42 protein-coding genes and 16 pseudogenes (1 of these 58 running past the window's edge) are annotated in these 57,671 nt (G+C 43.1%); 37 read left to right on the plus strand and 21 right to left on the minus strand.

Annotated features, from left to right (window positions below):
- Positions 1-154 precede the first annotated feature (154 nt).
- From TT11_RS09225 to TT11_RS09250, 6 genes and pseudogenes are all read left to right on the plus strand, one after another.
- A complete protein-coding gene (locus tag TT11_RS09225) occupies positions 155-478 on the plus strand; it encodes a hypothetical protein (protein WP_261870163.1) in 324 nt (107 codons plus the stop codon).
- Positions 479-880: 402 nt separating this feature from the next.
- Positions 881-1,939, plus strand: coding sequence for a TRAP transporter substrate-binding protein (locus TT11_RS09230; RefSeq protein ID WP_114701987.1), 1,059 nt, complete (start codon positions 881-883; stop codon positions 1,937-1,939).
- 17 nt (positions 1,940-1,956) lie between these two features.
- The gene (locus tag TT11_RS09235) at positions 1,957-2,484 is read left to right on the plus strand and encodes a TRAP transporter small permease (RefSeq protein WP_261870164.1); all 528 of its coding nucleotides are present in this window, start codon (positions 1,957-1,959) and stop codon (positions 2,482-2,484) included.
- A complete protein-coding gene (locus tag TT11_RS09240) occupies positions 2,481-3,770 on the plus strand; it encodes a TRAP transporter large permease (RefSeq protein ID WP_101204395.1) in 1,290 nt (429 codons plus the stop codon). The genes TT11_RS09235 and TT11_RS09240 overlap by 4 nt, the downstream gene beginning before the upstream one ends.
- 234 nt (positions 3,771-4,004) lie before the next feature.
- A pseudogene (locus TT11_RS09245) lies at positions 4,005-5,056 on the plus strand (5'-nucleotidase).
- Between the two features lie 41 nt (positions 5,057-5,097).
- Positions 5,098-5,703, plus strand: coding sequence for a rhomboid family intramembrane serine protease (locus TT11_RS09250; protein WP_261870165.1), 606 nt, complete (start codon positions 5,098-5,100; stop codon positions 5,701-5,703).
- Between the two features lie 63 nt (positions 5,704-5,766).
- Here the strand turns inward: TT11_RS09250 and TT11_RS09255 are convergent, their stop codons facing one another.
- The 3 genes and pseudogenes from TT11_RS09255 to TT11_RS09265 form a co-directional block, all read right to left on the minus strand.
- The gene (locus TT11_RS09255) at positions 5,767-6,315 is read right to left on the minus strand and encodes a hypothetical protein (RefSeq protein WP_261870167.1); all 549 of its coding nucleotides are present in this window, start codon (positions 6,313-6,315) and stop codon (positions 5,767-5,769) included.
- Between the two features lie 161 nt (positions 6,316-6,476).
- Positions 6,477-8,346, minus strand: a pseudogene (locus TT11_RS09260) (sodium:solute symporter family protein).
- A gap of 4 nt (positions 8,347-8,350) precedes the next feature.
- Positions 8,351-8,610 (minus strand): annotated as a pseudogene (locus tag TT11_RS09265) (DUF4212 domain-containing protein).
- Positions 8,611-9,412: 802 nt separating this feature from the next.
- Between TT11_RS09265 and TT11_RS09270 the strand changes: the two are divergent.
- A pseudogene (locus TT11_RS09270) lies at positions 9,413-10,854 on the plus strand (alanine/glycine:cation symporter family protein).
- Positions 10,855-10,992: 138 nt separating this feature from the next.
- Here TT11_RS09270 and TT11_RS09275 read toward each other — a convergent pair.
- Entirely contained in the window at positions 10,993-12,630 is a 1,638-nt protein-coding gene (locus TT11_RS09275) for an electron transfer flavoprotein-ubiquinone oxidoreductase (protein WP_201579865.1), read from the minus strand.
- A 553-nt stretch (positions 12,631-13,183) separates the two neighbouring features.
- On the opposite strand from TT11_RS09275, the gene TT11_RS09280 reads away from it, so the two are divergent.
- The 4 genes and pseudogenes from TT11_RS09280 to TT11_RS09295 all read left to right on the plus strand — a co-directional run bounded on the left by TT11_RS09280 (position 13,184) and on the right by TT11_RS09295 (position 16,907).
- Positions 13,184-13,981: a DUF1285 domain-containing protein gene (locus TT11_RS09280; protein ID WP_261870168.1), complete on the plus strand. Its 798-nt coding sequence runs from the start codon at positions 13,184-13,186 to the stop codon at positions 13,979-13,981.
- Between the two features lie 355 nt (positions 13,982-14,336).
- Positions 14,337-15,182, plus strand: a pseudogene (gene murI, locus TT11_RS09285) (glutamate racemase).
- A gap of 352 nt (positions 15,183-15,534) precedes the next feature.
- The gene (locus TT11_RS09290) at positions 15,535-16,365 is read left to right on the plus strand and encodes a DUF4062 domain-containing protein (RefSeq protein ID WP_261870170.1); all 831 of its coding nucleotides are present in this window, start codon (positions 15,535-15,537) and stop codon (positions 16,363-16,365) included.
- A 299-nt stretch (positions 16,366-16,664) separates the two neighbouring features.
- Entirely contained in the window at positions 16,665-16,907 is a 243-nt protein-coding gene (locus TT11_RS09295) for a hypothetical protein (RefSeq protein ID WP_261863760.1), read from the plus strand.
- Positions 16,908-17,196: 289 nt separating this feature from the next.
- On the opposite strand, the pseudogene TT11_RS09305 reads toward TT11_RS09295, so the two are convergent.
- The 5 genes and pseudogenes from TT11_RS09305 to msrA form a co-directional block, all read right to left on the minus strand.
- Positions 17,197-18,657, minus strand: a pseudogene (locus TT11_RS09305) (lytic murein transglycosylase).
- A 226-nt stretch (positions 18,658-18,883) separates the two neighbouring features.
- Positions 18,884-19,597 carry a DUF1499 domain-containing protein gene (locus tag TT11_RS09310; protein ID WP_261870171.1) on the minus strand — a complete coding sequence of 238 codons (714 nt, stop codon included), beginning with the start codon at positions 19,595-19,597 and terminating at the stop codon, positions 18,884-18,886.
- 49 nt (positions 19,598-19,646) lie between these two features.
- Positions 19,647-20,147: a hypothetical protein gene (locus tag TT11_RS09315; protein WP_261870172.1), complete on the minus strand. Its 501-nt coding sequence runs from the start codon at positions 20,145-20,147 to the stop codon at positions 19,647-19,649.
- Positions 20,107-20,268, minus strand: a complete 162-nt coding sequence (locus tag TT11_RS09320) for a hypothetical protein (RefSeq protein WP_261870173.1) — start codon at positions 20,266-20,268, stop codon at positions 20,107-20,109. Before TT11_RS09320 ends, TT11_RS09315 begins: the two co-directional genes overlap by 41 nt.
- A 243-nt stretch (positions 20,269-20,511) precedes the next feature.
- Positions 20,512-21,033, minus strand: a complete 522-nt coding sequence (msrA, locus tag TT11_RS09325; RefSeq protein ID WP_261870174.1) for a peptide-methionine (S)-S-oxide reductase MsrA — start codon at positions 21,031-21,033, stop codon at positions 20,512-20,514.
- Between the two features lie 274 nt (positions 21,034-21,307).
- On the opposite strand from msrA, the pseudogene cmoA reads away from it, so the two are divergent.
- The 6 genes and pseudogenes from cmoA (at position 21,308) to TT11_RS09355 (ending at position 25,019) form a co-directional block, all read left to right on the plus strand.
- Positions 21,308-22,094, plus strand: a pseudogene (gene cmoA / locus TT11_RS09330) (carboxy-S-adenosyl-L-methionine synthase CmoA).
- Between the two features lie 81 nt (positions 22,095-22,175).
- Complete coding sequence (locus TT11_RS09335) at positions 22,176-22,688, plus strand: hypothetical protein (RefSeq protein ID WP_261870175.1); 513 nt, start codon at positions 22,176-22,178, stop codon at positions 22,686-22,688.
- Between the two features lie 103 nt (positions 22,689-22,791).
- Positions 22,792-23,850 carry a tRNA 5-methoxyuridine(34)/uridine 5-oxyacetic acid(34) synthase CmoB gene (gene cmoB / locus TT11_RS09340; RefSeq protein ID WP_261870176.1) on the plus strand — a complete coding sequence of 353 codons (1,059 nt, stop codon included), beginning with the start codon at positions 22,792-22,794 and terminating at the stop codon, positions 23,848-23,850.
- A 34-nt stretch (positions 23,851-23,884) separates the two neighbouring features.
- The gene (locus tag TT11_RS09345; RefSeq protein ID WP_261870177.1) at positions 23,885-24,388 is read left to right on the plus strand and encodes a DUF1176 domain-containing protein; all 504 of its coding nucleotides are present in this window, start codon (positions 23,885-23,887) and stop codon (positions 24,386-24,388) included.
- A 14-nt stretch (positions 24,389-24,402) separates the two neighbouring features.
- Complete coding sequence (locus TT11_RS09350) at positions 24,403-24,612, plus strand: hypothetical protein (RefSeq protein ID WP_261870178.1); 210 nt, start codon at positions 24,403-24,405, stop codon at positions 24,610-24,612.
- Complete coding sequence (locus TT11_RS09355; RefSeq protein ID WP_261870179.1) at positions 24,594-25,019, plus strand: DUF1176 domain-containing protein; 426 nt, start codon at positions 24,594-24,596, stop codon at positions 25,017-25,019. The genes TT11_RS09350 and TT11_RS09355 overlap by 19 nt, the downstream gene beginning before the upstream one ends.
- Before the next feature lie 107 nt (positions 25,020-25,126).
- Here the strand turns inward: TT11_RS09355 and TT11_RS09360 are convergent.
- Positions 25,127-25,391: pseudogene (locus TT11_RS09360) on the minus strand (DUF2788 domain-containing protein).
- A gap of 378 nt (positions 25,392-25,769) precedes the next feature.
- Here TT11_RS09360 and argS point away from each other — a divergent pair.
- The 3 genes from argS to TT11_RS09375 all read left to right on the plus strand — a co-directional run bounded on the left by argS (position 25,770) and on the right by TT11_RS09375 (position 29,716).
- Entirely contained in the window at positions 25,770-27,599 is a 1,830-nt protein-coding gene (gene argS / locus TT11_RS09365; protein WP_261870181.1) for an arginine--tRNA ligase, read from the plus strand.
- Between the two features lie 157 nt (positions 27,600-27,756).
- Positions 27,757-28,494, plus strand: coding sequence for an SPOR domain-containing protein (locus tag TT11_RS09370; RefSeq protein WP_261870183.1), 738 nt, complete (start codon positions 27,757-27,759; stop codon positions 28,492-28,494).
- A gap of 127 nt (positions 28,495-28,621) precedes the next feature.
- Positions 28,622-29,716: a PTS transporter subunit IIC gene (locus TT11_RS09375; RefSeq protein WP_261870185.1), complete on the plus strand. Its 1,095-nt coding sequence runs from the start codon at positions 28,622-28,624 to the stop codon at positions 29,714-29,716.
- Between the two features lie 159 nt (positions 29,717-29,875).
- Here the strand turns inward: TT11_RS09375 and TT11_RS09380 are convergent, their stop codons facing one another.
- The 3 genes and pseudogenes from TT11_RS09380 to clpP form a co-directional block, all read right to left on the minus strand.
- The gene (locus tag TT11_RS09380) at positions 29,876-30,862 is read right to left on the minus strand and encodes an SDR family oxidoreductase (protein ID WP_261870187.1); all 987 of its coding nucleotides are present in this window, start codon (positions 30,860-30,862) and stop codon (positions 29,876-29,878) included.
- A gap of 325 nt (positions 30,863-31,187) precedes the next feature.
- Positions 31,188-32,466: pseudogene (gene clpX, locus TT11_RS09385) on the minus strand (ATP-dependent protease ATP-binding subunit ClpX).
- Positions 32,467-32,621: 155 nt separating this feature from the next.
- Positions 32,622-33,278: an ATP-dependent Clp endopeptidase proteolytic subunit ClpP gene (gene clpP / locus TT11_RS09390; protein WP_261870241.1), complete on the minus strand. Its 657-nt coding sequence runs from the start codon at positions 33,276-33,278 to the stop codon at positions 32,622-32,624.
- Between the two features lie 924 nt (positions 33,279-34,202).
- On the opposite strand from clpP, the pseudogene TT11_RS09395 reads away from it, so the two are divergent.
- From TT11_RS09395 to TT11_RS17275, 8 genes and pseudogenes are all read left to right on the plus strand, one after another.
- Positions 34,203-35,230, plus strand: a pseudogene (locus tag TT11_RS09395) (urease accessory protein UreD).
- Positions 35,231-35,348: 118 nt separating this feature from the next.
- Complete coding sequence (ureA, locus tag TT11_RS09400; RefSeq protein ID WP_057761815.1) at positions 35,349-35,651, plus strand: urease subunit gamma; 303 nt, start codon at positions 35,349-35,351, stop codon at positions 35,649-35,651.
- 56 nt (positions 35,652-35,707) lie between these two features.
- Positions 35,708-37,894: an urease subunit alpha gene (gene ureC, locus TT11_RS09405; protein ID WP_261870193.1), complete on the plus strand. Its 2,187-nt coding sequence runs from the start codon at positions 35,708-35,710 to the stop codon at positions 37,892-37,894.
- Between the two features lie 164 nt (positions 37,895-38,058).
- Positions 38,059-38,697 carry an urease accessory protein UreE gene (gene ureE / locus TT11_RS09410; protein ID WP_261870194.1) on the plus strand — a complete coding sequence of 213 codons (639 nt, stop codon included), beginning with the start codon at positions 38,059-38,061 and terminating at the stop codon, positions 38,695-38,697.
- Positions 38,687-39,481, plus strand: coding sequence for an urease accessory protein UreF (locus TT11_RS09415; RefSeq protein ID WP_261870195.1), 795 nt, complete (start codon positions 38,687-38,689; stop codon positions 39,479-39,481). The genes ureE and TT11_RS09415 overlap by 11 nt, the downstream gene beginning before the upstream one ends.
- 57 nt (positions 39,482-39,538) lie before the next feature.
- Positions 39,539-40,226 (plus strand): annotated as a pseudogene (gene ureG / locus TT11_RS09420) (urease accessory protein UreG).
- 152 nt (positions 40,227-40,378) lie between these two features.
- A pseudogene (locus TT11_RS17270) lies at positions 40,379-40,711 on the plus strand (HupE/UreJ family protein); the annotation flags it as partial.
- A gap of 106 nt (positions 40,712-40,817) precedes the next feature.
- Positions 40,818-41,027: a hypothetical protein gene (locus tag TT11_RS17275; RefSeq protein ID WP_370587833.1), complete on the plus strand. Its 210-nt coding sequence runs from the start codon at positions 40,818-40,820 to the stop codon at positions 41,025-41,027.
- Between the two features lie 156 nt (positions 41,028-41,183).
- On the opposite strand, the pseudogene tig reads toward TT11_RS17275, so the two are convergent.
- Both tig and rdgB read right to left on the minus strand, forming a co-directional pair.
- Positions 41,184-42,528: pseudogene (gene tig / locus TT11_RS09430) on the minus strand (trigger factor).
- Positions 42,529-43,062: 534 nt separating this feature from the next.
- Positions 43,063-43,715: pseudogene (gene rdgB / locus TT11_RS09435) on the minus strand (RdgB/HAM1 family non-canonical purine NTP pyrophosphatase).
- 553 nt (positions 43,716-44,268) lie between these two features.
- Here rdgB and TT11_RS09440 point away from each other — a divergent pair.
- Positions 44,269-44,898 (plus strand): superoxide dismutase, encoded by a 630-nt coding sequence (locus TT11_RS09440; protein WP_101205324.1) that lies wholly within the window; start codon positions 44,269-44,271, stop codon positions 44,896-44,898.
- Positions 44,899-45,025: 127 nt separating this feature from the next.
- Here TT11_RS09440 and TT11_RS09445 read toward each other — a convergent pair whose 3' ends face one another.
- The 5 genes from TT11_RS09445 to TT11_RS09465 all read right to left on the minus strand — a co-directional run bounded on the left by TT11_RS09445 (position 45,026) and on the right by TT11_RS09465 (position 48,914).
- Positions 45,026-45,766: an SDR family oxidoreductase gene (locus tag TT11_RS09445; protein ID WP_261870198.1), complete on the minus strand. Its 741-nt coding sequence runs from the start codon at positions 45,764-45,766 to the stop codon at positions 45,026-45,028.
- 291 nt (positions 45,767-46,057) lie between these two features.
- Positions 46,058-46,378: an HNH endonuclease gene (locus TT11_RS09450; protein WP_261870199.1), complete on the minus strand. Its 321-nt coding sequence runs from the start codon at positions 46,376-46,378 to the stop codon at positions 46,058-46,060.
- Entirely contained in the window at positions 46,338-46,865 is a 528-nt protein-coding gene (locus TT11_RS09455) for a hypothetical protein (RefSeq protein WP_261870201.1), read from the minus strand. Before TT11_RS09455 ends, TT11_RS09450 begins: the two co-directional genes overlap by 41 nt.
- Positions 46,866-46,938: 73 nt before the next feature.
- Positions 46,939-47,757, minus strand: coding sequence for a DUF72 domain-containing protein (locus tag TT11_RS09460; protein WP_261870202.1), 819 nt, complete (start codon positions 47,755-47,757; stop codon positions 46,939-46,941).
- A 71-nt stretch (positions 47,758-47,828) separates the two neighbouring features.
- Positions 47,829-48,914: a polyprenyl synthetase family protein gene (locus TT11_RS09465; protein WP_261870204.1), complete on the minus strand. Its 1,086-nt coding sequence runs from the start codon at positions 48,912-48,914 to the stop codon at positions 47,829-47,831.
- 823 nt (positions 48,915-49,737) lie between these two features.
- On the opposite strand from TT11_RS09465, the pseudogene fadB reads away from it, so the two are divergent.
- The 5 genes and pseudogenes from fadB (at position 49,738) to TT11_RS09490 (ending at position 55,032) form a co-directional block, all read left to right on the plus strand.
- Positions 49,738-51,894: pseudogene (gene fadB, locus TT11_RS09470) on the plus strand (fatty acid oxidation complex subunit alpha FadB).
- 230 nt (positions 51,895-52,124) lie between these two features.
- Positions 52,125-53,297 carry an acetyl-CoA C-acyltransferase FadA gene (gene fadA / locus TT11_RS09475; protein ID WP_057761795.1) on the plus strand — a complete coding sequence of 391 codons (1,173 nt, stop codon included), beginning with the start codon at positions 52,125-52,127 and terminating at the stop codon, positions 53,295-53,297.
- 285 nt (positions 53,298-53,582) lie between these two features.
- Positions 53,583-54,158 carry an isochorismatase family protein gene (locus tag TT11_RS09480; RefSeq protein ID WP_102093943.1) on the plus strand — a complete coding sequence of 192 codons (576 nt, stop codon included), beginning with the start codon at positions 53,583-53,585 and terminating at the stop codon, positions 54,156-54,158.
- A gap of 242 nt (positions 54,159-54,400) precedes the next feature.
- Positions 54,401-54,784 carry an HD family hydrolase gene (locus TT11_RS09485; protein WP_261870205.1) on the plus strand — a complete coding sequence of 128 codons (384 nt, stop codon included), beginning with the start codon at positions 54,401-54,403 and terminating at the stop codon, positions 54,782-54,784.
- Positions 54,748-55,032, plus strand: a complete 285-nt coding sequence (locus TT11_RS09490; RefSeq protein WP_261870206.1) for an HD domain-containing protein — start codon at positions 54,748-54,750, stop codon at positions 55,030-55,032. The genes TT11_RS09485 and TT11_RS09490 overlap by 37 nt, the downstream gene beginning before the upstream one ends.
- Before the next feature lie 94 nt (positions 55,033-55,126).
- Here TT11_RS09490 and asd read toward each other — a convergent pair.
- Positions 55,127-55,964 (minus strand): annotated as a pseudogene (asd, locus tag TT11_RS09495) (archaetidylserine decarboxylase).
- 274 nt (positions 55,965-56,238) lie between these two features.
- On the opposite strand from asd, the gene dtd reads away from it, so the two are divergent.
- From dtd to TT11_RS09510, 3 genes are all read left to right on the plus strand, one after another.
- Complete coding sequence (gene dtd, locus TT11_RS09500) at positions 56,239-56,685, plus strand: D-aminoacyl-tRNA deacylase (protein ID WP_261870207.1); 447 nt, start codon at positions 56,239-56,241, stop codon at positions 56,683-56,685.
- Positions 56,686-56,805: 120 nt separating this feature from the next.
- Positions 56,806-57,510 carry a phosphate regulon transcriptional regulator PhoB gene (gene phoB / locus TT11_RS09505; protein ID WP_057761786.1) on the plus strand — a complete coding sequence of 235 codons (705 nt, stop codon included), beginning with the start codon at positions 56,806-56,808 and terminating at the stop codon, positions 57,508-57,510.
- 58 nt (positions 57,511-57,568) lie between these two features.
- Positions 57,569-57,671: the 5' portion of a hypothetical protein gene (locus TT11_RS09510; RefSeq protein WP_261870245.1), read on the plus strand. It continues 188 nt past the right edge of the window; 103 of the gene's 291 nt are visible here — the first part of the coding sequence; the start codon lies at positions 57,569-57,571; its stop codon lies beyond the right edge, outside the window.

The following is a 57,671-nucleotide window of genomic DNA, read 5'->3' on the forward strand; positions in this document are numbered from 1 at the left end:
TTTGAATAGGATTTGCTCTTGCGCTGCATAAAATTGGCATGCAATTTTTGCGGTGCTCAGGTCAAGAATTCAAACTTTCCTACAAATCAGTTTGATGTGATACTATTTATTCACTTCTAGAATCTACTATTTGTCATTTATTTTGGAGCATATTATGGGCGTTTCACTCTACTATACTGCTGAACGTTCTACTCTCTTGACTCAACAGGAGCAAGAAAAGATCGCGTCAATAGTCGATGAATATAATGAAAATTTCGAGCATGCAGATGATGCAGAGACTTTCGATCTCTATGCATATGATGATAGTGAGTCAGAGGTAATACTAGCAGGAGCTACGAAGTTGCCTGCTAGTATGGATGTAGGAGATCTTATGTATACCCTAGAGCATTGGCTACAGTGTCTGACCGAGATTCGCCTTACGGTAACTGATGCAGAATGGCATGTGCATCTAGATGATAACGATGCTATATGTAGATGATAAATGGCAGATGGAAGAATAACGCTTTATCATTATTATCTGTATAACTGCCTAGAGCAGCTTCTATAAGCTCATAAAATATTTATACAAAAAAAGCTCTCAACTGGATAACAGGCTGAGAGCTTTTTTATGAGAAATTATTTTAGTCTACTTACTTTTTACTACTATCTATATAGACAATTCAAGTATTAGAAATATATCTGTAATATGAATATATCCTTTATAATATGCTCAAAATGATTTGACTTCTATCATTATAGCTGCTAATTTTAAACTGTATTTTTATTACAGGTGTGTAAAAAAATATATCTAAACCTTGTAGACAATTTAATCTAGGATGAATCAAATTGTCTGCTCGTAACACATTACTCCTATTCTCATAATTATCAAAAGGAATTGATAATGAAGTTAGCTCCTCTTTTTTCAATTGGTGCTTTAGCCGCTATTAGTCTTCTTGGCTGTTCTAACCAATCTGCTGATACGACTGATGGCTCATCAGCGACTTCTCAAGAAACTACCGTACTACGGTTTTCACATTTTTGGCCAGCAACCTCATCTATCAGTAAAGAAGTCTTCGAGCCTTGGGCAAAACAGATAGAAACAGATTCTAATGGTCGTCTAAAAGTGGAGCTTTATCCATCAGCGGGTCTTGCTAAAGCAGACGTTACTTATGAATCTGCTGCTAAAGGTACGATCGATATCGGTTCACAAGCGCATGGTTATACCAACGGTCGCTTTCCTTTGACTCAGATTACTGAACTTCCAGGTTTATCAAATTCAGCAACTCAAATGGGCTGTATGCTACAGACCTTATATGATGACGGTACTTTAGCAGGTGAATACGAAGACTCACATTTATTATTTATGTACGGGGCTGGACCTGGAGCGCTTCATACAACTGATAAGCTAATTCGAACACCTGAAGACATGAAAGGTATGCGTATTCGCCGTCCTTCAGCTGTTGCTGGTGATATTATTGAAAGCGCTGGTGCCTCGCCAGTAGGTTTACCTGCTAATGATATGTATACCTCGTTACAGCGCGGCGTTGTTGATGGTTTGAGTTTCCCTTGGGAGGCAGTAACAGCGTTTAAAATTGATGAGATTACCAAGTATCATACCAATATTCCTTTCTATAGTTCAGCGCTTATGGTCACGATGAATAAGGACAAATATGACAACTTACCTGATGATCTAAAACAAGTTTTGGATAAAAACTCAGGGATGGCATTAGCTAATAAGGTCGGTGAAGTGTTTGATAAACATGACCAAATGGCAATTCAAGCTGCTAAAGATAAAGGTGATGAAATTATCGAAATTCCTGATCCATTAAATGATCCAGACTGGAAAGGGCCACTTGAAAGAGGAACACAAAAATATCTAAAGGATGTTAATGCTTTGGGTTTGGATGCTGATAGTGTCTATGAAAAAGCAAAAGCTGCCAGTGCTGCCTGTAAGGTTTAACCTATTGGAGGTGTCACATGGCATTTTTAGTCAAGCTCAGCGTCTTAATCTCTAGATTATGCCAGTTCATTGGTGGGATCAGTCTCATTATCATCGTCCTAACCACCATGCTCGACGTCAGCGCGCGCTACATATTCAAACTCACAGGCGGTGAGTTTGGCTTTACCGTCAAAGGCAGTGTAGAGATTGTCTCCTACTTCATGCTATTTGCATTACTCGCTGCCTTTGCTGCTTTTGTCGAACGCTCACAAATCATCGTAGATGTCTTTACCCAGAAGATGCCCCAGTCTATCAAAGGCTACATGATGGGCGTCTTTATGCTTGGCTTCTTTGCCATCGGCATCGTCTTTGCATGGGGACTCTATGAGAGCGCCATCGACGCCATGGAGTTTGGCAAAGTCACCCAAGATCTTCGAATATCTATGATGCCTATCTATATGGTTAGTGCATTCTTAAGCATCCTACTAGCCATTCGCTCATTGATCGAATCCATCAACATCTTTAAGACAGGCGAATTCTTTGACGCCGAGGAGACAGGCGCATGAGTCCAGAAATTATCGGTGCGATTGGCCTAGTGGTCATGATCCTGCTTGTTGTCCTACGCGTACCTGTGGCACTTGCCATGTTAGGTGTGGGTCTAGTAGGTTTTGGTGCGGTTACCGCGCCTAGTGGTGCTCTGCAAATGCTTAAAGACATCCCAGTCGATGTCTTAGCAAAGTATGACTTTAGTGCCATTCCTTTGTTTATTCTGATGGGCGTGTTTGCTACTCACTCTGGCATGGCAGGTAAACTCTTTGAAGCTACCCGAACTATATTTGGTGGGGTAAGGGGAAGTCTTGGTATTGCTGGTATCGGTTCGTCCGGTATCTTTGCCTCTATCTCAGGATCATCACTTGCTACTGCCTCCACCATGACCAAAGTGGCCTTACCGCAAATGGAGAAGTACGGCTATCAACCAGGCTTTGCCTGCGGTATCTTAGCCGCTGGCGGTACGCTTGGTATTATGATTCCGCCCAGTATTGCTCTACTGGTCTATGCCATTTTAACCCAGCAGTCAGTTGGTGACATGTTCATCGCGGGTTTCTTACCCGGTATGCTCGGTATGGTGATGTACTCACTCACGGTCATGGTGATGGTACGCTGGAAACCGCATCTAGCAAAACGTGGTGAGAAAACCACGTGGAAAGCCAAGCTACTGTCACTGACTGGTCTGATACCGTTTAGCTTTATCTTTATTGTGATTATTGCTGGTATCTTCTTTGGGTTATTTACCCCAACAGAAGGGGCCGCAGTAGGGGCGTTTGTCTCTTGGGCTTATGCCTTTGCTAAAGGCATGCGCTTAGATGGTCTTAAGCAGTCATTGATTGAGACACTAGCGCTCTCTGCAGTGGTGTTCTTTATGCTACTGGGTGCAGAGGCATTGGGGTATTTTATCTCAGTCTCACGCCTGTCTTATACCTTGGCATCTTGGATTGGTGGGTTGGCAGTCAGTCCAATGATTGTCCTAATCTGTATTCTATTCATGTATTTCCTATTAGGACTGTTCATGGATGCCTTAGCGATGCTGGTAATTACCATTCCCGTGGTATATCCAATCATTCTAGCGTTAGGGTTTGATCCGGTCTGGTTTGGCATCATTGCGGTATTAACGGTGGAGCTTGGTTTGATTACGCCGCCGATGGGGATGAATATCTTCGTGATTAAGGCGATGGCGCCGCACATTAAGCTGAGTGATATGTTCCGCGGGGTGGCACCATTCATTGTCTCTGATGTGATTCGTTTGGTTATCTTGGTGATGTTCCCTGCCATCTCTTTGGTGTTGTTGGGATAAGCTGAATATAAACCATAGCTTATAAAGTTATTGTATGAAGCCATATTGCTAATAAAGCAGTGTGGCTTTTTTATTGGCTGATATTTTGACTAAGAATTAAGAGAGGGATATTTTACAAACTCACAATCCATGACGCTGCATGGTGATAACTTTTCTTAGTGTTATAAAGGCCTGTGAATGTAGTAAACTGGTTTTCATTCATTTTCCTATATAACTTTATAAGTAGAGATAGTCATGGCTGTCGATTTTAGTAATACGCTTATCGTCGCAATTTCTGCGACGGCACTTTTTGATTTGACTGAATCGGAAAACTATTTGCTAGAGCTGCTAGAGCAACGACCTATAAGTGCTATAAAAGAGTTTAGGGAGTACATGACCGAGCGTGAAAATAACCCCTTGAATATTGGTGCAGGTTATCCGCTAATTAAAGCGTTACTAAACCTAAATAAGTATTCTGATAATAGCGATGAACAAGATTCAGACATTGAAACACCATTGGTCGAAGTCGTTATCGTCTCAAAAAGTAGTCCAGACACTGGTATTCAGGTACTTAATGCAATTTTAGAACATGGTATTAATATCTCCCGTTCTGCTTTTGTTTCAGGTAGCCCTGTTGCGCCTTATATCAAAGACTTCAACGTTGATCTGTTCTTGACCACCAATCGCGAGGATGCCCAGCAAGTTGCGGATGCCAATATCTGCGCCTGTGCCATACTAGACGCTACGCCTGTGAATACTTATGAGTTAGATACTGAGCAGCTGCGTATTGCCTTTGATGGGGATGCGGTGCTTTTTGATGATTCCGGTGAACTGCTATACAAACAAAAAGGGCTACGAGCCTTTCATGATCGTGAAGTACAAATGCGTGATTTGCCGATTGAAAAAGGCCCTTATGCTGAATTGTTGATTAAATTATCAAATCTGCAGGAGCGCCTACCTGCTGGTCTAAAATACTCACCAATAAAAATTGCGCTGGTGACCGCGCGCAATGCACCAGCTGACTTGCGTGCTATTAAGACACTACGAGAGTGGGGCGTTAATGTTGATATGGCGTTTTTTTGGGAGGACTAGAGAAAACAGCGGTACTCAGAACATTTGCGCCGCATATCTTCTTTGATGATTCAATCAAGCATATCGATGCGGCACGTCGCTTTATTCCTACGGCCTTGGTTCCGTATCATTCGACGTCATTATTGCATGGTGACAACTATCTCACTGCTGATGAGGATGCATCATTGTTATCATTCAAACCTGCTGTGCACCCACTATTTGCTGTAAACCATTAAGTAGGTATAAAAAAATCTAGGCAATAATAATAGGATGGTATATGAATTGGCAGCAGTTGCTTAACTTGATTTTCGTACGGATAAAGCAGGTCATTGGACTGTATGCTTTTGTGCTTATACCGATGTGGGGCATGTTTTTTCTAAATGAAGTGGCCTTATTTGGTATGTGGAATATCTTTGGTATCGTGCCGCGTGCTTTAGATGTGGGTAGTATGATAGGGGTATTTGCTTCGTGGACCATGCATGGCAATTTGTCGCATTTGACTGGCAATACAGTGACGCTATTACAGATTTTGTTTTTGTTTGGACTGTTTGAGAAGAATGCTTATCGCACGGTAATTAAACTGGTGGTCGCCTCAGGACTGGTTACTTGGGTTATCGGGTCGCCATCTTCCATCCATATCGGCGCATCAGGGCTTTGTTTTGCAATGTTAGGTTATATGATAGGCGGGGCTATATTTGCGCGGCGTTGGGGTTATCTGCTTGCTTGTATTGTTATGGGAACTGGCTATTGGCTGACCATTAAGCAAGGATTGATGCCGCAACAAGGTATCTCATTTGCGGCACATTTTGGTGGCTTGTGCGCTGGGCTACTCCTAGGAGCTAATTCAAAGCATACTTATTCAGCCGCTTCTCAACGCTATTAAAAGCAACTGGATGTCAGTATTTAATGAACCAGCATAATCATAACCGTACTAAGCGTTATTGGATCAGACGCTTGCATCAGTACAGATTTTGATAAATAAAGGGTCATCTGTAGTTAGCTCTCGCCATGCAGTGGTCTGTTTAACATGTTCATCCACCGTCAGCGTGCTACCTTTTTCTGGTATCACGTAGTCTGCTCGGGCAGGTGTAGTGCAATCTATTACCTGTAAAATCTTCTGCACGCTTCTGCGTCTTTCAAACAAATACAAATTAACTAAATGCATATCTGGATTGTCAGCATGCATGCTAGCATTGCCCGTATCTGCCGCAATAAAGCGCAAGACTTGTGGTTTAACATAAGACCATGGGCGAAACCATTCCGTGCTTTCTGCTGTTTTGACAACTTCTACGCCTTCTGGCAGATCTCGCACTTGTTGACCATACCAGCTGTATTCCTGGTTTATCTGAAATGCAAACATCCCAATAGCAGCAAATAAGGGAATCAGCCATTTAGGTGCACGTTTGCCTGCCAGTTTGCTGAGGTGAGTTATGATAAGTGCTAGTCCAGCCATACCAAATGCGGCAGCGATGGTAGCGATAAACTCAAAAAGCATAAAATATTCCTTAATGCGTTAGATGTGTCTAATTGAACCTCTTAGATAAAGTAAAAATCTAAAATTTAGTTATTATAGCTATAGGATAAAAAAATCACCCACAAGCAGCTACTGCCTGTGAGTGATATATAGTAACAGAAGATATATCCTCAGTTGTGAGCTTAGTGGTCGACCGCACCGCCAGCGCCACGTGGAGAACGTACGCTCTCAACTAGCTCTTGAATATGTGCTGGTGGTGGCGCAGTAGCATAAGATACAGCGAATGCTACGATGAAGTTAAGCAATGCACCAACTGCACCAAATGATAGTGGTGAGATACCAAATAACCAGTACTCTTCAGTATCAGGGAAGTTCGCTGTACCACTGATGAAGAACCAACCTTTGAACATAAAGATATAGACAAGAACGACTATTAAACCAGTCAACATACCTGCAATAGCGCCAAGATTGTTGATGCGTTTAGAGAAAATACCCATCATTAACACAGGGAACAATGAAGAGGCAGCAATACCGAAGGCCAGTGCTACGACCTGTGCGGCAAACCCTGGCGGATTCATACCTAAGTAAGTTGCTACTACAATCGCCACACCCATAGTGATACGAGCATATTTTAGCTCTTGTTTATCAGTGATATTTGGGTTTAAGTTACGTTTGATCAAGTCATGACTGATGGCTGATGAAATTGCGAGCAGTAGGCCTGCAGCGGTTGATAGTGCTGCTGCCAAACCACCTGCAGCAATCAGACCAATAACCCATGGTGGAAGCTGTGCAATTTCTGGATTCGCTAGAACTAAGATATCAGCGTTAACATCAAGCTCGTTACCTGCCCATCCAGCGTTAGCAAAACGACCATCAAGCTCTGCATCATGTGCAATACGAGCGGTTTCTACCGCTGCAGTTGCTGCAGCAACATCGCCACCGTCAGTTTGAGCAGTATTGAGGGCGATCTGAGCAGCACCTAACCCACTATCACTGTACAACTGAATACGACCATCATTGTTTAGATCGTTATACTTGATAAGACCTGTTTCTTCCCATGTCATCATCCAGTCTGGACGTTGATCATATTCTAGAGGCGCTTCTGCAACCCCTTGTGGGTAAACGGTGTCAATTAGGTTTAGACGAGCCATAGCACCTACTGCTGGAGCAGTAAAGTATAGTAGCGAGATAAATACCAGTGTCCAACCTGCTGTCCAACGTGCATCAGCCACTTTAGGTACAGTGAAAAAAACGAATGATAACGTGTGGTAGACCTGCTGTACCGATCATTAGCGTCAAGGTAAATAGCACCATGTTTAGCTTGTTAGGAACATCAGCCGTATAAGAGGCAAATCCTAAGTCAGTCACAACTTGGTTAAGCTTAGTCAAAATAGGGACACCTGACTCGACATGGTTTGAAAACAAACCAAGGCCTGGAATCGGGTTACCGGTCAACTCAAGTGAAATAAAGACAGCAGGAATAGTATAGGCAATCATCAGAACCACATACTGTGCAACCTGCGTATAGGTAATCCCTTTCATACCACCAAGTACGGCATAGAAGAAGACAACAATAGCCGCAATGATAAGACCAGTACTACTCTCAACTTCTAAGAAGCGCGAGAATGCAACACCAGCACCGGTCATCTGACCGATAACGTAAGTGGTCGATGCGGTAATCAAACAGACCACAGCAATCATAGCAGCCGTTTTTGAGTAAAAACGATCGCCGATAAAATCAGGAACCGTGAACTTACCGAACTTACGTAAATAAGGCGCTAAAAGCATCGCTAGCAGAACGTAACCGCCAGTCCAACCCATCAAATAGGTAGAAGCGCCATAACCACTAGCAGCAATAAGACCTGCCATTGAGATAAATGACGCCGCACTCATCCAGTCAGCAGCTGTTGCCATACCGTTAACGACCGGATGGACACCACCACCAGCAACATAAAATTCACTGGTTGAACCAGCACGAGCCCAAATCGCGATACCGAAATAGAGAGCGAAGGATAGACCCACAAAAATAAGATTAATTACAAATTGACTCATGGGGCTATTCCTCGTCTACGCCATATTGTTTGTCTAACTTATTCATACGCCAAGCGTAAAAGAAAATTAGGATGATAAATATACCAATGGATCCTTGCTGAGCAAACCAAAAGCCCAGATCAGTACCACCGATTTTGATACCAGCTAACAATGGACGAAACAAGATACCAAAGCCATATGAGCATAGCGCCCAAACAACCAAGCTGCCGAGAATGAGACGAATATTGCGCGCCAATATCCAGATGGATCGTTGTGGTTTTCCATAGGACAACTCCTTTTGTCTTACCTAAAAAATATCAACCATATAAAAAGAACTGCGATTATTTCTTACCACGAAAAGTATAAAAAATAGTCAGGTACTGCTTTATATAGTGAAAACGATGATGCGTGATAGTACGTTTAATGCTCGGTAATTCTCTACTTCAAATAAAAGTAGTTAACTATTTAAGCATCGTATTGACCTAAACCATCGAATGGCAAAAATAACGTTTCTTGAGGAAGACAGAAGGGTGGACTATCCAGTGTCTTTTTAACAATCTCGTCTTCCTGACAAGAGTTTAATCTTTTTAACACGCTAACCTGTTGTGCTTCTTGTACTGATTAATAGCTTCGATAACCATAAAACAGTATAAACGGATATAGAATTTATATTAGCACGGTTTAATAAAGATAATTGCAAACTACTACGCATAAATAATAAGTAAATTACTAAAAATTAGTTTGCTAAATATTTATTAAAGAACCTAACGTTACGGCAACCGAGTAATTTATACGATTAAATTATCACTTAATCTATTCTATATAAGATGAAACATAAGCATTATTTATTTTAAAAATAACTATATAAAGTCGATAAGTAAACGTGATGGTCGCATGTCGCTCAATATCTATATCATGCACGTGTCTTTTTGGTATCAGGTATTTTGCACAGAGGCTTATATAGTCCATGGCAATCAAAATATGATATCGATATGAAATTTAAGTAACGCGTATAAAGAATGAATAAGGAGCCATATGAACGAAGATAGTAGGTTGGTTTAATAACATCGTAAATTATGGTGTCGGTATTATCTGGGGTAACAACGATTGGCTGATTGCTAGTAACCCTTGGTATGGATTACTGATGTTCTTACTAATTGGTGCGGGTCTTTACTTCACCGTCGTGACACGTTTTATTCAGTTTCGTCATTTTGGTCATATGTGGAAGTTGCTACGCGTGTCCAACCAAGGACGCAAAGATGGTGGTATTAGCTCATTTGAAGCATTGATGACGTCGCTGGCCGCGCGTGTTGGTACTGGTAACTTGGCAGGTGTGGCAATTGCCATCTATTTGGGTGGACCAGGTGCTGTATTCTGGATGTGGATGACGGCACTGGTCGGTATGTCGACCAGCTTTATCGAGTCAACCTTAGCACAGGCATATAAAGTACCGCACAACGATAATGTGTACCGCGGTGGCCCTGCTTATTACATCGAAAAAGGTCTAGGCAAGCGCTGGCTTGCCGTGTTTTTCTCATTATGTTTGTTAGTGGCCTTTGGTTTGGCATTTAATGGCGTACAATCAATACCATCGCTCAAGCGACCAACGAAGCCTTTGGTGTGCCAACGTGGATGACAGGTTTGGTATTGGTAGTACTGGTAGCGCCAGTGGTATTCGGTGGTTTACGCTCAGTAGCTCGTATCGCGGGTAAAATCGTACCAGTGATGGCTATCTTGTACATCTTGCTAGCGCTATTCATTATCGTGACTAACTTCAGTCAATTCCCAGCAGCGATCGCGTTGATTGTAAAATCAGCATTTGGCTTTGAGCAGGCAGCAGGCGGTGTCATCGGTTATGGTATTGCACAGGCGATGATTAATGGTATCAAACGCGGCTTGTTCTCTAACGAAGCAGGTATGGGTTCAGCACCGAATGCTGCAGCAACGGCAAAGAGTCATCCTGATCACCCAGCAGTACAAGGTTTTATGCAGATGCTAGGTGTATTCATGGATACTCTTATCATTTGTACCGCGACGGCATCGATTATTATCTTGTCTGGCGTGGTTGATCCTAATGTCGAGCAAGAAGGTATTCAGTTAACTCAGCTAGCCTTATCACAGTATGTTGGTGACCTAGGTGTTGTGTTTGTGGCGATTGCGATTTTCTTCTTCTCATTTACGTCTATCATCGCCAACTACAGCTACGGTGAGTCAAATCTTGAATTTATCTCTGGTGCCAAAAATGCCAAAGTAATGATTATGGTTTTCCGCTTCCTAGTGTTAGGTATGGTATTTATCGGCTCTGTTGCTAGTTTACCTGCTATATGGAACTTCGCTGACTTGTCTATGGGTCTGATGGCCTTAGTCAACTTAGTGGCTATCTTGCTGTTGTCTCCTGTAGCGCTAAGAATACTACGTGACTATGAGCGTCAGGTAAAAGAGGGTAAAACAGGCGATCAGATAAAGTTTGATCCTGATAACTTTGTAAAACTCAGAGATGAAGCCAACCGTGATGCTTGGACAGACTAAGCAGTATTGATTGGTAAACATAGCTTGTTCTCAGCACTAAAAAAAACCGCCCGACTCTTATGCAGAGAAGGGCGGTTTTTGTTGAAGTAAAGTTTTAATGATATTAACTGTACCAGCTCAAATCAGAATTATCCTGATTTACATGTTTGGGTAGTTAGGACCACCGCCACCTTCTGGCGTTACCCAAGTGATGTTCTGTGAAGGGTCTTTGATATCACAGGTCTTACAATGCACGCAGTTCTGCGCATTGATGACAAACTTAGCACCTTCAGCGTCTTTGACCACTTCATACACACCAGCTGGGCAGTATAAACGTGCAGGCTCAGCATACAACGGTAAGTTGATTGAAATAGGTACCGTCGGATCAGTAAGTTTTAGATGCGTTGGCTGATCTTCTGCATGGTTGGTGTTAGAGATAAATACCGACGACAATTTATCAAATACCAACTTACCATCAGGCTTAAGATAGGTTGGTTGATAAGCATGATTAGCACGCTCCAACTGATCGTAATCTGGGATATTGTCATGCAAAGTGAATGGCATTTTACCTTTTAGCAAGTTGTGCTCGATAAAGGTGAAAGCGCCGCCCATGAACAGACCCATACGGTGAATCGCCGGTGAGAAGTTGCGCGACTCATAGTTATCTTGATACAACCATGACTCTTTGTACATTGTGCTATAAGCAACCACTTCATCATGCTGACGTTCAGCTTGCAACGCCTCAAAGATAGCTTCGGCTGCGAGCATGCCTGACTTCATCGAGGTATGTGTGCCTTTGATTTTTGCTGGGTTTAAGAAACCAGCATCATCACCTACCAATACGCCACCTGGGAAGGTGAACTTCGGTAGTGAGTTTAGACCACCTTTGGTCAACGCACGTGCGCCGTAAGAAATACGCTTACCGCCTTCTAGAACGTTTTTGATAACAGGGTGCGTTTTCAAGCGCTGCATTTCATCGAATGGAGACACGTAAGGGTTGTGGTAAGACAAATCAGCCACAAGACCAAAGCTTACTTGGTTGTTTTCATCAAAGTATAACCACCAGCCGCCAGTAGAGCCAGTTTCAGTCAATGGCCAGCCAAGACCATGCATGACAACACCTTGCTCATGCTTTTCAGGCTCAACTTCCCATAGCTCTTTTAGACCGATACCGTAATGCTGAGGATCAGAATCTTTATCTAGATCAAAACGGCTGATTAAGCGTTTGCCTAAATGCCCACGGCTACCCTCAGCAAAAATAGTGTATTTAGCAAGGAGCTCATAACCAGGCTCAAAACTTGGCTTGGCTTCACCATTGGCCGCCACACCCATATCACCCGTTAATACACCTCTGACCGAACCGTCGTCGTTGTATAAGATGTCATCAGCAGGGAAGCCTGGGAACATCATGACTTCAAGCTCTTCTGCCTGTACGGCTAACCAACGAACGACATTACCTAGCGAGACAATATAGTTGCCATCGTTGTGCATCGGACCTGGAATCAAAGAGTCAGGCACTTTAGTTGAGCGTGTGGCAGAGTTTAGATAATAGAAACGATCTTCTGTCGCTGGCACGTTAAGCGGTGCGCCTTTTTCTTTCCAGTCAGGGATTAGCTCATTTAGAGCGCGTGGCTCGATGACTGCACCAGACAACGTATGGGCACCAAACTCAGAGCCTTTTTCGACCACACAAACCATAAACTCATCATTACCAGCTTCAATAGCGAGCTGGCGCAAACGAATGGCAGCAGACAGACCTGCAGGTCCACCACCAACGATGATGACATCGAACTCCATTGATTCGCGTTCGACTTCAGGTTCCGCGGCAACTGGCGCTACGACTGGTTCTGCTTTATCTAGCGTTGCAGTCTCTGTCGCTACTGGTGCGTCAGCATTCACAGTATTACCATCGATAACTGGCGTTTGATTGTCTTGCTCTTGCATACCTACTCCTAAACTTTTAGTGGCTTATCTCAGGGCATCATTAGCTTAACAACTGAATAATAGACTTGCGGCGCTAACGTCACTCAGACATATGGCTGCCCGATAAAACTGTCTTTGCGGCATCAATTGACCCGTCATGGTTAATACCAATTTATCTAAGGATATCAACACATAACGTAAGATGTGTCGTCAATACAACACCCACTTGACCATTTCAATAAAAAAAATCGTTACTCATTATAAAAGAAAAGTCCTACAAACACGATACGCATTTATGAGTATCGATGCTAAGGTAATGTTAAGAAAATGAGGTTGTTATAACGATAAAGTTTCATCATACCTGAAACTAAAATTTATAGTAATAATAGATAAGCCAAACTTTGAATACTAAATAAAGGGATTAATAATGAATAACGATAATAATAGTGTTGAAGACAGCCATGAAAAACTGACTAAAGCCCCAACCAGTAAGCCTTCTAGCCTAGATGACTTAGATAATTTGGATGTACTAAGCCAGTATATTAAGTCTGCTAAAGGGACTCGCGAAGGGCGTGCGATACCACCGCTTGAAAAATGGCATCCTGAAGATATTGCTGATATGGATTTGACTATCAAGGCAAACGGAGAGTGGTGGCATGAAGGCGGGCAAATGACCCGTGAGTCATTGGTCAGCTTGTTTGCCACAATACTATGGAAAGAAGAAAATAATGGCATTACTGAGTACTTCCTCAAGACCCCTGTACAGAAAATCCGTATCCAAGTAGAAGATGCACCACTGCTTATCAATGATGTTGGTATTGTCCACGAAGATGATATGAGTTGGTTGGAGTTTACAACGACGACAGGAGATGTGGTTCGCTTAGACGATGAGCATCCGATCGTATTAAAGGCGTATAATTCTAATAAGAGCGATTCTAATGACAGCGACTTTAACAACAGTGACTTTAGTGAAAGCGACTTTAATAACAGTGATAAAGCGAATCAATTGAGTACCGCTGACGATGTTGCAGATTCTCAGGAATTAGCGTCTACAGAACAGGTACGCCCTTACATGATGGTTAGAAATGGCTTAACCGCGCTTATCGGTCGCAATACTTTTTATCACCTGACTGAAATTGGAGCGTTATCAGAAGAAAATGGCAAGACGATATTGACGCTACAGAGTGGTGGCCAGTCTTATTCATTATCGATGCCTACTGATTAGGTATTATGTTTATCTCTTAATTGCTGTATGCCGATGAGTGCTATAATTTTATAATGTCGCCTGATTCTATTGGTCTGAAAAATTCCTATCGTATAAAGGTAGTTGATAGATAGCTGACGTAGAGTAACGCCACACACGCAATATACATATAGCGCATTTAACTGGGTAATGAGATTGATGAATAATATGATAATGGCATTAGCATAAAGATGGATATCAAAAACCAGACAGTCGGAAAGCTCAGACCGTGTGTCGATATATCTGTTGACCAAAGTCCCAAAGCTATTGATCTAGTAGATGTCAATAAACATGCTAGTAACACAGTTGTAAGCGATAAAAAAAACGTAGCGCGCCCATTGGCGTGTTTGACTCTGGTGTTGGCGGTTTGTCTGTTTATTTGCATTTAGCACAGCAGCTGCCTACTGAGCGTTATGTATATTACGCCGATACGCTAAATGTACCTTATGGCAATCGTGATAGCGGAGATATTGAAACGCTAACGCTAAAGGCGGTAGAGTGGTTACATAAGCAAGGCTGTAAGCTAATAGTTATTGCTTGTAACAGCGCCTCAGCATATGCGCTAGATACTGCCCGACGCTGCTATCCACATATACCTATTGTGGGTCTTGTTCCTGCATTGAAGCCTGCGGTATTGGCGAGTAAAAGTGGTCATGTAGCGGTGCTAGCAACCAAAGCGACTTTGAATGGCACCTTATTAAATGATGTTATTGTCAATTTTGCTAAACCTAATAATACAGTAGTCACTAAGTATTTTGATCGCAACTGGTACCTTGGGTAGAAGCAGGTATGTCAGAACAAGACGAGACAGCCGAAAGATTACGTCAACAGGTACGAATATTTGCTAATGAAGGTGTCGATCAGTTAGTGCTGGGGTGTACGCATTATCCATTTTTTTAAGACATTCTTGTTAGATGAGATTACACAGCAGCAGTTATCAATACAAGTCATTGATTCTGGTCAAGCGATTGCTGAACGGGTTAAACAGCTATTGATTGCAAACAACTTGTCTGCATCATTGATGAGTGAAAAACGAGAAAATCTGTCACAAAAAACCAGTAATAAAAATACCATTACTAGGCCGCCATTAACTTTTCACGCCACTAAATATAGTGATAGACTATGCGCTTTAGTTGAGCGCTTACTCGGTACAGAAATGGCATTGCAATACTACTCTTACTAGTTATTATCAAAGCTAGTGATATCAATACACTGTATGCAACGCTGACTCAGTTAAAATAAATTGAGTGCATCTTTTCAAGCTAAGAGTATGCTAGGCTGAGCAAGACAAGATTTTTGTGTTCTATTTTACATCCTATCCTTTTTATGTCACGACCTACGCTTAGAGGTAATTGTGCCGAATCGTCGCTATCATATTCATATTATATGCGCTGACAATGACCAGTTGTTGGTTCTAGACAGCTTAGCGATATTTTTTTCAGGCACGCGCATTTCTGACCTACGATGTTTCTAGTAAATTATCTAAAGCCTCTTTTTATGGGCGCCAATGTATTGACTCTTGTGATTACGCAGTTATGATCGTTGGCGACAGCTACGGAACTGTACAGAAAAACGGTGTTAGCCAGATGCATTTGAGTTATCTAAATGCTAAAGCGAAGCTTAAGCCGCTAATTGTTCTGGTTAAAAACCACTCTCCAGACGCTGTTATCAGTCGACAACTCCAAGAGTTCATTAAATTAGTCACCAGGCAAGATAATCAGCTACATTACTATGATACGGAAGAAGATATCGAGCCATTACTAGTACAGGCTCATTATAATGCAGTCGCCAATAATAAAATGGTAGGTGGCTGGGTCAGAGCGAATGACGAAGAGAGTACGACTAGTAAAAAGGTCGTGTATGAGAAGCCAGTCGATATATTGCCTAGTACTACCGAGGTAGAGAAAAACAGTCCTGATGACGAAGACTTTATAGCGGACAAGGTTAGTGAGCCAATTGAGTTAACGGATTTTTTTGAGATTCAATATAGTGCTCAGGCTTATGAGGGCGGTAATCTAACGGACGTGACCCGATCACTAACCCTCTCGTGGCACGAGATACTCATGACACTCATGAGAATACCGTCTACTTTTTCGAGCTATGGCTTGCAAAATGCCATCAATCGTTTGATTACCGCTAAAGCGGAAGTAGACATCAAAAAAGAGATGCCAAACGTTCATGCTGTCTCACGCTGCCAAATCTCTCAAGCTGATATCAATAATTTGCAACGTCAGCTAGTCGGTGCAAATTGGATACAACTGATGACTTATGGTACGCGTGTATCACAAGAGCTTTGGAAGCTTACCTTCTACGCAAAAAACCTACTGCAAAATCATACCTCAAGTACAAATAAACAAGACGAGTAATTATTTGCTAGCGTACTCAATAATAGCCATCTAAAACGTCCATTTTGGCATCACGACTACGTTTTGTAATACAAAGCATACGTGCAATGCTTGTGAATATTCCTCAGACCCGTAATAATGAAGTCAGTCAGTCAGTCAGTCAGTCAGTCAGTCAGTCAGTCAGTCAGTCAGTTAGCTATGCTAACAACGTTAGCTGTTTGAGAATGATAAGTATAATATTAATAATTAGGGAGAGCGTACGATGAGCAATGCTAAAAATGACGAGTTAAAAAAAAGAGATTGATGGTCTAGAAAAGTCTATGCATGATGCTGATCAGTTTCATACGTTAGAAGAGCAAGTAGCAGATATGAAACGTCGCGGTATAGATCCTAGCAAGGCCTACAAAGATTTAGACAGTAAAGCCGAAGATGAAGATTGGGGCGATGCGACTTGGAAAGAGAACGGTAAGTGGGAGCCAAAAACGGCAGCCGATTTAGACGACAAAGCTCGTGAAAATTGGAATGGCGACAATGGTCAGCCTAAGCCGCCACCTATTGTCTAGACAGGTATTTTGAGTCAATTAGATAAGTTCTATTAGGCGTGTCTTCATTTCAAAAATGGTGGTAAAAATGAGATAAATTGCCGTCAAACAAGAAAAATAGCGCAGATAATATCGGGATATTAACCAGCTATTTGACGATGTTTGGCAAGATTTAGCCATTTTTAGCCCATTTAGATGACTATCGGGTGAATTGAAGACACGCCCTAATCACTATCTATAAATAAAAAAAGCCACGCTATCGTTAGCGTGGCTTTTTTGATGCATTTAAATAGCATCACTTATCTTACTACTATGAACCTTGGTCTATACGAACAAGCTTGATAGTGCCATCGACATCAGTAACGCGGCGATAACGTGTATTGCCAGAAGTTGAGGAGCTCACTGATGGCTGAGATGAATAGCTATTAGGAGCAGTCGTTTGCTGCTGAATTAATTGCCCCATGCGATCGGCGGGTGCAGGATTCAGGGGTTGGCTGTTTGCAGGCTGGCCGTATTGAGTTTGACTCGGTGCTGCATTACCAACGATGGCGCGATAGAATTTTTGACCTGCGCGTCCGTCAGCTGGGAAAATACCGCGACTAGTCTGGTATTGCTGGATAGCAGTACGAGTATTGTCTCCGATGATGCCATCTACACCGCCGATATCATAACCTGCGTTTAACAACGCTTGCTGAATGTCTTTGGCCTGCTGGCGGCTGATACCAGGATCGTCTGTCGGCCACGCAGTGATAAAGTCTGTTTTGCTGCTGTCTTCGCGAGTGATTAGATCTGATAAGTGTGCGATAGCCAGTGCGTAGTTTTCTGAGGCGTTATAAGAGTAGAAAGTATCGAAGTTTTTACCCACCAAGAAAGCAGGGCCTTCCATACCAGCGGGTAATAATAAGCCTGCACTGCTCAAGTCATACGGTAACGGACTGCCATTAGCCAATGTCAGACCTTGGTCGCGCCAGTGGCTTATTGACTTTTTGTCTTTACGATTCGAAGCGGCCCAAAATCCATCAGGTAGTTTGACTTCATAGCCCCAAGGCTCACCAGTACGATAGCCGCGATTGTCCAAGAAGTTTGCGGTAGAAGCGAGTGCATCAGGTACGCTATTGACCAAATCACGACGTCCATCACCATCGAAATCTACTGCCAATTCTAAGAAAGTACTCGGCATAAACTGTGTCTGTCCAAAAGCGCCTGCCCATGATCCTGTCATATCATTTGGTGCGATATCACCGTTTTGCACGATTTTTAGCGCATTGGCGTACTCACCTTGAAAGTAGCTCTGACGACGGTCAAAACAAGATAAGGTCGCTAAAGACTCAAATAATGGTTTTTTTACCTAGTGTTTGACCAAAGTTAGATTCTACGCCCCAAACACCGAGCACGTGCTCAGCTTTTACGCCATAACGCGATTCGATTTGACGTAGTGTAGAGCCCATTGACGCTTGGCTCGGATACCGTCCTCGACACGTTCTTTGTCTACCAATGCTGATAAATAGTCCCAGACGTCTTTTTGAAACTCTGGTTGATAATTCAGTGACTGAATGACACTAGGATCAGGCTGGCTTGGGCGATAGTTATTAAAGGTATAGCCATCAACACCGCTAAACTTGCTAGAATTTTTTAGATTGTCCAAGCACTGCTGAAACTCACTATTGGATAAATCAGGTGCTGGCGGCTGCGCGGCTTGAGCAGTGGTAGCAAGGCTGATGCCGACAGCAACACTAAGCAGCGACAAAGTAGAAAAAGGAGTCAAACGCATGAAAATATCCTATAAACGTTAAAATAGTTATCGAAAGGCAAAAAATGATATTAACGTAGAGTAACCAATCTAAACAGTAAAGAAAAGCTGTCGAAGTACCAAGGTTATAAATGGTTACGATAAATTGACGCTGCCGTGAGATTAGAAGAGGATTTCATAAAGCTGAAAGTGCAAAGCGTCAGACAGTATTTCAACTCGAGGACTATCTTTAGGAGGTGGAACCTGTTTATTTGGCTAGCACACTATCTAGCTCTTCTATAAAGCTATGAATACGCGCGGCATTTTTGCCCAAATCGCTCTGTCCAACTCGTGACTTACTGCGGATATCAACCCAGCGCTCGCTATCGTTATCAATCACACGAATGATCACATCATCTTTAAAGCCAAACCAAACAGTCGTCTCTGTTGCTTCGATGATGCCTTTATCCACATCAGTATTTACAAGCTCCCATCCTAAATTTTCTATGGCTTGTTTGGCTGCTTCAACCACTTCAGACTTCGATTGAGCGTAGGTCAATGTCTGCAAATCAGGGTAGGCAGTACGTTGTTGTTCAGCTACTTCTGCGCCTGTGTACTCTACGGGATTCGGTGCATCTGCACGTAGTGGTGCAATCGCGACAAACTCAGGCGGATTCACTAAATCGGTAGAAATATCGTGAATAGGCGGTACATTTTTGGCCGTATTCATCATGCCGAGCGGGACAGCAATTGCAGCGACAGCAAGTACGGCTGAGGCTAATGCGCTCCCAATACTGGCTGTATTGCGTTTAAATAATAGCTGTATAGCCAACAATACCAATGCTGCGATACCAGCAAATAACCCAAATTTAAACCCCGTAAATGCAGTGCCTAATTCTACAACGCCAAACTTATACAATGGGCCTGCCAGAGCGACTAGCAAAATAGCAATTACACTCATTAGACCGACTATCATTTTCATTCAATTTCTCCGTTGCGATTTAGCAGCTTATTGAAGGTTACATGAGTTTTTATTTATTGCTCAATAGCCAAACATGTTCTGTGACGGTGATATCAGGTGCAGAGCCTATAGAGGAAGGCTTATTCGCTAGCTCACAGATTTGATAGTGAGCGCTATAATACTGCTCTAGTTGGTTGGCATTAATAGAGAAGGGTGGTCCATTCTTTTTACGCTGATCGTAATTTAGCGTGAGTAAAAGCTGCGGTGTTATTTCATTGTTAGCACCATCAGCTTTACTGGTATCGCTACTAAGTTTCCGCACTTGCTCACTATATCTCACACGCATATCGGCTGGCAGGGCGATTAATGCCGCTTTATCATATACTGCATCAATAGAGCCAACATCTTCAAAAGTCAGTGCAAAAATATCAGCGACCCATAAAGTGATGGTCTGTCCCGACAACTGGCCTTGATAGTATCTAATCGCTGGATTGTCTGCCTGTTGATAGACGGTAGGTTCGATGTTTTGCTCAGCAAAAAAACTCTTGTACGGCTGTTTCGACCAACTCAACGCCCACCACGTCATAGCCTTGCGTCGCTAGCCAAACCATATCGATAGATTTGCCACAAAGCGGAACAAAAATTCGGCTACCCGCAGTTAGATTGAGGCGATTAAAGTACTCAGTCAGCAATGGATTGACCGTAGATTGATTGAATCCAATGCGACCTTCTTGCCAACGTTTTTTGCCAAAATTCAGGGTTCATGCTGTGATCCTCTATCTGCAAGTTTTTATATATAGATTTAGCATTAGTAATATTGATTGGTCATGTCAAAGGTATAAATAGTAAAAAGCCAAACACCTATAGTATAGGTGTTTGGCTGGTATCTAACATTAGGCTAAGAACAATTTTGAATAAACAATGTCTTATTCAATTCAGCTAACCATATATTTGCTAAATTCTTTGCGCAGTTTAGCGAGCTTTGGTGGTATTGCAAAGTTGCAGTAAGCCTGTCCTGGGTTTCTGTTGAAGAAATCTTGATGTGAGTCTTCTGCTTGATAGAATTCAACGGCAGGATGTACTTCCGTCACCACGTTGACATCCATATCACGTAATTTGTTAATAGTACGGTCAACGGTCGGTTTTTGACTGTCTTCGGTGTAAAAGACCACGCTGCGATACTGACTACCGACGTCATTGCCTTGACGGTCCATCGTAGTGGGATCATGCGTGGCAAAGAAGACATCGAGTATTACCTCTAACGGAACGATAGACTCATCAAATTCGACTTTGATGACTTCGACATGGCCAGTTGTACCACTACAGACAGCTTCATAATTGGCAGAGACAGCATCGCCGCCCATGTAGCCTGAGACGACAGATTGCACACCTTTTACCGATAAAAATACAGACTCGGTGCACCAGAAGCAGCCGCCACCTAATACGATCGTTTGCATAATTTTTTTTCCTATTATTATAAATATGGGTCAAGCGCTATATTTGGTAGTGATGCTCTCGTTTTTCAATGCTTCTTTCAAACGTCTCATTACCCTTGGCACTATTTATTCAGCTTAGCAGGCAAGCCAAAGGCGATAAGTAACAAACAGTAATGTTATAATGGGCTTTTGCTATCTTACTTCTTTATCAACTGATAATGACAAGCAAAAACTACCAAGCAAAATTCACCAAGTAATTCTTAATTTCAGTTCTATTCTAAAAACGAGTCGTCCCATGAGCCAATCCCAGCCTGCTATCAAACATGACACCTTATTTGATAAACCGTTTACCACGCCACTGGATAAGGCCGCACGCTTTTCATTTGATGAGCAAGTGGTGGCTTGTTTTCCTGACATGATTCGCCGCAGTGTACCCGGTTATGGACAGGTACTAGCGATGCTACCCATATTTGCCCGTCGTCATTGTAAGTATCGCCAGCAGAGCGATAGTGGTCAACGCGTTAGTCGTGTTTATGACTTGGGCTGTTCATTGGGTGCCGCCAGTATGACGCTAGCGGGTGAGTTCGACCCACAAGACTTACAGATTAAAGCAATTGATATTTCGCCCGCGATGACGACCGAGGCGACCACGCTACTGAGTGAGAATTATCCTAAGCATGACATCGAAGTGATCACAGCAGATATCCGCGATATTGAGCTTGAGCCGTGCGATATGGTGATTTTGAACTTGACGTTACAATTTTTGCCAGCTGCTGATAGAGTCGCGGTATTAGAGAAGATTTATGCGGCATTAAGTGAAGGCGGCATATTGGTACTGACTGAAAAAAACCCATGCGTTTGATGAGCAATATGATGCGTGGTTGGTGGAGCGTTATTACGACTTCAAACGTGCCAATGGTTATACCGAGATGGAAATCAGTGGCAAGCGTAATGCGTTAGAAAATGTCCTCATTACTGACACGTTAGATGAGCATCATGCACGATTAGATCAGGTTGGTTTTGCGCGTCATCTGACGTGGTTTCAGTTTTTGAATTTTGTCTCTATTGTGGCGTTTAAATAGGATTTACTTTGGGAGCGAACAAGGTGTTCATATGATTCCGTCTATAGTTGAACAAAATATTCATCAAGTGTTAATAAAAAAATGAGCGTACAATCATTTGAGCAATGGTTATATGAAGATGATGTATTAGAGTCTAGCAACCCTGATTTGTATCTTGAACTGATTTCATTTAATTATAGTTCTGAAGATAATTTTTATTACCGTTTTTATGATAGTTTTGCGCAATACGTCCATTTTTATAAATTTGAAGCTGATCGCATAAAAGGGTATTTAAACTCAATTATTGATAGAGATGGAAATTGTAGTAATGCGATTTGGGTGATGTATGAGTTATATTGTAAGGGTTATGGTTTTCTCGGCAAGCTAGGAATTATATACGGGTTCTGCCTAGTAGACTACGAAACTTCGGAATCTAACCATAATATAGATACTATCTTAGATAAGTTGTATCCCGAGATTATTGATGATGCTAAAAATGTACGGAACTGGTTAGAAGAAGGCAAAGTTGTTTTCAAAAGTCAGGACAATGGTTATGGTGTTTTTGAATACGACGATCTTCGTAGTGAAACGGAAATTCTGCAAGGAAATGCGTAGTTCACGAATTTCAAAGAGTTTACATATTAAAACTTATCTTTCTTTATTTTAACCCTTTTAATTTTATTCATTTGAATATTAATCAATACGGTAACCTGCTTTTATGCTCAACGACACTATCATTAACGCCGAACGCGAACTATATCTAACCCTGCTAGAGCTGGCACAGCAGCAGCCAAGCGCTTATGAATGGCTCAAGCAATTACCAACGTGGCTAGGTGATATAAAAGACAAAGCCAACTATGCGCATGCTCCTGCCTACCAAGCGTCAGTTGCTCGTTTGCCAAACTTAGCTGTCAATCATGTCGATCTAAACAGTGACACCTTGACGATTGAGGCAGATCTAAATGAATCTCAACGCAAACAAACAACAGCACTATTAAAGCAGTTGATGCCGTGGCGTAAAGGCCCATTTCAGATTGGCGGTCAAATCGGCGATGATGAGTCAGGTATTAAGATTGATACCGAGTGGCACAGTGATTGGAAATGGAAACGTGTTGCGCCGCATTTAAGTAGGTTAGACGGTCGCCGCGTATTGGATGTAGGCGGTGGCTCTGGTTATCACGGCTGGCGCATGGCAGGGGCTGGCGCGGATACCGTTATTATTATTGATCCGTCATGTTTGTTTTATCATCAATTTATGGCGATTCGTCACTTTGTTGGTGCCGCAGACGCTCATACTCATGATCATTATACAGGCCGTTACCATACGCATTATATTCCTGTACCGCTTGAAGCGTTACCTGAGCACAGTCAGCTGTTTGATACCGTATTTAGCATGGGCGTACTTTATCATCGTCAGTCACCGTTTGAGCATTTACAACAGCTTAAAGGACAGTTAGTCAAAGGTGGTGAGCTGGTACTTGAGACGCTGGTGATTGAAGGTGATGCCAATACTGTACTGGTACCGCACGACCGCTACGCGCAGATGAATAACGTCTATTTCTTACCATCGGTGGCAGCATTAATTGGCTGGTTAGAGAAAGCAGGGTTTTCAGATGTGCGCTGCGTCGATGTAGCAGTCACCTCGACTGAGGAACAACGACAAACCGAGTGGATGACCTATCATTCGTTAGCAGACTTCTTAGATCCTAATGATTCGACTAAGACCGTCGAAGGGTATCCTGCTCCCATGCGTGCGACTCTGATTGCCAAAAAGTAGCATTGATGGTGGTAACTAACATAAGGAAAGCACTATGAAGACATTGAAGACATCAAAGACTTTGATTGTAGCTACTACCAGCTTGCTATCGCTACCTGCTATGGCAGGTTATGGAACTGTATCCGAAGGTTGGGGCTTTGTACAAGACGACTGGCAAGTGGTTTGTGATAATACGCGCACTTGTCGAGCTGCTGGATACGCTAGTGAAGCACTCATAGATGAGCCTGCCTCAATATTGTTCACAGCATTGCCAAAAGTAGCTCTACCAAAAGCGCAAATTCAGTTTATATCAGAATTGCCGCTAGACGACCTTAAGCCTGCTGAGCTTTGGCTAAACAACAAAAACTATGGTGTGCTGCAACCTAATAAAGAAGACAGTCTACTATATGACCTGTCAGCCAAGCAGACTCAAGCACTGCTTGATCATGCTCGTATAGCGACCAAGATAGAAATTAGAGCGGGCGACAACCACTGGCAGATCAGCGATAAAGGCATGTCAGCCGTATTGCTTAAACTAGACGATGTGCAAGGTCGGTAGGGACGCCGATAGCATTGGTTAGTAAGAACCACCCAAATCGTCAACGTCCTAAAGCAGCTCTACCAAAACCAATCATTCAAAAAGCATTTGCGTATTCAGCAAAAGACAACAAAACACTTGCTCCATCAAAGCTAGCGTATTTTCAGAAAAATATTGATAACTGGGTCGATATTAATGCCGAGCAGCTTATAGGTCCAAGGACGCGATGGGCGACTGTGAGCTGATTAACCCAAAAACTGAGACATATCAGCGGATGTCAGAGTATGGCTCTACGATGCTTGGTTGGGACTTTATACCGATTGATGATAGCTATACGTTAGCCGCGCATACTTGCTGGCTAGGTGCTTACAATTCTAGTAACGGCTATTGGCTCATTGATAATGCAAAACCTAGCAAACCTACGCTTATCACGACAGCAGGAAATGATTATTTTGATGGTGAGATTTCCGCTACTCACAAAGACCGAGGTATCGGTGACTGCTGGAATCGTACTGCATGGATATGGAATGGTGAAACGTTTGCTAAGAGCGAAGAGTCTAGTACGGGAATGTGCCGAGGTTTTGCTGGTGGAGCGTGGGACCTACCAACGTATGTGAGTCAGGTCATAGAGAATAATGCTAAGGCTCAATAGCTTATTTGATTTAGAAGACTTTGATTTAAAAGGCTTTGATTTAAATGACTGACACCTTATAAAGCGCAGCAGTCATAGGCTGTATATTACGTTTTTAGTTTTGCTACTTATGTCCTAAGCGATATCAAAGAATAATGATGAAAATGGCTAATTAGATTAACCATTTTTTTGAAAGCGACTTCCATGACTATCTTAAGGATAAAACCAACAGAACCTGCACCAAGTGCTAAGAATATCCAGAAAGTACCAGCGCGCCCAGCTTCAGACGTTTTAGAGATATCCCACATAATAAAAAAACAAGAAAGCGATGAATATCGGCAACAAGACATACAGTCCCCAACTGGTGACAGTACTGGCGGCAATAGCAAACATGGCGTAATCCTATAATAGAGTAGTAACGCGTCTTCTATATTTTAGAAGAGCCGTACAAACCATTATTATAACGTGGAAGCAGTCAGGTATAAACGACTGCCCAGTATTGAGCAACAGTAACGCTACAATTCACGTTATGAGTTATTTATCAGTTTTGCATCATTGATATTAGTCAGCCCAAATCCTGATAACGGTAAGATTTTAGTGCTAATTTTGGCGCAAATGGTGCAATAAAGCGCAAAGATTGTTATATTTACAGGTTACTTATCTTTTTACATTATTCTATCCCTGCAATGTCGGTCGCTATTATAATAAGCAGTTATCGATTGCTCGCATTCGCACCGTTTTTGTTGTTTATTTAATTGAGTTCAAATTCCTATGTCACAAGCCCAAATTGATACGCTTGCATCCCTATTTAATGATGCAATTCAAACCCTACAAGCAGATGGTACGCTACCAAGCGATTGGCAAAACAACAGTCAAATTACCCGTACAAAAGATTTAAGTCACGGTGATTTTGCCAGTAATATCGCACTAACGGCAGCGAAAGCAGCTAAAGCCAATCCGCGTCAACTTGCTGAAAAAATCGTCAGCGCATTGCCTGACAATCAAGATATTCGCCAAGTAGAAATCGCAGGACCAGGGTTTATCAACGTATTCTTAAACTCGGAAGCTAAGTTTTCCGTATTGGATGATATCTTCACATTGCAAGATCGCTTTGGCTTGAGTAATCAGTTTGACGGTCAAAAAGTCCAAGTCGAATTTGTCTCTGCCAATCCAACGTCAAGTCTGCACGTTGGTCACGGTCGCGGTGCTGCATTTGGCATGAGCGTTGCTAACTTGCTAGAAGCCATCGGTTATGACGTCACACGTGAATATTATGTCAATGACGCTGGTCGTCAAATGGACATCTTAGCCACCAGTACATATTTGCGCTATCTACAGCTAAATGGTGAAGAGATAACTTTCCCAGTCAACGCCTATCAAGGTGATTATGTCAGTGACATCGCCCAAACGCTAAAAACACAGCATGGCGATAGCTACGTTCATAGTTTTGCAGACGTTGCCAAAAATGTGCCAGAAGATGCTCAGTTTGAGATTAATGCTGATGGCGAAAAGACCTTAGTTTCAGGTGATAAAGAAGCGCATATTGATGGTTTGATTGCCAATAGTAAGTCTCTGTTAGGTGACAGCTATGCGCTATTTCTAAACGCAGCATTGAGCAGCATTTTGGCGGATATCAAAGACGACTTAAACGACTTTGGTGTGAGCTACGAGTGCTGGTTTAGCGAAAGATCTATCGATAGCGAGATTGAGCCTGTATTACAGATACTAGATGACAAAGGCTATCTATATGAAAAAGATGGCAACATCTGGTTTAAATCGACTGATTTCGGCGATGAAAAAGACCGTGTGGTACGCCGTGCCAATGGTCAGTCGACGTATTTTGCCTCTGACATCGCCTATCATAAAAACAAGTTTGATCGCGGCTTTGATAAAGTCATTAACGTTTGGGGCGCAGACCACCATGGTTATGTCCCACGCGTAAAAGCAGCGCTACTAGCTCTTGGTATCGATGCTGAACGTCTGGATGTGGTGCTTGTACAGTTTGTGGCGTTATGGCGTGGTAATGAAAAGGTACAAATGTCTTCGCGTTCTGGTCAGTTTGTGACCTTGCGTGAGCTACGTGCAGAAGTCGGTAACGATGCTGCACGATTCTACTACGTAGCGCGTAAGCCTGAAGTGCATGTTGATTTTGACTTAGAACTTGCCAAATCACAAAGTAAAGACAATCAAGTGTATTATATTCAGTACGCTCATGCGCGCGTTTGCCGCGTGTTAGAAAAACTGGCAACCTACGAGTTGACCGTAGATGATGCCGTTGGTTTGGCACATCAAGATTTGCTAAGTGCACCAAACGAAGACGAGCTGATTAAACTGTTAGCAGGCTATCCGGCGACGTTACTTCGTGCAGCGACTGGTTACGAGCCGCATGTGTTGACCAACTACCTAAAAGAGCTGGCGGCATTGTTCCATGGTTGGTATGACACCAACCGTATCTTGCCTATGAGCCTGACGTCAGGTGAAACGCCAAGTCAAGATGAGCTAGACTTAATGCAAGCACGTTTGCGTCTGTCCAAAGCCGTTAGACAGGTACTGGCAAATGGGCTTAGCCTGCTAGGCTTGTCTGCACCGTCTAGCATGTAGTACTTTTCTAATATGTGACATGAGTATAGACAGCTGATAGCATTAATTCGATGATGATAGTTAAATCCAGTAGGGAGAACGAGATCCATGCTAGCCAAAAAAACCTAAAGGCGCGACAGAAAAGCGCAAATCAAGTAGCGTATCAGGCTTATTGTGGATGTTTGTTGGGGCCGTATTGACCCTTATGATCGGAGTGTTTATCTACCTCTCACCATTATTCAATTTCAGCCCCGCTGATGGTAGTGCTGAGAACGATTCTGATCGCCAAGTACAGCCACGTGTGGATACTGATACCGACAATGGCGATTATGAATTCTACGATATTTTGCCAAATCAAGAGATGGCAACCATCCCTGATGAAGATATCGCTGACATTGATAATGATCAAATAGGTGATATCGGTGCGTTTGAACCAGACGTTGTTGTGACTCAACCAGAGAGCGATGCAGGCAGTACAGAAAATACAGGCAGCTTCGGTGGTTCGGAAAATGCGACTGTCGAGCCTGCTGGTGCTAATAATGCTGGGTCGAGTGAGGATATCGTTGTCGTTGAAGAAGATGCAACTTATGATGGTACGCCGCCTGCTACTAGCAACGCTACAACCCGTAATAATAATGCAGCAGCAGGTACGGCGAGTATCCAAGCTGCCAAACCTGCAGCGACCTACATCTTGCAGATCAATAGCTTTAGTGATGCAGATGAAGCGGATCGTCGCCGTGCGCAAGTACTGATGGCAGGTGTCGATGCTCGCGTGGTCAAAAACACGACGGGCAATGGCTTGCCAATTTATCAAGTCATCTCGCGTCCTTTGAATAACCGTCAAGCAGTAACGACAGCACAGCAGCGCCTACAGAACAATGGTATAGATTCTATTATCGTTGAACAGCGTCGCTAGGTTGAGTCGTTTACAGTTATTGTATTTATTAAAAAAAGCGTCGTAATGACGCTTTTTTTTATCTCTTTATTTTATCAAAAGCTTTCTAGCTGTTTTATCCTATTAAACGTCCATTAAGAGTATGGTTATGACCGTATCTAACTCAGTAATACCGCAAGCAGGCGTCATCAAAGCGTTCTTTCAAAAATACTTTATCGATGCTTTTACTGGTATGGCTTTAGGGCTATTTGTCACGTTGATCGCAGGTCTGATTATCTCGCAAATCGGTGTTTGGTTAGATTTGCCAGCATTGGTCGCGGTCGGAAAGCTTGCCTCGATATTAATGGGTGCTGGCATCGGTGTAGGTATCGCTTACTATCTCAAAGCGCCAACGCTAGTGATGCTCAGCTGCCTTGTGGCAGGTATGCTTGGTGCCCATTCCGAAGCACTAATGGCAGGCACGCTCTTTACGCCGCAAGTGGGTGGGCCTGCAACTTTTGTAGCGCTACCGGGCAATCCAATCGGTGCTTATCTGACTTCTGTATTTGCTTATCGTGCTGGTACTTGGGTCGCTGGTAAGACGAAGCTTGATATTTTATTGGTGCCCTTAGTAGTGTGCGGCGTCGCACTATTAGTCTGCGCACTGCTCAATCCGCCTATCGTAGCAGGGGTCGCAGCTATCGGTCAGGGTATTCATGCCGCTACTGAATTACAGCCTCTTCTAATGGGTATCGTCATCGCCGTAGTGGTTGGTATTTTATTGACCCTACCAACGTCGAGTGCAGCCATTTGTATTGCTATTGGGCTTGGTGGCTTGGCGGGCGGGGCAGCAGTGGTGGGTTGTGCAGCGCATATGATTGGTTTTGCTGTTGCAAGTTTTAAAGACAATGGCGTTAGTGGCGTTATCTCTCAAGGCTTGGGTACCAGTATGCTGCAAATCCCTAATGTGCTCAAAAAGCCTATCGTTCTGCTACCTGCTGTCATTCCTAGCGCTATCGTTGGGCCTATCGCGACCGTTGGTTTTGGATTAGCTTGTACCGCGACAGGGGCGGGTATGGGTACTGCTGGTTTGGTCGGTGTGTTTGGGGTTATTGAGGCATCACAAGAAATCATGAGCACCGGTCAACTATGGACAGCGATTATTCTATTGATGTTTATATTACCTGCGGTGATTGCAGGGTTAGTGGCTTACATCATGCGCCGTATGGGCTGGTTGGTCGCTGGTGATATGAAGCTGCCTTAATGCTTGGAAGGTTGAACTAAAATATCATCAACAATCTTAAAACTTAGTCTTACCCTTCATCAATAATGGCAACTTTCAAAAAGCCAGCTACGACTATAGCTGGGCTTTTTATATATAAATTCATCAATTTCTCATGATAGAGGGAATGTTGATAACCTACTATTTAACGGTCTTTAGCTTCTTATGACGACGTGGTTTTAGTTTGCGGGACAGTTGATGGAAGTCGTTCAGCACTTGGCTATAGTGTGATGGAAATACCCGCTGAATGGCATCAATCATCTTGGCATCGTTACCAATTAAGCAGCGCTGCTGGTTGGTCGCTGCGGCATGTAGAATAATCCAAGCCGCTTCATTGGCATCGAATTTTAAGAACTTATTAAAACTTCTGATGGCTTTGGGCCCAGTGCTCATGCCAATATCATGGATGCTCTCATTACCGCGCGCGCTGTTGGCAATATTGGTTTTGATGCCGCCCGGATGGATACAAGTTGCTGATACCCCGCAGTTCTGAATGTTTAGCTCTTGGCGTAAGCTCTCCGTGAAGCCGCGTACGGCAAATTTGCTAGAGTTATAGGCTGACTGTGATGGTTGAGCGGTCAAACCAAAGAGACTTGAGATATTAATAATATGTCCATGCTCGCCAAACTGGCTCTTTTTAACGCTGTTTTTGATTAACGGTAAAAACGCCTTAGTACCGTAAACCACGCCCCAAAAATTAATGTTCATTACCCATTCAAGCTCACTAATACTACTGCCTTCGACGGTAGAGTAGAGCGCAACACCTGCATTGTTAAAGATGAAATTTACTTTGCCATGCTCTGCCATTACGCTATCAGCCCATGCTTCCACGGCTTTATTGTCTGACACATCGAGTACGGTCATAGTGACGTTGACATCATAATTTGCAAGTAACTGTTTGGTCGCTGCCAGCTGTTCAGGATTGATATCTGATAGTGCAACATGACAGCCCATTTTTGCTAAATGAATGGCCAGCTCACGCCCCATACCAGAGCCTGCGCCTGTGATAGCAGCGACATGGTTGCGATAGTAGGATGCAACATCCGAGTCATCCAATGAGGTACGGTTGGAAGAAAACGGTAAATGTTGGCGCAATGAAGTCGCCATAGCGGTCACATGGTTGAGCATAATAAACAATCCTTTGTCTTATTAATCATATGGGTTGTACAGGCTATATTTTGCGGTATATAGAAATAAAGTCTAAGGGTCAAAACAGTCTATCTACATTAGCATGGTTTGTGCTGATGCTTACTCGCGATTGATAAACGCTACTGTCATTTCAGAGTAGACGTAATGAATGTCGCTAATTTTCAGTAGACGAATTATCTAGTAAACAAGCTATCCAACAGACAAATTGGTTAAATAATAGGCATAAAAAAGCGCCTGAGCTAATTTAGCCAGACGCTTTTTAGTAGTCCGTTAACGATAACGGACTATTCATATCAATTAGAACTTAAGCAATTTTAGGTACTTTACCTTTATTGATAACGTCCGCATCAACCATTACAGTTTTAGCGTTTTCCATAGAAGGTAGCTCATACATAGTCTCAAGCAGCGCATTTTCTACAATAGAACGTAGACCACGTGCACCAGTTTTACGCTCCATTGCTTTTTTTGGCGATGGCATCTAGGGCTTCTTGGGTAAAGCTAATCTCAGCACCTTCCATATCGAACAAGTACTTGTACTGTTTTACCAGTGCGTTCTTAGGTTCCGTCAAGATTTGTACCAGTGCTTCTTCATCAAGCTCTTTTAGCGCTGCAAGTACAGGTAGACGACCGATCAGCTCAGGAATCAGACCAAACTTGATCAAATCTTCTGGCTCGACTTCTTGTAGCAAGTCTGAGCTACGACGGCTGTCGTCTTTTGAGCTGACATCAGCGTTAAAGCCGATACCGCCTTTTTCGGTACGCTGCTGAATGACTTTATCAAGTCCAGCAAATGCACCACCAACGATGATTAGGATGTTGCTAGTGTCAACTTGGATCAACTCTTGCTGTGGATGCTTACGACCACCGTGCGGCGGGATAGCAGCCACCGTACCTTCGATTAGCTTTAGCAACGCTTGCTGTACGCCTTCACCTGACACATCACGCGTGATAGATGGGTTGTCACCTTTCTTACTGATTTTGTCGATTTCATCAATATAAATGATACCTTGCTCAGCTTTAGCTACATCATAATCAGAAGCTTGGAGGAGCTTTTGTACGATGTTTTCAACGTCTTCACCAACATAACCAGCTTCGGTCAATGTCGTGGCATCAGCCATCGCAAAAGGTACATCTAACAGACGAGCCAAGGTTTGCGCAAGTAGCGTCTTACCAGAACCAGTCGGACCGATCAGCAAGATATTACTCTTAGCCAATTCTACCATTGCATCGTCAGCGCCGATCTTGGCTTTTTTTGCTGTCGTTGGCTAGCGTCTGGCTAACTTTTAGACGTTTGTAATGGTTATAGACGGCAACAGCCAATGCTTTTTTTGGCAGCGTCCTGACCGATGACATATTCATCAAGCTTGGCACGCAGCTCTTTTGGCGTTGGTAGTTTTTTTATTGACCCAAGAAGTATCTACTTCGCTATCGTCATCACCGTGCTCTGCGCTGTCTGCGATTAAGTCAGTACATAGCTCGATACATTCATTGCAGATATTGGCATCGTCAGCAGCAATCAGTTGCTGTACATCGCTTTTGGCTTTACCGCAAAACGAACACTGCGGGGTATTATCTTCTGCCATAAAAGGCGCTCCTAAAATTTAAAACTGGTTAGTTTATTTGTAGTATGTCAATTATCGTATTCATTCAATGGTCATACCTTCTAATGGTCAGGTATGACATTGATAACGGTTTACTGTACGGCAAATAAACTATAAAGGGTCTTATGATTGCACTCTCAATGAAGAGGCATCACGTTAATGCTTAGATTACAAAGATTCAGGCGACGCTCTAATACTTCGTCAACCAAACCATACTCTTTGGCTTCTTGTGCATCTAACCAATAATCACGCTCAACGTCTTTTTCAATTTTCTCTACTGGCTGACCAGTACGCTCAGCTAAGATACTGTTTAGACGTGCACGAGTTTTAAGGATTTCACGAGCATTAATTTCGATATCTGTTGCTTGACCCTGCGCGCCGCCTGAAGGCTGGTGAATCATCACGCGAGCATTGGCCAGCGAATAACGTTTGCCTTTTTGCCCTGCAGCCAATAGGAATGAACCCATACTATAAGCACCGCCCATACAGATAGTCGATACTTCAGGCTTGATAAAGTTCATGGTATCAAAAATAGCCAAGCCCGCGCTTACTGAACCACCTGGCGAGTTGATATATAAATGAATGTCTTTGTCAGGGTTTTCAGCTTCTAAGAATAGTAACTGGGCAACGATAAGGTTAGCCATGTTGTCTTCGACCTGACCGGTCAAAAAGATAACGCGCTCACGTAATAGGCGTGAAAAAATATCAAACGAGCGTTCACCGCGTGAGGACTGTTCAACCACCATAGGTACTAATGCCGCTTGTGTGGTCTGTACTTCTTTGTGCGCACTCATCAGCATATCAAAATGCGGGTTGGCAGTGATGCGATCATAATCTGTCATAGAAAAGTCCTATCGATAAATGTATAAAATAAAAATGGATTGAATGTTTTATTGTCTAGTAGTTTTTGACTAATGGGTTGTTTATAAGGGGGCTGCGCTCACTATTCAAGCCTATAAAACGGGTTTGTGCATAAAATAGGTGAAAAAGTGACCCTCCGATATGTCTAGGACTCATTGCTTATATTAAAACTTATACTAAAAATACGTCTAGAAGTAGATAAATACTATCTTATCTATTATCAAGTCGGACGGATATTAATAGTACCTGTATCGACAGTGTCTGTATCGATACAAATAGCGTAAATCATGTCTGACTTAACTTTTAACATAGAATACCTGATTAATAGCCCTACAATCCACCTATCTTACTGTCTAAGCCTGCAAATAATTATGCGTTTAGTATTTTTGCTTATCTAATGTCCTCAGAGGGTATTGCGCTAACAATAACGCTAAAAAAATGCACTGTTATGGACAAAATGTACTGTTTTGGTGCAAATATCTGCTAATTTTATAAATGACTGAAGCTCAAAAAAACGTTTAGAAAATAGCTGGAAATATAGTGTTATTTTTATCATTTAAGTTAAATATAAAAAGCGCAGACAAATCAAAGTTTTGAGTTGCTAAGGTTTCTTATCTAGTTACCTGCTATCAAGAGTTGGCACAATGCTTGTATCAATAAAAACATTGACGCTTTTATTTATCGTGGTGCGCTAGGCACGATAAATGGTGTAGGCTGTATCCCTCCGTTATTATTCTGATATTACTGTCGCTAATGAACTGTAGTTAACGATTGGCAATAGAATTCTTAGCGGATAGCAAATGATAGCTGTCATATAAAATACTGAAACATATTTAATTGGTAAATGAGTATATAAAATGAGTTGGGCCTCTTCTTTAGCATTAAGCTTTGACACTGTTAGCAGGACAAGTACGGCCAAAGAAGGTACGGCTGATAACTCAAAAACGCGGCTTTATCATCGTAAGCACACGGGTGCCTTGATGGTACAGCGTGCTCTGTATCCTGAGCCAAGCGTACAGCAGGGTATTTGTCACATACTGATGTTGTACCCGCCAGCCGGTATCGCAGGCGGTGATACGCTGACCATAGACCTAAACTTAGATAGTGGCAGCCACGCTGTTATCACCACACCAGGGCAGGTAAGTGGTACGGTAAGGACAGTGTTAGTCAAAAACATAAAGCTCCGTTGAGCGACAACGACACTCACCAAAGTATGGGTCAAAATGAAATAGCTGCCTATGCGAGCCAACACGTACAAGCCAAACTCGCAGCACATACCCGATTAGAATGGCTGCCGCAAGAGAGTATCATTTATAACGAAGCCAATATGCATGCAGTGAGCCGTTTCGATTTGACGGATTCATCTAGTCTACTGACATGGGAGATTAGCGTATTTGGGCGGCAAGCTTACGACGAGCAGTTTTTGCAAGGGTATTATCATACTGGATTGAACATCTACCGAGATGGCAAGGTTATCGTTGCTGAGCGAGTAGCGCAGGCAGCACAAAATCGCTGGTTTACCTCAAATTTGGGATTAGCGAACCAGCATATTTATGGATCGTTTTGGGCAGTTCCAAGCTTAAGTGACGTCCATGACAATCTTGCACTCTCTGCATCACAGACTACGCAATCGACCGAAACAGCCCAAGCAACTATCAAGCAATCATTAACCCGCTATCTAGATAACTCCGTAGCAGCATTGCGCCAAGTCATTGCTCAAGCACAACTGCCTGTCTACTGCACGCATAATTGCCAAGCGATCAATATCCGCTACATCGGCTCAGATGTACGTAGTTGTTTTGAAGCGTTTTATCAGCTGAGAGAAGTCTTGCGAGATCATTGGTGGCAACTTGAGCCTTGTCGTCCACGTATTTGGGACACCTAATACGGCCACTTTTAATAATGAAACTAAGATATATTGCGACTATTTTTAATCGATATTTAATGCTTTGAAAACCTCTAATCTGCTATAAATATAATGATAAGTACAATAAGGAATTGTCATGCACCTGACCCCAACAGAAAAAGACAAACTCATGCTATTTACCGCTGGTATGGTGGCTGAGCGCCGCAAAAATCGCGGTGTTAAGCTTAACTATCCCGAAGCCATCGCTTATATCAGTATGTTGCTGATGGAAGGCGCACGAGATGGTAAAAGAGTTGCCGAGCTGATGAGTGAAGGTGCTACGTATTTGTCTGCTGATGATGTCATGGAAGGTGTCGCAGAGATGGTAGATGAAGTACAAATCGAGGCGACTTTTCCTGATGGCACCAAACTGGTCACGGTACATAATCCCATCGTGTAACGCTGTATACCATTGTTATAGCACTGACATGCTCACTATAAAATAAGGCGGCTACCATGCAAGCAGGCGAATACCATATCCAAGATGGCGATATTATCTTAAACCAAGGGCGACAGGTACAGACCATCAGTGTGAGTAATACTGGTGATAGACCTATCCAAATCGGCTCGCATTATCACTTTTATGAAGTCAATGATGCCTTGAGTTTTGACAGAGAGCAAACTCGGGGGTTTCGCCTAAATATTATCTCTGGCACCGCCGTACGTTTTGAGCCTGGCCAATCACGGGAAGTCGAATTGGTAGCATACGCTGGCAAGCAAGACGTCTATGGTTTTGCTGGGCGCGTCATGGGCGCAGCTCATCCAGACAAAGCATCAGAGAGCACTACTGATAAGAAGGCAATCGCTACTTCGAAGAAGCGAGTCAGTCGTCGTATTTATGCTGAGCATTTTGGTCCTACCACAGGCGATAAAGTCCGTCTTGCCGATACTGAGCTTTGGCTACAGGTTGAGGCGGATTTAACCAGTCATAAAGATACAGCTGTTGATCAAGCAGATACGTCGCAAAGTGGTGAGAGTAGTAAGCCTATTGAAATCAAAGGTGAAGAAGTCAAATTTGGTGGTGGTAAAGTCATCCGTGATGGCATGGGACAAGGACAGTTACTAGGCGCGGAAGTTGCCGATACGGTTATTACCAATGCATTGGTCGTTGACTATACAGGCATCTATAAAGCGGATATTGGTATCAAAGATGGTCGTATCAGTGCCATTGGCAAAGCGGGCAATCCTGATATCCAGCCCGCTATTGATATTCCTATTGGCGGAGCTACCGAAATCATCTCTGGCGAAGGCAAAATCCTCACAGCAGGTGGCGTCGATAGTCATATTCATTTTATCGCGCCCCAGCAGTGTGAGACGGCGCTTATGTCAGGGGTAACTACGATGCTGGGCGGCGGCACAGGACCAGCTCAAGGTACGCTCGCTACTACTTGTACACCAGGGGCGTATCATATTGCCTCAATGCTAAAGTCTACTGATAGTATCCCTATGAATATTGGACTACTGGGTAAAGGCAATGTGAGTGTACCAGAACCCATTGCTGAACAAATCGAAGCAGGTGCCGTGGGGCTGAAGCTACATGAAGATTGGGGTACAACACCGCAAGCTATTGATAACTGCTTGAGTGTCGCTGACGACTATGATGTGCAGGTGGCCATTCATACCGATACTTTAAATGAAAGTGGCTATCTAGAGAGTACACTTGCTGCTTTTAAAAACCGCTGTATCCATACTTTTCATACTGAAGGGGCAGGTGGTGGCCATGCGCCCGATATTCTAAAGGCTATTGGCGAGTCGCATGTTTTGCCATCATCTACCAATCCCACTCGACCATATACCGTCAATACCATTGATGAGCATCTCGATATGCTGATGGTTTGTCATCACCTAAGTCCTGCTATTGCTGAAGATGTGGCCTTTGCTGAGAGCCGTATTCGTCAAGAAACCATCGCCGCAGAAGATATCTTGCATGATTTGGGTGCTATCTCGATGATGAGTAGTGATTCACAAGCGATGGGGCGGGTGGGTGAAGTGGTCATCCGTACATGGCAAACCGCGCACAAAATGAAAGTTCAACGTGGCCATCTAGCACCAGATACAACAGCGACCATTGAGGATGAGCAAGAGTACATCAATTTGACAGATTATGACCAAAGCGCGGATAACGACAACTTCCGTATCAAACGCTATATCGCAAAATATACAATAAACCCTGCGATTACTCACGGTATTAGCGATATGGTCGGCTCAATCGAAGTGGGAAAATGGGCAGATATGGTGCTATGGTCGCCCAAGTTTTTTGGGGTAAAGCCTGAATGCATTATAAAAGGCGGGCTCATTGCTGCAGTACCGATGGGTGATATCAATGCCTCTATTCCCACACCCCAGCCTGTACATTATCGTCCTATGTTTGCGACATATCCAAAATCGGTTGCCCAAACCAGCATTACTTTTATGTCGCAAGCGGCGATCGACAAACAAGTGGATAAGCAGCTTGGATTGACCAAAGTCATTCAGCCAGTACACGGCATCCGTAAAATTCGTAAAGGCGATATGCGCTTTAACAGCTACTGCCCAGATATGGACATCAATCCTGAGACCTATGAAGTACGCGCTGATGGTAAGACACTCACCTGTGAGCCAGCTGATGTACTACCCATGGCACAGCGTTACTTTTTATTTTAGAGCTTATGATGCACGTTTATAGGAGCTCTCTAAGACAGTGAGCCATAAACCATGTATGCCAATGGTCAGTTGGTTTCTTGAATGAGATCGTATCTTTATTCCCAATACTTTTACCATCAATACTATTGACCAATAGTTTGAGCAACAACAGCCAGAGAAGAATAATGAAAATATTTAATACCCGTTTAAGTACGCTTAGCGATACCCAAAAAGCACAATTGGTAGAACAGTATCAAGCCGATGATTACCTGCTATTGGATTTTGATACTCGTCAGCATTCCCGCTTTAGAGCCATTACTGTTTCAGGTGAGGCAGTTGGTGTTGACTTGCCTCGTACAGGTGTACTAAAAGGAAATGATGTCCTTATCAATGCAGCAGGGGAGTTGATGCAAGTCATCGCCAAGCCGCAAGCGGTGACCAAAGTGACGGCTGACGATGACTTTCTACTAATGAAAGGCGCTTATCACTTGGGCAACCGTCATGTGCCATTGATGTTTGACCACAGTTTTGATCAGGGTAATGCAGGCTATGCGTTATATTTTGAAAACGATCATGTACTTGCACAAATGTTAGAAAATCTTGGTCTACATATCGAGTCTACGTCAGTGCCATTTGAGCCTGAAACGGGCGCTTATCAAACGGGCCAAGGGCATGCGCATGGCCACTCTCACTCACATTCGCATAGTGACTCTCATAGTCATAAGGAAAGTCATGACCATAGCCATGATGAAAGCCACAGCCACGGACATCAACATAGCCATAGTCATCATGATGCGTCTGTAGGTCGTTCAAATGATGGTTGATACCAGTGTCCAGCCTACTCAATCTGCCCAACTTGGACAGCTACTGATGCTGGCATCGAGTAATTTGCCGATTGGTAGTTATACCTATTCGCAAGGTGTGGAGTCAGCGATTGAGTCAGGGGTTGTCTCTGATGAATCCAGTACGCTTACATTTATGCAGGACTATCTAGCGCTTGCAGTCATTGGCTATGAGTTGCCTATATTGGGTCTGATCATGTGTGCACTAAGCCAAGGTCGTGAAGCGATAGCGGCAAATCTAGCACACGACTATCACGCTGGCCTCGAGAGTAAAGAGTTTGTTCTGGAGTCGCAGCAGTTGGCACAGGCGATGGTGTCGTGGCTCAACGAAGTATTGAGTCTTGGCATACCGGCCGAAATACCTGAAGATGGATTTTTGCCGCTATTTGCACATATTGCTCAGCATTGGCAGCTGCCACTAGCGCAGTCAATGACTATTTATGGATTTGCTCAATTAGAGAACATGGTGCTCGCTGCTGTTAAGACAGTGCCGTTAGGACAGATGGCGGGTCAGCGTATTCTTTGGCAATTGCAAAGCGATCTAGGTGCTCAGGTCGATGCTCTAAGCGATGATGTGCAACAGGCCTTTGGTGCCTTAGTCATGTCGACAAACACGGCCAATACTTTAGGTGATAGTGAAGAGTCGGACTGTCAGCAGCTATGCCAAGACCTCTATGAATCGCTTAATATCTCTAATAACTTGCCCAGTTTGGCTATTCTCTCAAGTATGCACGAAGAGCAATACAGTCGGTTGTTCCGCTCATAACTGTACCTTTATTTCTATTTATAATTATTAATATATAAACTGTTTTAGGAAATTAATATGTCTCTAACTCCGCTCAAATTAAAAAATTCTCACACTGCATCAGACGTACAGACTGATAGCGACAGCCAGAAACCATCTTCTGCCTTATCGTGCTTACGCCTTGGTATTGGTGGGCCAGTTGGTAGTGGTAAAACTGCTTTGACTTTAAGCTATGCCAAAACCTACGCGATACGGTCAATATGGCAGTGGTGACCAATGACATCTATACCAAAGAAGATTCAGAGTTTTTAACTCGCAATGATGCCATGCCTGCTGAGCGTATCCGCGGTGTAGAGACGGGCGGCTGTCCGCATACGGCTATCCGCGAAGATGCTTCTATTAATCTGACTGCGATCGCTGAGCTACAAGCGACTTTTGAAGGTTTGGAGTTGATTATCATTGAGTCAGGTGGCGACAATTTAGCCGCGACGTTTAGTCCAGAGCTGTCTGACTTGACCTTGTATGTCATTGATGTCTCTGCAGGCGATAAGATACCTCGTAAAGGTGGCCCCGGCATTACCAAGTCTGATTTGTTGATTATTAATAAGACTGACCTTGCACCAATGGTTGGTGCTTCGCTTGAAGTGATGGAACGCGATGCCAAAAAAATGCGTGGCGACAAACCTTTTGTCTTTAGCAATATGAAAACAGGCGATGGCTAAATGAGATTATCGCCTTTATTAAAGAACATGGCATGCTTGCCTAAAGAGCAGATGAGCTTTTACCATTAAAACATAAAGAATAAGGAAAAACCGCATGACACAGTGTACAAAAGGTCTTCATATCGAAAGCTCTCGCTTTTCACAAGTGCTCTCAGCTCCTCATATCGTATCTGGTTCGGCTGTGATGACGTCACTAATGCTACCGTCATTGGCGCAGGCGCATTCAGGTCATATTCACTCGACTACCGCGCAAGCGCCGTCATTTTTGGGTACGTTGCAAGCAGGACTGATGCATCCAGTCACTGGCCTTGATCATCTGTTTTTGGCAGTAGGCATGGGCATGTTGTTTTATGGGCTACAAAAGCAGCGCTTAGGCATGATGTCATTGACGGCAGGGTTATCATTAGGCGCGATATTGGGCACGGCTGGCGTGCTGATTGGCGGTATTGCATTTGTTGCATCATCTGGGCTAATTGAAGTGGCGATATCACTGTCGGTGGTCGTATTAGCTATAGTCTTGATGAGCCAAAAAAAGCAGACAAGAAGCATTCTCTGCTCAGACCCATACAGCACGCACGCCAAGTATTCAGCAGCTATCATTGTTTGGTTTTGGTGGTTTGGCCGTCTTTCATGGGTTGGCACATGCGCTGGAAGTACCAGCAAATGCTGGCGTGAGTGGTCAGCTAGGATTTTATGCAGGGATGCTAGTGACGATGCTGGCGCTATATGCCATTGGTACGTTGGTCAGTCAACAGCTACAGCAACGCCTAGGTGATAACTTATGGTTACAACGCGGGCTCGTCGTGCTCGGACTGGGTGCAGTGTTTGTTCCTGCTTTTGTTTAAAGTGAACTCTACGATGATTTACTAAATAAAGCGGTTATCAAGCTTCTATAAAAAAAATACGGCCCCGATCGATGATCGGAGCCGTATTTTTTGGCGCTTAGAACAAGAGTGCGGCCTAAGTGTTATGGTTTAACACCACACAGCGCTCAGTCTAAATTACATTGCTTGCTGCTGTTGTTGCTGAGCAGCTAGCAAGTCTTGGTAGCTAACTTCTTTGTCAGTTACTTTACCTTGTGCGATCAAGTAATCTACTACTTGGTCTTCTAGTACAACAGACTCAATGTTAGCGCGCTGCTGCTTGTCATTGGTGTAGTACTCGATAACTTCTGCTGGATCTTCGTAGTTTTCAGCGGCTTCTTTGATGAAGGTTTCTACACGCTCTTGATCTACTTCTAAGCCTTTGGTATCGATAACACGGGCAACGATGATGCCAAGACGGGCAGCACGTAGCGCTTGCTCTTCAAATAGCTCATTTGGCAGCATGTCTTTATCGAAGCTATCAGCATTCGCACCGAACTGCTGAGAAAAACGTTGCATCATCATGTTGCGTTGACGCTCGATTTCTTGCTCTAGCATCGCGTTTGGTACATCAAACTCGTTCTTTTCTAGCAATGCGTCAAAAGTCGCTTGCTTAACTTGGCTACGCGCAGCGTTTTTGATTTCGCGTTCCATGTTTTTGCGTACGTCTTCTTTCAACTTCTCAACGCCGCCTTCTTTTACGCCGAATAGCTCAAGGAACTCTTCGTTAATTTCAGGTAGCTTAGATTTTTCAACCAATTTTACGTTGATTTTGAACTGAGCTTCTTTACCAGCTAGGTTCTCAGCTTGATAATCTTCTGGGAAAGTGACGTCGATAGTTTTTTTCTTCGCCAGCTTTCATGCCTTTGATACCAGCTTCAAAACCTGGAATCATTTGGTTGCTACCGATAACTAGTTTAAAGTCTTCAGCAGAGCCGCCTTCGAATTTTTCGCCGTCGATAGAGCCTTCAAAGTCAAAAGTCACTTGGTTGTCTTTTGCAGCCATGCCCTTTTTCTCAACGAATTCTTCACGTTGCTTTTGTAGGTTTTCAATCATAGTGTCAACGTCTTCTTCACTAACTTGTGCAGTGTGACGCTCAACTTCGATCTCATCGATACCTTGTACATCTACTTCTGGGAAGATTTCAACAGTGGCTTGATATACCAAGAAATCGTCTTCAAGTTTTACGTCGTCGATGTTAGGCATGCCAACAGCACGGATGTCTTCAGATTTGATCGCTTCAAACACAGTATCACGGATCACATCGTTGATAACTTCTTGTTGAATGCCAGCACCGTACTGAGAGCGGATGTGTGACATAGGGACGTTACCTTTACGGAAACCGTCAATCTTGCAGTTTTCGCAACTTGGCGAATACGGCCTTCAACTTTGTTTTGAATTTTTTTCAACGGGTACTTTAACCGTTAGCTGGGTTTCTTTATTAGATAGCTTGTTGGTTGTGACTTGTAAATCTGTAGCCATGTTAATTACACCTTTAGGATTAAGTAGTACGTTTGATTAATGAAATAGTACTTAGGGTTAAATTGTAATAGACAGACCGCGCCTCAAATTACGGGCATGTACGACGGGCTGCCGTTGAAATAAATAGGGGATAGCGATAGCGCACAACGTCAAATTCAGTGCCAGTAGCAATCGCCGCTGATACTAAAAGGTGAACCTGCTGAGGTTGTCCATGCTATCAAATATCGATAATAAACCGTTAATGCACCGCATAATAACGCTTTTTGGTGAATTATACAGCCAAATAACGGATTTCAACAAAATTTTAAAAGTAGAACAGTATAATCTATCTGTTTATTAAAGTAAAAATTATCTCTTTGATGGCATGTTTCCTTATGTTGCTTGCTCTTGTATGGCTTAATTTTATATAAAGAGTTAGCCAGATTCGCGTTCAATAAATAAGATAACGGATAAAAAACAGCGATAAGGTTGTAAGCGTATTATGAGCATTATGAGCACTTACGGATAGTTATGGATAGAACAGCTATAAAGTACTTATAAAGGCAGCTGCGCCAATAGCTGCTGGATTGCCTGACCACGATGCTGATGCTGTTTTTATCAGCAGCGCTTAGACTCGCCGCACTGGCTTGCAAATCAGGTAACCAAAATAATGGATCATAGCCAAAACCGCCGTCACCATGTAGCGTATCCAAGATTTCGCCATGCCATAATCCTTGGGCGACAATCGGTAGCGGATCATCAGCATGACGCACCATTGCCAGTACGCAAACGAACATACCTTTGATCGGAGTATCTGGCTTCACTGCGCGGATAGGCTGCAAGTCAGCGATGAGCTTGACATTGTTTTTACTATCGTTGCCATGCTCACCAGCGTAGCGAGCAGAGTAGATGCCTGGCGCATTACCTAGTGCAGGCACGCACAGTCCTGAATCATCAGCAATCGCAGGCAGTCCACTGATACGGCTCGCATGACGGGCTTTGATAATGGCGTTTTCTACAAAGCTTAGACCATCCTCGATGGCGTCTTCAATATCGAGCTGACATTGCGGGACAATCGTCACGTCCAAGTTCGCTTCGGCAAATAGCCGTTTAAATTCAGCCAATTTGCCTTTATTGTTACTGGCCAGTACCCATTGGTTGCCAGATGTCGGATGGGTAGCAGTTAACGAGGTATCAGTAGTGCTCATAGAGTTATTCCGTAATATAAAGATAATGAAGAGCTATTATTCGAGTAGGCTTTATTTATCTTCTGTAGCGCTAATCGGTAAATTGTTTGTCGATTGAAGTAGTTATACTAACAATGATAACGCATGAGTTAGAGTGAATGCGGTTACCGCTTAATAAATAACCAATCGCTATACAGATTGTACGGGCTATAACATTTGGTAACTGATATTATTGGTCACTATTGCTATAATAGATACCAAGCTACAGTGAATTATATCTTATAGCTTGTGAATATTAAGTTAATAAAAGTCTATAAAGTCAGAGACTTGGCTTTTTGACGAAGAATAATAGCAATAAGTAACCGCTAGGTTAATTTTGGATTCATAATGATACGTGATATTGTATTGAGCAGTACCGTGTATCAAGCGATAAAGTTCATTTCAAACAATAAACTCAGCCAATTTAGTCCGCTATTTTATAGTGTTTTTTTTGCGGTGTAAAAATAGCGTAAAATTCAGTTTCTATAAGCAAGTTTTTATAAACTAACGGCTAAACAGCAAGGATAAAATAATTATGTCAAACATTACTTTACCAGACCTACCATATGCAAAAGACGCACTAGAGCCACATATCAGTGCCGAAACGCTAGAGTATCATCATGACAAGCATCATGCTGCTTATGTAAACAAGCTAAAAGACATGTTGCCAGGTTCTGGTCTAGAAGATAAAACATTGCCAGAAATCATCGTAGCGACTGCTAAAGATGACAGCAAGCAAGGTATGTTCAACCAAGCAGCTCAAGTATGGAACCACACGTTCTACTGGAACTGCATGACGCCAACGAACGGCGGCGGCGAACCTACTGGCGATCTAAAAGCAAAAATCGAAGAAGATTTCGGTAGCTACGACAAGTTCCGCGAAGAGTTCAAAAACGCAGCATTGACTCAGTTTGGTTCAGGTTGGGCATGGCTAGTTGCTGATAAAGTCGGTGGCAAATTATCAATCGCCAAAACGGCTAACGCTGACACCCCACTTGCACATGACCAAGTAGCGGTATTGACTTGTGATGTATGGGAACATGCGTACTATGTAGATTACCGTAACCGTCGTCCTGACTATGTTGATACGTTCCTAGACAAGCTAGTGAACTGGGACTACGCAAATGCAAAATATAAAGGTCAAGATGCTGGCGTTGAAGAGTAATCTTTAACGACTAAGTATTTGATTGAAAAAAAGGACACCGCGAGGTGTCCTTTTTTATGTGCTAGCTTTCTATATAACTTTCTATTTCGATATCTGATCAAAACATATTTTTGATAGAGTAGTGCTATTAGGCGATACCGCCGTTTGCGCCGATATTTTGTCCAGTAACCCAAGCTGCTTCTTCACTGACCAAAAATGCCACCACACGAGCGATATCGACTGGCTCACCGATACGATTAAACGGTGACATGCTAGCAAGTCTCTCCACCGTGTCATCCGATTTACCTTGATGAAATAGCTCAGTGTCAGTAGGGCCGGGAGATACTGCATTGACCGTGATATTGCGTTCGCCAACTTCTTTGGCAAATATACGGGTTAGCTGATCGACCGCGCCTTTGGTCGCACAGTAAGTGCCGTAACTAGGTAGCAGCATACGAGTGGTCGTACTTGAGAGGTTTACGACACGACCACCGTCATTGAGTTTAGTCGCAGCTTCACGCAATGTATTGAACGTGCCTTTTACATTGATAGCAAATATACGGTCAAAGTCTTCATCAGTGGTCTCGGCAATGGGTTTATTAATCATTATACCTGCGCTATTAACCAGAATGTCTGGCTTACCAAACGCGCTGATAGTGGTATCAAACATTGCTTCGACTTGCTTGGTATTGCTAACATCGGCTTGCACAGCGATAGCTTCACCGCCTGCGGATTTAATCTGACTTACGATATCATTGGCTGCTGAGTCATCATTTGCATAATTAATGACGGTTTTAGCCCCTGATTCTGCAAGTGATAAGGCTATCTGTGCGCCGATACCTTTTGATGAACCGGTTACAATCGCGACTTTGTTTTTTAGTGTTGTCATCGATACTTTCTCCAATATTATGAGTGAATATCAGTACGCTTATATGGCGTTTTGACTGATGTCTCTTGATTAGTAGGAGATAAGTTACCAGTGTGTAAAACAAATAAGTAGAGCGATTCAGTATGCTTGTTTTTAGATAAATTTATCTATTGTGTCTATGCGGATGTAAAGTGCGTAAATAAGGAAGTTTGTTGAAGACAAGTCTTGATAACTAAATATTTTTCGGTAAATGGGTAATTATGCTTATACAGTATTTATCAATAAGGCAGCGCTTCAAGCACAGCTATAATACTAAGTAGAGTTATCCGCTATTAGATTTCTTATTTCAAGAATTGACAATGTCTTGTCTTTTTTTCTATGGACGACAGAGTGGCAATTCGCGCATAGAGGAATTAAATCGCTTTCGGGATCTATGTGTTTGGGTGCTTCAAATTCCGATACAGGAACTATATGATGGACATGAATAAACCCTTCAGCATATTCTCCATAAAAACTTCCAAAGTTAAATCCGCAAGCAGCACAAGAGTTACCGTGAATAGCAATCGCTTGTTTTCTGTATTTAGGATTTCTTTCATATGTAGTTACATAGCGTTTTGATTTTTTTGCCTTCACTGAAAGATTCAAGTGAATCCTGAAATTTTCCTACAGTTTCATCTGAAGTATAAGCCGTCTTTTTCTCTGAAACTTTGTTAGGAGTGACTCTAGAGATAATAAGATGGTAAGTCTCATCATCGATAGCTCTTACTCCATCGCGCCAATAGTTAGATTTTCTCGAATCAGGAATTATCTCTAGATAATTTGAATCATCTTTTGCTAAAACTGCTTCTTCAAAGGGTATAAAGTCAGTAATGGTAGCAAAAAAGTCATTTTTATTACTTTCTTTGTCTGGGTAGGTCTTACCGATTTTAGCGATAGCGAAATAGTGAGGAGCATCAGATAGTCTATTTTTCGAGAAAGATTTATTTTTAAGACTTCCCTTGTAGTAAATAACATGAGTGCCTGGCTCTAGATATTTTAAATATCTTTTAGGAAAGTGGTAAAGGATACCAGTTTCATCAGCCCAAGCAGATTCATCGTTTTCAGTTATTATTGCGTACACTCTATTTCCTTATATTTTAAATTTCGCAGTATTATGGCTTCTATATAAGTAGCTTAATTTTTAATTATATCTATCACAAAACCTCAAACCCAAACTTACCCAGCGCTTCACGCAGCATCGCAATATTATAATAAGCGTGTGCATTGACGGTATTTTGAAAGAAAATATAGAGCGTATCAAAATGCTGTCGCTGGTTGGCAATCGCTTGTGCCCAGTCCTGCATCTCAGCTTCGCTATAGCGATAATCATGGCGATCAGCCGCGCTCATCGCATCCCACCAGTTTAGATTATTGCCATGCATACGTAGGTAGCCAGTGCGTTCAGTGAATATCAATCGTGACGGCGGTAATCCGCTAACCTTGGGATAATCGACGCTACACCAAATGAGACCTTGCTGCCGAAAGCTATCGACCACTTGCGGTGTGTGCCAGCCATTATGACGAAACTCAATAGCGAGTGGATAGTCCTGAAACCAACTGACGAGATTGGCCAGATAGAGACGATGCTCACGAGTACGGTCAAAGCCGTGTGGGAACTGGAGCAATAAAGGTGCCAAAGCATTTGCTTCGATAAGTGTAGATAAGGCGTTTAGAAATGCTTGTGCGTGCTCAGCAGTGCCTTTACGTGCATGAGTAAAGTCTTGATGCAGTTTGACGGCGAACTTCAACTGACTGTCGGCTTGTGCATAAGCTTTATCAACCATCCCAGCAAAGGCTTTTTGTCCTATGGGCGCATAAAAGGTGCTGTTGATTTCGACTGCGCCATATTGTTTGGCGTATTCTCGTAAGAAATCGGTCTTTTTGGTACCGGTGGGATACAGCGTACCGAGCAAATCGGTATCGCTATAGCCACCAGTGCCAAGATAAATGCGCGGGGTAGGGGAACTATCCATGTTGACCACTCACTGCCGTTTTGAGTAATAAAATTTACTACGATATCTGTTATCGACTGCTATTCGACAAGCTACTTTTTACGCGACCAGAGCCATTCAATCAATGCCAGTAGCGCATCGCTATCTGTGCCAACGGCATCTTCGTTGTCGCTAAGCTCACGACTATATAGTTCATGAGAAATAGCTGCACGTCCGTCATTAAATAGCGATTGTGCATAGCTGGTCGCGTCATCGACACCCATTAGTTTTACATAGGTAGATTTGTCTAGTTTTTCATCGCTACCTGCAGGCTTACCAAGTGTATCAGTCGTCATGGTGACGTCTAGCACATCGTCTTGGACTTGAAAGGCAAGACCAATGTATTGCGCGCACTCTTGTAGTGCCATGCGCTGTGGGGCCGTTGCACCAGCACAGACGCCGCCCATGAGCATCGCCGCTTCAATCAATGCCCCTGTCTTATCACGGTGAATGGCTTCTAAATCATCCTGTGCAATATTGGCACTGGCTTCGGCATTGAGGTCTAGCATTTGACCTGACACCATGCGTCTGGCGCGCGGCGCAAATATTGCCATAAGCTGACTTGCGATGGCTGCATCGAATGGTGCAAAGGTTGGCATCTCCGCGGTCAATACTTCAAAGGCTAGCGTCTGCAATACATCTCCTGCTAGCAGAGCCGTCGCTTCATCAAAGGCTATATGCGCGGTCGGCTGCCCACGGCGCAGCTCATCATCGTCCATACACGGCAAATCATCATGTACCAACGAATAAGTATGCAGCAGCTCTACCGCCAATGCGGCACGGCGCGACATATCATAGTCTGAGTCGTTTTCTAGTAGCGCGTTCAGATCAGCATCGAGAGTATCGATATCATCAATGCCATCATTAGGCTCATCTGTACGTTCATTATTACTGCTATTAATACTGGCAAAAGCGCTGGCAACCATCAGTGGGCGTACCAGTTTACCTTGACCCGTCATTACGTAACGGCAGGCATCTACCAGTGGGCTAGGGAGCTTGGCATAAGCAAACAAGACCTCGATATCTTGCGCCAATTGCTCGCGCACAGCACCATGAAACTGCTCAGTGCTTTGAAAAGAGACAAAGTTAGAAGGGATGAAGCCAGTAGAGGTAGTGCTAGAAGTAAGGGAAACAGTCATAATCCAACCATTTATCAGGGATACAGTAAAACTTATTAGGGATAAGGAAAAAACGCTATTAGTGTAGCATGATCAGTCATATCGCTTATGTGACACACGGTATCAATTGATTGTTTTTTGCATTTTTCTACCAGATTCTATTCAAAAACAGTGCAATCTTAGCTGCAATATAACGACAAGATTTCGTTACCGATGGATGATGTCACTCTCTGGTTGAATATGTTCTGATAAAAGAGCAAGCTAGGCTGGCACATTAATTTTATTACAGTAGAAAAATGGTACTGAATAAGTAGCGCTGACAAACTGGTACTTAAGTAGTGGCATAAATGAAGTCAACAACACGAAATAAATATAAATTAACAATTCAGTATACATTTATTCACTAAAACACTTTTATCGTAAGGTAAATGCCTGTAAGTGATTTAAGAGTGACTTGCGAGTATGGTATTAGCTTGTGACAGTTAGGGGCATAATCCCCTACACTAATTGACGTGAAAATGGTCTGATGGTGACCCTACTGGGTTTTTTCTCAGGATGTTCAATCGTCGATACCGAGTGTTAGACCAAGTCTCAGTCAATATTTTGAACATCAGTACCTGCAACAGCAGTATATAAATGAAGCGTCATATGATGTCATGCAAGAGACGCAAAATACGTGCATCATGATGAGCGCTGGATAATAAAGACATCTTCACTTGTGAGCTGGTTATATGTTTGTCTTTATAACATGACAAGCGCACAGTGCTATTACCCATTTTACTAACAGTAACTGGCTATTTATTTTAATTCAAAACGTAGCTTTCGTTATATAGAAGGAGTTCAAATGGTATACCAAGGAAATCGCATCACGGTGACAATGCTAGAGGATGGCATCGCAACATGCAGTACAACGCCGAAAATGAGAGCGTGAACAAATTTGATGCCGAAACCAACAAGCAGTTTGGTGAAGCAGTTAGTGCGTTAGAAAAAGCCGACAACGTAAAAGGTCTTATTGTAACCTCAGCCAAAGGCGTGTTTATCGCTGGTGCTGATATCACAGAATTCGTCGGTTCTTTCAAAAAAATCAGAAAGCGAGATCAAAGATTGGGTCGTTCATGTTAATGACGCTTTCAATCGTTTTGAAGACCTGCCATTCCCTAAAGTTGCGGCTATCAATGGCGCGGCAATGGGCGGCGGTTGTGAAATGACTTTGGTTTGTGAATACCGTGTCATGAGTGACAAAGCCATCATCGGTTTGCCAGAAACTCAGCTAGGTATCTTCCCAGGTTTCGGCGGTACAGTTCGTAGTACGCGTATCATCGGTATCGATAACGCACTTGAGCTGATCGCCACTGGTAGCCCAAAGAAAGCACTAGCAGCATTGAAGCTAGGCTTGGTTGATGCGACTGTACCTGCTGATGACTTGCAAGATGCAGCAATTGACCTAGTTAAAAAAATGTATCTCAGGTGAGCTTGATTGGAAAGCAAAACGTGAAGAGAAATTGGCTCCAGTTAAGCTAAACCAACTTGAGCAAGCAATGGCGTTCAACAGTGCCAAAGGTGCTATTTTTGCTAAAGCCAATCCTAAGCAATACCCAGCACCAGCGCTAGCAATCGAAGCTATTGAAAAACACGTTAACCTACCACGTGACAAAGCAATCGAAGTAGAAGCGGCTGGTTTTGCTAAAGCGGCTAAAACCCCACAAGCAGAAAGCTTAGTTGGTTTGTTCTTAAACGATCAATTAGTTAAAAAGTTAGCAAAACAGCATAGCAAACAAGCACACGACATCAACGAAGCCGCTGTACTAGGCGCTGGTATCATGGGTGGCGGTATTGCTTATCAAGCAGCCAGCAAAGGCTTGCCAATCATCATGAAAGATATCAAGTCTGAGCAATTAGACCTTGGTATGGGCGAAGCGAGCAAACTGCTTGGCAAAATGGTAGAACGCGGCAAGATGACCCCAGCAAAAATGGGTGAAACGTTAAGCCGTATCCGTCCTACTTTGAACTACGGCGACTTTGCTGAGACTGATATCGTAATCGAAGCGGTCGTAGAAAATCCAAACGTGAAGCGTGCGGTACTTAAAGAAGTAGAAGGTCTAGTAAAAGACGACTGTATCCTAGCGTCAAACACCTCGACTATCTCTATTACGTTCCTAGCAGAAGCGCTTGAGCGTCCAGAAACTTCGTTGGTATGCATTTCTTCAACCCAGTACACCGTATGCCATTGGTAGAAGTTATCCGCGGTGAGAAATCATCTGAAGAAGCTATCGCGACTACCGTTGCACTCGCTTCTAAAATGGGTAAAGTGCCAGTAGTTGTGAATGACTGCCCAGGTTTCTTGGTAAACCGTGTATTGTTCCCATATTTTGGCGCGTTTGACTTGCTACTGAAGCAAGGTGCTGATTTTGCTCATGTCGATAAAGTTATGGAAAAATTCGGCTGGCCAATGGTCCTGCTTATCTAATTGACGTGGTTGGTCTAGATACTGGTGTACATGGCGCAGCAGTGATGCTGATGGTTTCCCTGATCGCATGAAGCCTGATTATAAAGGTGCTATCCAGCATCTATATGACAATGAGCGTCTGGGTCAGAAAAACGGCATCGGTTTCTATAAATACGAAATGGACAAGCGCGGCAAGCCAAAGAAAGTTGCTGATGAAGCCACTTACGAATTGCTAAAAGCCACGACTGATAGCGAAAAGCAGACCTTTGACGATCAAGCAATCATTGATCGCACTATGATTGCCTTCTGCAACGAAACCGTTCGCTGCCTAGAAGACAACATCGTAAGCACACCAAGCGAGGCCGATATGGCGATGATTATGGGCGTAGGTTTCCCTCCATTCCGTGGTGGCCCATGCCGTTATGTTGACCAAATGGGTCTAGATAACTACTTGGCACTATGTGAAAAATACGCACATCTTGCAAAGCTTATGAAGCGCCACAAAAGATTCGCGACATGGCAGCCGCAGGCGAGACTTTTTACGCAACAGCGTAATAGTCAGTCATTACTAGGATGAAGTGCAGTACGTTTGCTATTTTGCATGAAAGCAATTGAGACATGAATCGTCTCCAATAGCGAACGTACGATTATAGTTGGTTCAGTTTAATGCTAGTACGAGTAAATCAAGCGCAAATGTACCTATTGTACTTTGAGCGAGATTAACAAGGTAATAGGCGTAAATTGGGCTGACTACACTGACAATAAAAATTGAAAAGGAATATGGTATGACAACTTTAAGTCCAAAAGATGTGGTCATCGTAGATGGCGTGCGCTCGGCAATGGGCAAAACCAAAAACGGTATGTTCCGTCATGTACGTGCTGATAGCATGTCAGCGGAACTAGTACGTGCGCTAGTAGAACGTAATGACTTTGACACCAATGATATCGAAGACATTATCTGGGGTTGTGTCAACCAGACGCTAGAGCAAGGCTTGAACATTGGTCGTAACATCGGTTTGCTAGCTGGTATCCCAAAGACTGCTGGTGGCCAAACGGTTAACCGTCTATGTGGTTCTTCTATGCAGGCGCTACATACTGCTGCTGCACAAATCATGACCAACCAAGGTGATGTATTCATCATCGGCGGTGTTGAGCACATGGGTCACGTAGGCATGATGCACGGTGTTGATTTGAACCCTGCTGCTTCTAAGCATTATGCAAAAGCGTCAAACATGATGGGCTTGACTGCTGAAATGTTAGGTCGTATGAACAACATCACGCGCGAAGAGCAAGACGCGTTTGGTCTTGAGTCACATCGCCGTGCATGGGCTGCAACCACTGAAGGTCGTTTCGACAATGAAATCATCGGTATCGAAGGTCATGATGCTGCTGGTCGTCTGCAACTATGTACTGTTGATGAAGTAATTCGTCCAGACGCAACGATGGAGCAAATGCAAAAACTACGTCCAGCGTTTGATCCAAAAGGCGGTACAGTAACAGCAGCAACGTCATCTGCATTATCTGACGGTGCGTCAGCGATGCTAGTAATGAGCGCACAAAAAGCCAAAGATCTAGGTCTAAAGCCACGTGCCCGTATCCGTAGTATGGCTGTTGCTGGTTGTGATGCCGCTATCATGGGTTATGGTCCTGTACCTGCTACCCAAAAAGCATTGAAGCGTGCTGGCATGAGCATCGATGACATGCAAACCATCGAGCTAAACGAAGCATTTGCTGCTCAAGGTCTATCAGTATTAAAAGGTCTGAACCTGTCTGATAAGCAAGACATCGTTAACATCAACGGTGGTGCCATTGCTCTAGGTCATCCACTAGGATGTTCAGGTGCTCGTATCACAGTGACATTGCTAAACGCGATGGAGCAGTCAGATACTGAAATCGGTCTAGCGACGATGTGTATTGGTCTTGGCCAAGGTATCGCTACTATTATTGAGCGTGTTTAATCTTATTTATATAAACAAGATTATTTGAACACTCAATAAGTAGCTACTCGCTAACGAAAAACCTCTAGTCATAACGGCTGGAGGTTTTTTTATGAGTAAAACTAATGTTTGGTAAGCTAATAAAACACGGAGTCGAAAGACACAGTATTATAGCGTTTAAAAAATATCTCCATTGACGCATTCATGAAACTATGACTAAATAAGAGAAAGATGAACCATGGCACTGTTTATGATAATTCTAAAATAGTTTTTAGTTGCAACTGTCAGCCGTACAAGGAGTGTACTATGTCTACTATGATTAATGATCGCACCTATCGAATCGCTCGTGAGAATACCCAAGCAATGATTGTTGATGTGCAAGAGCGTTTAACGCCGCATATCTATGATCACGAAAACATTGTCAAAAAAACCGTTACCTTGATTAAAGGGCTGCAAGCGCTCAATATTCCAATCATGCTCAATGAACAATATAAAAAAGGCTTGGGCGATACCTTGCCAGAGCTACGCAACATACTCGAAGGAGACAATGCCAAGAGCTTTGAAAAGGTCACGTTTAGTGCCTGTGATAACAACGATTCATGGCACCATCTAGCCCAACAGAATCGTAGTACTGTTCTGCTTTTTGGTGCTGAAGCTCATGTTTGTATTATGCAGACGGCACTGGATTTATTGGATAATGGTATGCAGCCTGTCATTATTGGTGACGCGGTGGGTTCTCGTTTTCCTTATGATAAAAAGCAAGCAATTCGCCGTATTCGCCGTGCAGGTGGGGTGATTAGTACTGTCGAATCAATCTTATTTGAGCTGTGCCGTAGCAGCGAAGATCCTGCGTTTAAAACCATCATTAATTTGATTAAGTAGGTGGTTTAAGCCTTAGGTGCTTAAAAACTTGGATAAATAGGGATTTAATTTAACCATTTATTTTCTAACTTAGAATAGATAGCGCTTGGTAAGATAAGCGCTATTTTTTTGATAGCGATAATAGTCTTTTAATCATTACTAGATATCAAACTAATTATAATACCTTGAGCAATGAAACTTGAAATCGCTAGAACTTATCAACATTAAAAACCAATAATTAGAGAAAACCAGAGAAAAAAATAATGTCGCAAGCCAGCTCTATATCACTCACTTATTCCGAATCTACTTCACATATCGATATCGATGATGTCACTCATTTCTTATTGGAGTTAGATGCGCTTAAACGCGTGAATCGTCGCAGCTATGTGACACAGACTACTCGCAAAGAAAACTCTGCCGAACACTCTTGGCATTTAGCGATGGCCTGTTGGTCAATTGCTGAATTATTTGCGCTAGACGTCAATCATGAAAAATTGCTGAAGATGGCGTTGGTTCATGATTTGGGTGAGATTGATGCGGGTGATACTTTTTTTTGTATGCTGATACGCGTACTGATGCACACGTCGAAGAGCGTGCCGGCATTGCCAGATTGCAACGTGAGCGAGGCAATGGCATTAGTGATTTAAGCGAGGTTTGGGAAGCGCAAGAAACAGGAAGTAGCAAAGAGAGTCAGTTACTCAGAGTGGTCGACCGCTTATTGCCGTTTTTGCTCAATCTAAATACCAATGGTAAAACGTGGATTGAGCTTGGTGTCACGCGCTCGCAAGTGGCAGGTGCGCATGCATTTATCAAAGACAGCTTTCCTCCTATCCATGATTGGCTCTCACATAATATTGAATATGCAACTCAGCAAGGCTGGCTGATTGATGCATAAATCTACATAAATAACAGGCATAAAAAAAGCCCAGTTAAGCATGATGATTCACGCTTAACTGGACTAGTATTTTCAGTACTTTTATACAGGCGTGTTATTGAGCATTTGCCATTCCTAGCAATTGACCCATTTGCACGATGCTATTGGCTTGCATACTATCTAGCCAATCAGCCTTTGCTGCTTTTGGTAATACTACGATAGCCGTTGAGCCTAAATAGAAGCGTCCAAGCTCTTCGCCTGCCGCAAACTGCATGTCATGATTAGCTTCTTGTATATCGTCAGTACGAGCAATTTTGCCAGTGGCGATAGTTTCAATACCAGCGACGATCATAGCGCCAACCATTACGACAGCTGCTTTGCCATACTTGGTATCAAACATACAGACCAGACGCTCATTACGCGCAAATAAGTCTGGCACGTTAGCCGCCGTAGTATTGTTGACCGAAAACAGGGTGCCAGGCACATAGCGAGTCTTAGTCAATGTGCCAGTAAACGGCATATGCACACGGTGATAATTACTAGGTGCTAAGTAGATAGTCGCAAAACTACCATCAGCGAAATAACTGCCATCTTCACTATCAGCAAGCAATTGACCGACATCATAGTGACGGCCTTTGGCTTGTAGTAGTTTATGGTCTTCGATTTGTCCTAGCTGAGAAATAATACCGTCCGCAGGACTTACGATACCGTTTGCAGTGGCGTCGATAGTACGAGCATCTTCTTTTAACTCGCGGGTAAAAAAAGTCATTAAAACTTTCATAAGCGTTAAGGCTTTGGCGTTCGTACTCGTCTAAGCTGATATTATAAGCTTTGGCAAAGCTACGGATAAAGGTGCGTTTGACATAAGGGTGGCGACTGGCGGCCAAACGTCCAGCGACTTTACTGAGCTTTTGCTGCGGCACAAGCTGTTGTAAGGTGGTAAATACATTCATAATAAGGCTACCAAAATAAGGTGTAATGTAATAGGGGCGTGTTGGAAATTCGACCATGGCACTGACAGTGGATAAAATTGCGCCATACTACGTTGTAAATCTAGATAAGGCATGAGCATTATCGTCGTTTTACGCCTTGTCTGGAACAGTTTTAGCGATCCGCAGTACCTATTTGTGAATATCAAACACGCCCTAATAATAGTTAAGTTAATGACGGTATTTTATCATGGACAGCATATTATTGTATGGCCATAATCTGTTAAGGAATTAGTAAATGAAAGCACTCATACAACGGGTGAAGCACGCTAGTGTGGTCGTCGATCAACAGTGTATTGGTGAGATTGGGCATGGGGTATTGGCATATATTGGCTTGGGGCATGAAGACGATTTTGCCGCTGCCCAGCGTATGATTGACAAAATACTGACCTATCGCATTTTTGAAAATGACGATGATCCGGCCAAATTTGGTAAACTGGATAAAAACGTTCAGCAGGTTGCTGGTGGGCTATTATTAGTTTCACAATTTACCTTGATGGCAAAAACAGACAAAGGGCGCCGACCAGACTTTGGTGGTGCGATGGCACCTGCTGCTGCGCAAGCGTTATTTGAACAACTGGTCGACTATGCCAAAACTAAGCACCCGAACGTGGCAACTGGTCAGTTTGGTGCTGATATGCAAGTGTCGAGCGTCAATGATGGGCCGCTCAATTTTTTTTACTAGAAATCTGATTTTAGAGTGTCATCAAGCTGTCATAATTAATCCGTTTAATAGGTAGAGACTGGTGAGTATATATCGCCTTTTTACATGCTAGATTTTGTCCTCTAACACCGAGAATGTCCTATGTATAATGAGCAAATTTTGATTGTTGAAGATGAGCCTGCGATTCGTGAAATGGTTGTCATGACGCTAGAGATGGCTGGGTTTGATAGCTTGCAAGCGGCTGATGTGTCAGAGGCGCATCAGCAAGTGGTCGATCATAGACCATCACTGATACTGTTAGATTGGATGTTGCCGGGTGACAAGAGCGGTGTGGATTTTTGTCGTATGCTCAAAAACGATGAGCTGCTCTCTGAAATACCAGTCATTATGCTAACGGCAAAAAGTGAAGAAGACAGTAAGGTGCATGGTCTTGATGCAGGTGCAGATGATTATATGACTAAGCCTTTTTCGACGCGTGAGCTGATTTCTAGAATCAAAGCCGTATTACGCCGTAGTAGCGCGATGAGTAGCGACAAACCTATCGAAATTGGACAGTTAAGTTTAGATACCAAGAGTCAGCGCGTGACAGCTGCAGGTAAAATCGTTGATGTTGGCCCCACAGAGTATCGTCTATTAGCATTTTTTATGAGTCACCCTGAGCGCGCCTATACACGAACGCAGCTGCTCGATCAGGTATGGGGCGGCAATGTATATATCGAAGACCGAACCATCGATGTGCATATCAAACGTCTACGTAAGTTACTGCGACCTTATGACTGTGATACATTGATACAGACGGTACGTGGAACAGGCTACCGATTTTCTAGCCTGATTGAGCCAAGTTAATCTTGTACAAATAATGCCGCAGCAATATAAAGGCCGCGGATAGTGGTAAGGATAAAAAATGGACAAGATAGCGCCAGCACAACGTGAGCAATCAGCTCTATTAGAGCAAATATCTACTCAAAGTACAGCGGAGCAACTCAAAAAAATCGGCAGTGCACTAC

This window comes from Psychrobacter sp. JCM 18901, from assembly GCF_000586435.1.
Classification (GTDB): Bacteria; Pseudomonadota; Gammaproteobacteria; order Pseudomonadales; family Moraxellaceae; genus Psychrobacter.

Bases quoted from the DNA above. Each gene is read 5' to 3' on its own strand.
- TT11_RS09225 (WP_261870163.1), top strand. From the start codon at position 155: ATGGGCGTTTCACTCTACTATACTGCTGAACGTTCTACTCTCTTGACT.
- TT11_RS09230 (WP_114701987.1), top strand. From the start codon at position 881: ATGAAGTTAGCTCCTCTTTTTTCAATTGGTGCTTTAGCCGCTATTAGT.
- TT11_RS09235 (WP_261870164.1), top strand. From the start codon at position 1,957: ATGGCATTTTTAGTCAAGCTCAGCGTCTTAATCTCTAGATTATGCCAG.
- TT11_RS09240 (WP_101204395.1), top strand. From the start codon at position 2,481: ATGAGTCCAGAAATTATCGGTGCGATTGGCCTAGTGGTCATGATCCTG.
- TT11_RS09250 (WP_261870165.1), top strand. From the start codon at position 5,098: ATGAATTGGCAGCAGTTGCTTAACTTGATTTTCGTACGGATAAAGCAG.
- TT11_RS09255 (WP_261870167.1), bottom strand. From the start codon at position 6,315: ATGCTTTTTGAGTTTATCGCTACCATCGCTGCCGCATTTGGTATGGCT.
- TT11_RS09275 (WP_201579865.1), bottom strand. From the start codon at position 12,630: ATGGAGTTCGATGTCATCATCGTTGGTGGTGGACCTGCAGGTCTGTCT.
- TT11_RS09280 (WP_261870168.1), top strand. From the start codon at position 13,184: ATGAATAACGATAATAATAGTGTTGAAGACAGCCATGAAAAACTGACT.
- TT11_RS09290 (WP_261870170.1), top strand. From the start codon at position 15,535: ATGATCGTTGGCGACAGCTACGGAACTGTACAGAAAAACGGTGTTAGC.
- TT11_RS09295 (WP_261863760.1), top strand. From the start codon at position 16,665: ATGCATGATGCTGATCAGTTTCATACGTTAGAAGAGCAAGTAGCAGAT.
- TT11_RS09310 (WP_261870171.1), bottom strand. From the start codon at position 19,597: ATGAAAATGATAGTCGGTCTAATGAGTGTAATTGCTATTTTGCTAGTC.
- msrA (WP_261870174.1), bottom strand. From the start codon at position 21,033: ATGCAAACGATCGTATTAGGTGGCGGCTGCTTCTGGTGCACCGAGTCT.
- TT11_RS09335 (WP_261870175.1), top strand. From the start codon at position 22,176: ATGAGCGTACAATCATTTGAGCAATGGTTATATGAAGATGATGTATTA.
- cmoB (WP_261870176.1), top strand. From the start codon at position 22,792: ATGCTCAACGACACTATCATTAACGCCGAACGCGAACTATATCTAACC.
- TT11_RS09345 (WP_261870177.1), top strand. From the start codon at position 23,885: ATGAAGACATTGAAGACATCAAAGACTTTGATTGTAGCTACTACCAGC.
- TT11_RS09355 (WP_261870179.1), top strand. From the start codon at position 24,594: ATGGGCGACTGTGAGCTGATTAACCCAAAAACTGAGACATATCAGCGG.
- argS (WP_261870181.1), top strand. From the start codon at position 25,770: ATGTCACAAGCCCAAATTGATACGCTTGCATCCCTATTTAATGATGCA.
- TT11_RS09370 (WP_261870183.1), top strand. From the start codon at position 27,757: ATGTTTGTTGGGGCCGTATTGACCCTTATGATCGGAGTGTTTATCTAC.
- TT11_RS09375 (WP_261870185.1), top strand. From the start codon at position 28,622: ATGACCGTATCTAACTCAGTAATACCGCAAGCAGGCGTCATCAAAGCG.
- TT11_RS09380 (WP_261870187.1), bottom strand. From the start codon at position 30,862: ATGCTCAACCATGTGACCGCTATGGCGACTTCATTGCGCCAACATTTA.
- clpP (WP_261870241.1), bottom strand. From the start codon at position 33,278: ATGAGTGCGCACAAAGAAGTACAGACCACACAAGCGGCATTAGTACCT.
- ureA (WP_057761815.1), top strand. From the start codon at position 35,349: ATGCACCTGACCCCAACAGAAAAAGACAAACTCATGCTATTTACCGCT.
- ureC (WP_261870193.1), top strand. From the start codon at position 35,708: ATGCAAGCAGGCGAATACCATATCCAAGATGGCGATATTATCTTAAAC.
- ureE (WP_261870194.1), top strand. From the start codon at position 38,059: ATGAAAATATTTAATACCCGTTTAAGTACGCTTAGCGATACCCAAAAA.
- TT11_RS09415 (WP_261870195.1), top strand. From the start codon at position 38,687: ATGATGGTTGATACCAGTGTCCAGCCTACTCAATCTGCCCAACTTGGA.
- TT11_RS09440 (WP_101205324.1), top strand. From the start codon at position 44,269: ATGTCAAACATTACTTTACCAGACCTACCATATGCAAAAGACGCACTA.
- TT11_RS09445 (WP_261870198.1), bottom strand. From the start codon at position 45,766: ATGACAACACTAAAAAACAAAGTCGCGATTGTAACCGGTTCATCAAAA.
- TT11_RS09460 (WP_261870202.1), bottom strand. From the start codon at position 47,757: ATGGATAGTTCCCCTACCCCGCGCATTTATCTTGGCACTGGTGGCTAT.
- TT11_RS09465 (WP_261870204.1), bottom strand. From the start codon at position 48,914: ATGACTGTTTCCCTTACTTCTAGCACTACCTCTACTGGCTTCATCCCT.
- fadA (WP_057761795.1), top strand. From the start codon at position 52,125: ATGACAACTTTAAGTCCAAAAGATGTGGTCATCGTAGATGGCGTGCGC.
- TT11_RS09480 (WP_102093943.1), top strand. From the start codon at position 53,583: ATGTCTACTATGATTAATGATCGCACCTATCGAATCGCTCGTGAGAAT.
- TT11_RS09485 (WP_261870205.1), top strand. From the start codon at position 54,401: ATGTCGCAAGCCAGCTCTATATCACTCACTTATTCCGAATCTACTTCA.
- dtd (WP_261870207.1), top strand. From the start codon at position 56,239: ATGAAAGCACTCATACAACGGGTGAAGCACGCTAGTGTGGTCGTCGAT.
- phoB (WP_057761786.1), top strand. From the start codon at position 56,806: ATGTATAATGAGCAAATTTTGATTGTTGAAGATGAGCCTGCGATTCGT.